At 62.7% G+C, this 55,294-nt stretch carries 57 protein-coding genes, 1 tRNA gene and 1 pseudogene (1 of these 59 cut by a window edge); 18 read left to right on the top strand and 41 right to left on the bottom strand.

The window, feature by feature from the left end; translation table 11 throughout:
• Positions 1-38: 38 nt before the first annotated feature.
• The gene (locus ATC00_RS19155; protein WP_064253989.1) at positions 39-434 is read right to left on the bottom strand and encodes a low affinity iron permease family protein; all 396 of its coding nucleotides are present in this window, start codon (positions 432-434) and stop codon (positions 39-41) included.
• 228 nt (positions 435-662) lie between these two features.
• On the opposite strand from ATC00_RS19155, the gene ATC00_RS19160 reads away from it, so the two are divergent.
• Positions 663-1,061, top strand: coding sequence for a hypothetical protein (locus ATC00_RS19160; RefSeq protein ID WP_064253990.1), 399 nt, complete (start codon positions 663-665; stop codon positions 1,059-1,061).
• Between the two features lie 39 nt (positions 1,062-1,100).
• Here ATC00_RS19160 and ATC00_RS19165 read toward each other — a convergent pair whose 3' ends face one another.
• From ATC00_RS19165 to ATC00_RS19220, 12 genes are all read right to left on the bottom strand, one after another.
• Positions 1,101-1,679, bottom strand: coding sequence for a hypothetical protein (locus ATC00_RS19165; RefSeq protein ID WP_064253991.1), 579 nt, complete (start codon positions 1,677-1,679; stop codon positions 1,101-1,103).
• Positions 1,680-1,855: 176 nt separating this feature from the next.
• Positions 1,856-2,092, bottom strand: coding sequence for a hypothetical protein (locus ATC00_RS19170; RefSeq protein ID WP_037388678.1), 237 nt, complete (start codon positions 2,090-2,092; stop codon positions 1,856-1,858).
• A gap of 535 nt (positions 2,093-2,627) precedes the next feature.
• Positions 2,628-3,635 carry an aldo/keto reductase gene (locus ATC00_RS19175; protein WP_064253992.1) on the bottom strand — a complete coding sequence of 336 codons (1,008 nt, stop codon included), beginning with the start codon at positions 3,633-3,635 and terminating at the stop codon, positions 2,628-2,630.
• Between the two features lie 171 nt (positions 3,636-3,806).
• Positions 3,807-4,796 carry a PQQ-dependent sugar dehydrogenase gene (locus ATC00_RS19180; RefSeq protein WP_064253993.1) on the bottom strand — a complete coding sequence of 330 codons (990 nt, stop codon included), beginning with the start codon at positions 4,794-4,796 and terminating at the stop codon, positions 3,807-3,809.
• Between the two features lie 112 nt (positions 4,797-4,908).
• Positions 4,909-5,676 carry a TIGR04290 family methyltransferase gene (locus ATC00_RS19185; protein WP_064254039.1) on the bottom strand — a complete coding sequence of 256 codons (768 nt, stop codon included), beginning with the start codon at positions 5,674-5,676 and terminating at the stop codon, positions 4,909-4,911.
• 2 nt (positions 5,677-5,678) lie between these two features.
• Complete coding sequence (locus tag ATC00_RS19190) at positions 5,679-6,719, bottom strand: UDP-glucuronic acid decarboxylase family protein (protein WP_037388683.1); 1,041 nt, start codon at positions 6,717-6,719, stop codon at positions 5,679-5,681.
• Positions 6,720-6,737: 18 nt separating this feature from the next.
• Positions 6,738-7,856: a CgeB family protein gene (locus ATC00_RS19195; RefSeq protein ID WP_037388687.1), complete on the bottom strand. Its 1,119-nt coding sequence runs from the start codon at positions 7,854-7,856 to the stop codon at positions 6,738-6,740.
• Complete coding sequence (locus ATC00_RS19200; protein ID WP_064253994.1) at positions 7,853-8,941, bottom strand: CgeB family protein; 1,089 nt, start codon at positions 8,939-8,941, stop codon at positions 7,853-7,855. The genes ATC00_RS19195 and ATC00_RS19200 overlap by 4 nt, the downstream gene beginning before the upstream one ends.
• The gene (locus ATC00_RS19205) at positions 8,938-10,071 is read right to left on the bottom strand and encodes a CgeB family protein (RefSeq protein ID WP_037388691.1); all 1,134 of its coding nucleotides are present in this window, start codon (positions 10,069-10,071) and stop codon (positions 8,938-8,940) included. Before ATC00_RS19205 ends, ATC00_RS19200 begins: the two co-directional genes overlap by 4 nt.
• 3 nt (positions 10,072-10,074) lie before the next feature.
• Positions 10,075-11,223: a glycosyltransferase family 4 protein gene (locus ATC00_RS19210; RefSeq protein ID WP_082912429.1), complete on the bottom strand. Its 1,149-nt coding sequence runs from the start codon at positions 11,221-11,223 to the stop codon at positions 10,075-10,077.
• Positions 11,220-12,347 (bottom strand): NAD-dependent epimerase/dehydratase family protein, encoded by a 1,128-nt coding sequence (locus ATC00_RS19215; protein WP_037388693.1) that lies wholly within the window; start codon positions 12,345-12,347, stop codon positions 11,220-11,222. Before ATC00_RS19215 ends, ATC00_RS19210 begins: the two co-directional genes overlap by 4 nt.
• A complete protein-coding gene (locus ATC00_RS19220; protein WP_037388696.1) occupies positions 12,344-13,450 on the bottom strand; it encodes an NAD-dependent epimerase/dehydratase family protein in 1,107 nt (368 codons plus the stop codon). The genes ATC00_RS19215 and ATC00_RS19220 overlap by 4 nt, the downstream gene beginning before the upstream one ends.
• Before the next feature lie 346 nt (positions 13,451-13,796).
• Here ATC00_RS19220 and ATC00_RS19225 point away from each other — a divergent pair, with 346 nt between their 5' ends.
• Complete coding sequence (locus ATC00_RS19225) at positions 13,797-14,789, top strand: MDR/zinc-dependent alcohol dehydrogenase-like family protein (RefSeq protein ID WP_037388699.1); 993 nt, start codon at positions 13,797-13,799, stop codon at positions 14,787-14,789.
• Positions 14,782-15,807 (top strand): Gfo/Idh/MocA family protein, encoded by a 1,026-nt coding sequence (locus ATC00_RS19230; protein ID WP_064253995.1) that lies wholly within the window; start codon positions 14,782-14,784, stop codon positions 15,805-15,807. Before ATC00_RS19225 ends, ATC00_RS19230 begins: the two co-directional genes overlap by 8 nt.
• On the opposite strand, the gene ATC00_RS19235 is transcribed toward ATC00_RS19230, so the two are convergent.
• Positions 15,795-17,573, bottom strand: a complete 1,779-nt coding sequence (locus tag ATC00_RS19235; protein ID WP_064254040.1) for a hypothetical protein — start codon at positions 17,571-17,573, stop codon at positions 15,795-15,797. The genes ATC00_RS19230 and ATC00_RS19235 overlap by 13 nt on opposite strands.
• Before the next feature lie 142 nt (positions 17,574-17,715).
• On the opposite strand from ATC00_RS19235, the gene ATC00_RS19240 reads away from it, so the two are divergent.
• The 3 genes from ATC00_RS19240 to ATC00_RS19250 are packed head-to-tail and all read left to right on the top strand — an operon-like array spanning position 17,716 to position 20,453.
• Entirely contained in the window at positions 17,716-18,819 is a 1,104-nt protein-coding gene (locus ATC00_RS19240; protein ID WP_064253996.1) for an inositol-3-phosphate synthase, read from the top strand.
• The gene (locus ATC00_RS19245; RefSeq protein ID WP_037388707.1) at positions 18,816-19,415 is read left to right on the top strand and encodes a histidine phosphatase family protein; all 600 of its coding nucleotides are present in this window, start codon (positions 18,816-18,818) and stop codon (positions 19,413-19,415) included. Before ATC00_RS19240 ends, ATC00_RS19245 begins: the two co-directional genes overlap by 4 nt.
• 60 nt (positions 19,416-19,475) lie before the next feature.
• Positions 19,476-20,453, top strand: a complete 978-nt coding sequence (locus tag ATC00_RS19250; RefSeq protein ID WP_064253997.1) for a glycoside hydrolase 5 family protein — start codon at positions 19,476-19,478, stop codon at positions 20,451-20,453.
• Here ATC00_RS19250 and ATC00_RS19255 read toward each other — a convergent pair.
• The 4 genes from ATC00_RS19255 to ppk2 form a co-directional block, all read right to left on the bottom strand.
• Positions 20,393-21,817: a Coenzyme F420 hydrogenase/dehydrogenase, beta subunit C-terminal domain gene (locus ATC00_RS19255; RefSeq protein ID WP_072597050.1), complete on the bottom strand. Its 1,425-nt coding sequence runs from the start codon at positions 21,815-21,817 to the stop codon at positions 20,393-20,395. The two genes, ATC00_RS19250 and ATC00_RS19255, sit on opposite strands and share 61 nt — an antisense overlap.
• Positions 21,804-22,877 carry a polysaccharide pyruvyl transferase family protein gene (locus tag ATC00_RS19260; RefSeq protein ID WP_064253998.1) on the bottom strand — a complete coding sequence of 358 codons (1,074 nt, stop codon included), beginning with the start codon at positions 22,875-22,877 and terminating at the stop codon, positions 21,804-21,806. The genes ATC00_RS19255 and ATC00_RS19260 overlap by 14 nt, the downstream gene beginning before the upstream one ends.
• 159 nt (positions 22,878-23,036) lie before the next feature.
• The gene (locus ATC00_RS19265) at positions 23,037-23,498 is read right to left on the bottom strand and encodes a group III truncated hemoglobin (protein WP_037388713.1); all 462 of its coding nucleotides are present in this window, start codon (positions 23,496-23,498) and stop codon (positions 23,037-23,039) included.
• 307 nt (positions 23,499-23,805) lie between these two features.
• Positions 23,806-24,726, bottom strand: a complete 921-nt coding sequence (gene ppk2, locus ATC00_RS19270; RefSeq protein ID WP_037388715.1) for a polyphosphate kinase 2 — start codon at positions 24,724-24,726, stop codon at positions 23,806-23,808.
• 141 nt (positions 24,727-24,867) lie between these two features.
• Between ppk2 and ATC00_RS19275 the strand changes: the two genes are divergently transcribed.
• Positions 24,868-25,221: a hypothetical protein gene (locus tag ATC00_RS19275; RefSeq protein ID WP_037388718.1), complete on the top strand. Its 354-nt coding sequence runs from the start codon at positions 24,868-24,870 to the stop codon at positions 25,219-25,221.
• Positions 25,222-25,247: 26 nt separating this feature from the next.
• Here the strand turns inward: ATC00_RS19275 and ATC00_RS33195 are convergent, their stop codons facing one another.
• The 4 genes from ATC00_RS33195 to ATC00_RS19290 form a co-directional block, all read right to left on the bottom strand.
• On the bottom strand, positions 25,248-25,937 hold the full coding sequence (locus tag ATC00_RS33195) for a hypothetical protein (protein WP_064253999.1): 690 nt from the start codon (positions 25,935-25,937) through the stop codon (positions 25,248-25,250).
• A gap of 92 nt (positions 25,938-26,029) precedes the next feature.
• Entirely contained in the window at positions 26,030-27,745 is a 1,716-nt protein-coding gene (locus tag ATC00_RS19285) for a CYTH and CHAD domain-containing protein (protein ID WP_327290646.1), read from the bottom strand.
• Entirely contained in the window at positions 27,693-28,019 is a 327-nt protein-coding gene (locus tag ATC00_RS33200; protein WP_199275553.1) for a hypothetical protein, read from the bottom strand. The genes ATC00_RS19285 and ATC00_RS33200 overlap by 53 nt, the downstream gene beginning before the upstream one ends.
• Positions 27,950-29,029, bottom strand: coding sequence for an MFS transporter (locus tag ATC00_RS19290; protein ID WP_199275554.1), 1,080 nt, complete (start codon positions 29,027-29,029; stop codon positions 27,950-27,952). Before ATC00_RS19290 ends, ATC00_RS33200 begins: the two co-directional genes overlap by 70 nt.
• 176 nt (positions 29,030-29,205) lie before the next feature.
• Here ATC00_RS19290 and ATC00_RS19295 point away from each other — a divergent pair.
• The 3 genes and pseudogenes from ATC00_RS19295 to msrA all read left to right on the top strand — a co-directional run.
• Positions 29,206-29,490: pseudogene (locus ATC00_RS19295) on the top strand (FtsX-like permease family protein); the annotation flags it as partial.
• A gap of 185 nt (positions 29,491-29,675) precedes the next feature.
• Entirely contained in the window at positions 29,676-30,119 is a 444-nt protein-coding gene (msrB, locus tag ATC00_RS19300) for a peptide-methionine (R)-S-oxide reductase MsrB (RefSeq protein WP_037388729.1), read from the top strand.
• Positions 30,120-30,626: a peptide-methionine (S)-S-oxide reductase MsrA gene (gene msrA, locus ATC00_RS19305; protein ID WP_037388731.1), complete on the top strand. Its 507-nt coding sequence runs from the start codon at positions 30,120-30,122 to the stop codon at positions 30,624-30,626.
• A 53-nt stretch (positions 30,627-30,679) separates the two neighbouring features.
• Here the strand turns inward: msrA and ATC00_RS19310 are convergent, their stop codons facing one another.
• Complete coding sequence (locus ATC00_RS19310; protein ID WP_064254001.1) at positions 30,680-32,593, bottom strand: adenylate/guanylate cyclase domain-containing protein; 1,914 nt, start codon at positions 32,591-32,593, stop codon at positions 30,680-30,682.
• A 329-nt stretch (positions 32,594-32,922) separates the two neighbouring features.
• Here ATC00_RS19310 and ATC00_RS19315 point away from each other — a divergent pair, with 329 nt between their 5' ends.
• Positions 32,923-33,594 carry a protein-L-isoaspartate(D-aspartate) O-methyltransferase gene (locus tag ATC00_RS19315; RefSeq protein WP_037388734.1) on the top strand — a complete coding sequence of 224 codons (672 nt, stop codon included), beginning with the start codon at positions 32,923-32,925 and terminating at the stop codon, positions 33,592-33,594.
• A 59-nt stretch (positions 33,595-33,653) separates the two neighbouring features.
• On the opposite strand, the gene ATC00_RS19320 is transcribed toward ATC00_RS19315, so the two are convergent.
• The 12 genes from ATC00_RS19320 to ATC00_RS31290 all read right to left on the bottom strand — a co-directional run bounded on the left by ATC00_RS19320 (position 33,654) and on the right by ATC00_RS31290 (position 45,894).
• Positions 33,654-34,700 carry a GlxA family transcriptional regulator gene (locus ATC00_RS19320; protein WP_037388737.1) on the bottom strand — a complete coding sequence of 349 codons (1,047 nt, stop codon included), beginning with the start codon at positions 34,698-34,700 and terminating at the stop codon, positions 33,654-33,656.
• A 61-nt stretch (positions 34,701-34,761) separates the two neighbouring features.
• Positions 34,762-35,760 (bottom strand): 4-hydroxyproline epimerase, encoded by a 999-nt coding sequence (locus ATC00_RS19325; protein WP_064254002.1) that lies wholly within the window; start codon positions 35,758-35,760, stop codon positions 34,762-34,764.
• A 12-nt stretch (positions 35,761-35,772) separates the two neighbouring features.
• Positions 35,773-36,624: an ABC transporter permease gene (locus tag ATC00_RS19330; protein ID WP_037388741.1), complete on the bottom strand. Its 852-nt coding sequence runs from the start codon at positions 36,622-36,624 to the stop codon at positions 35,773-35,775.
• Positions 36,621-37,469, bottom strand: coding sequence for an ABC transporter permease (locus tag ATC00_RS19335; RefSeq protein WP_064254003.1), 849 nt, complete (start codon positions 37,467-37,469; stop codon positions 36,621-36,623). Before ATC00_RS19335 ends, ATC00_RS19330 begins: the two co-directional genes overlap by 4 nt.
• Positions 37,470-37,482: 13 nt before the next feature.
• Positions 37,483-38,571 (bottom strand): quaternary amine ABC transporter ATP-binding protein, encoded by a 1,089-nt coding sequence (locus ATC00_RS19340; protein WP_037388744.1) that lies wholly within the window; start codon positions 38,569-38,571, stop codon positions 37,483-37,485.
• 110 nt (positions 38,572-38,681) lie between these two features.
• A complete protein-coding gene (locus ATC00_RS19345) occupies positions 38,682-39,533 on the bottom strand; it encodes a glycine betaine ABC transporter substrate-binding protein (RefSeq protein ID WP_037388746.1) in 852 nt (283 codons plus the stop codon).
• Between the two features lie 76 nt (positions 39,534-39,609).
• The gene (locus tag ATC00_RS19350; RefSeq protein ID WP_064254004.1) at positions 39,610-40,956 is read right to left on the bottom strand and encodes an NAD(P)/FAD-dependent oxidoreductase; all 1,347 of its coding nucleotides are present in this window, start codon (positions 40,954-40,956) and stop codon (positions 39,610-39,612) included.
• On the bottom strand, positions 40,953-42,473 hold the full coding sequence (locus ATC00_RS19355) for an aldehyde dehydrogenase (RefSeq protein WP_064254005.1): 1,521 nt from the start codon (positions 42,471-42,473) through the stop codon (positions 40,953-40,955). Before ATC00_RS19355 ends, ATC00_RS19350 begins: the two co-directional genes overlap by 4 nt.
• A complete protein-coding gene (locus tag ATC00_RS19360) occupies positions 42,466-43,374 on the bottom strand; it encodes a dihydrodipicolinate synthase family protein (protein WP_037388751.1) in 909 nt (302 codons plus the stop codon). The genes ATC00_RS19355 and ATC00_RS19360 overlap by 8 nt, the downstream gene beginning before the upstream one ends.
• On the bottom strand, positions 43,371-44,084 hold the full coding sequence (locus ATC00_RS19365) for a GntR family transcriptional regulator (RefSeq protein WP_064254006.1): 714 nt from the start codon (positions 44,082-44,084) through the stop codon (positions 43,371-43,373). Before ATC00_RS19365 ends, ATC00_RS19360 begins: the two co-directional genes overlap by 4 nt.
• Before the next feature lie 496 nt (positions 44,085-44,580).
• On the bottom strand, positions 44,581-45,312 hold the full coding sequence (locus tag ATC00_RS19370) for an adenylate/guanylate cyclase domain-containing protein (RefSeq protein ID WP_064254007.1): 732 nt from the start codon (positions 45,310-45,312) through the stop codon (positions 44,581-44,583).
• Between the two features lie 180 nt (positions 45,313-45,492).
• Positions 45,493-45,894, bottom strand: a complete 402-nt coding sequence (locus tag ATC00_RS31290) for a GFA family protein (protein ID WP_072597101.1) — start codon at positions 45,892-45,894, stop codon at positions 45,493-45,495.
• Here ATC00_RS31290 and ATC00_RS19375 point away from each other — a divergent pair.
• Together ATC00_RS19375 and ATC00_RS19380 are read left to right on the top strand one after the other, a co-directional pair.
• Positions 45,893-46,156, top strand: a complete 264-nt coding sequence (locus ATC00_RS19375; RefSeq protein WP_064254008.1) for a hypothetical protein — start codon at positions 45,893-45,895, stop codon at positions 46,154-46,156. The genes ATC00_RS31290 and ATC00_RS19375 overlap by 2 nt on opposite strands.
• Before the next feature lie 21 nt (positions 46,157-46,177).
• Positions 46,178-46,483 carry a hypothetical protein gene (locus ATC00_RS19380; RefSeq protein WP_037388762.1) on the top strand — a complete coding sequence of 102 codons (306 nt, stop codon included), beginning with the start codon at positions 46,178-46,180 and terminating at the stop codon, positions 46,481-46,483.
• 447 nt (positions 46,484-46,930) lie between these two features.
• Here ATC00_RS19380 and ATC00_RS19385 read toward each other — a convergent pair.
• Together ATC00_RS19385 and mnmA are read right to left on the bottom strand one after the other, a co-directional pair.
• Positions 46,931-47,007 (bottom strand) — tRNA-Met (locus ATC00_RS19385).
• 134 nt (positions 47,008-47,141) lie between these two features.
• Complete coding sequence (gene mnmA / locus ATC00_RS19390) at positions 47,142-48,338, bottom strand: tRNA 2-thiouridine(34) synthase MnmA (protein WP_064254041.1); 1,197 nt, start codon at positions 48,336-48,338, stop codon at positions 47,142-47,144.
• Positions 48,339-48,769: 431 nt separating this feature from the next.
• Between mnmA and sciP the strand changes: the two genes are divergently transcribed.
• Both sciP and ATC00_RS19400 read left to right on the top strand, forming a co-directional pair.
• A complete protein-coding gene (gene sciP / locus ATC00_RS19395; protein WP_003527546.1) occupies positions 48,770-49,045 on the top strand; it encodes a CtrA inhibitor SciP in 276 nt (91 codons plus the stop codon).
• Positions 49,046-49,278: 233 nt separating this feature from the next.
• Positions 49,279-49,560, top strand: coding sequence for a GNAT family N-acetyltransferase (locus ATC00_RS19400; protein ID WP_037388767.1), 282 nt, complete (start codon positions 49,279-49,281; stop codon positions 49,558-49,560).
• A gap of 125 nt (positions 49,561-49,685) precedes the next feature.
• On the opposite strand, the gene ATC00_RS19405 is transcribed toward ATC00_RS19400, so the two are convergent.
• Entirely contained in the window at positions 49,686-50,036 is a 351-nt protein-coding gene (locus ATC00_RS19405; RefSeq protein WP_037388770.1) for a hypothetical protein, read from the bottom strand.
• Between the two features lie 443 nt (positions 50,037-50,479).
• On the opposite strand from ATC00_RS19405, the gene ctrA reads away from it, so the two are divergent.
• Positions 50,480-51,181 carry a response regulator transcription factor CtrA gene (gene ctrA / locus ATC00_RS19410; protein WP_012709262.1) on the top strand — a complete coding sequence of 234 codons (702 nt, stop codon included), beginning with the start codon at positions 50,480-50,482 and terminating at the stop codon, positions 51,179-51,181.
• A gap of 188 nt (positions 51,182-51,369) precedes the next feature.
• On the opposite strand, the gene ATC00_RS19415 is transcribed toward ctrA, so the two are convergent.
• Together ATC00_RS19415 and chpT are read right to left on the bottom strand one after the other, a co-directional pair.
• A complete protein-coding gene (locus tag ATC00_RS19415; protein WP_037388773.1) occupies positions 51,370-51,732 on the bottom strand; it encodes a response regulator in 363 nt (120 codons plus the stop codon).
• Between the two features lie 263 nt (positions 51,733-51,995).
• Positions 51,996-52,640 (bottom strand): histidine phosphotransferase ChpT, encoded by a 645-nt coding sequence (chpT, locus tag ATC00_RS19420; RefSeq protein ID WP_064254009.1) that lies wholly within the window; start codon positions 52,638-52,640, stop codon positions 51,996-51,998.
• A gap of 309 nt (positions 52,641-52,949) precedes the next feature.
• On the opposite strand from chpT, the gene ATC00_RS19425 reads away from it, so the two are divergent.
• Positions 52,950-53,543 (top strand): DUF1134 domain-containing protein, encoded by a 594-nt coding sequence (locus ATC00_RS19425; protein ID WP_037388778.1) that lies wholly within the window; start codon positions 52,950-52,952, stop codon positions 53,541-53,543.
• A gap of 161 nt (positions 53,544-53,704) precedes the next feature.
• Positions 53,705-54,862: a coiled-coil domain-containing protein gene (locus ATC00_RS19430; protein ID WP_064254010.1), complete on the top strand. Its 1,158-nt coding sequence runs from the start codon at positions 53,705-53,707 to the stop codon at positions 54,860-54,862.
• A gap of 18 nt (positions 54,863-54,880) precedes the next feature.
• Here the strand turns inward: ATC00_RS19430 and ATC00_RS19435 are convergent, their stop codons facing one another.
• On the bottom strand, positions 54,881-55,294 hold the end of the coding sequence (locus ATC00_RS19435) for a TrmH family RNA methyltransferase (RefSeq protein WP_064254011.1). The gene runs 420 nt beyond the window's last position; only the last 414 of its 834 coding nucleotides appear in the window; its start codon lies beyond the right edge, outside the window — the gene reads right to left on this strand; the stop codon is at positions 54,881-54,883.

Consider the following 55,294-nt stretch of genomic DNA (forward strand, 5'->3'; position numbering starts at 1 on the left):
TTTTGGTTCCGCCGCTTCGGCAAGGGACCGAATGCGCGTCATGCGCTCCCATTCGCGCCTGAGACGGCGTTTTCCGCGTCCCTCGCTTGCGTGCCCTCTTGCATGCAGTCGCGGCGAACGTCCTTCAGGTCCTGCTCGTCGAGATTCTCGATCCCGATGAAGCAGTTCTCGGCGTCACTCACGCGGATCAGCTCGTCGATTTTGGCCTGCAGCGCGACACCGTCGCGATTCTGGGAATTCTGAAGCACAAAGACCATCAGGAATGTCGTGATCGTCGTGCAGGTATTGACGGCAAGCTGCCATTTTGCCGAGAAATCAAAGAGCGGACCGCAAATTGCCCAGATGACGATCGCAGAGAACGCGACGGCGAAAGTGAACGGCCTTCCGGCGAGCTCCGAAATTCGCTTCGAGAAACGAGTAAAGAATGGCTGCATCTGGCGCGCTCCTTCCGAAACCCGCCAACGCGGCGCCGGCCTGCTTGGTTCCTGCCAGCGAGGATTACGCCCAGCCGGCACGAGGGGAACAAATCGGACTGCCTGCCGTTCAGCTCAGAGCGCATCGCGTTCGAACGCACTTAGACGATGCACCTGGCTCTCCGTTCTTTGGATGTCGTCATCCCCAGACCGAAGGCTTAGCAATTTCAGGACGGAAGAAGGTTCCCGATGCCTCAGAAAGACAATAAGCTTCAGAAACTGACCCTGATGCTCGGCCAGACTGTCGCCGCAATGCGTGTCAACGAGATGGTGACATGCCGGTTGCTGCACTGGATTGCAGCGCAGACGGACGACCCGCAGCGTTTCATTGCAGAGGCCATGGAGGACATGCGAGAAGAACTGCGGAGTGCGGCCGGGGCCGATGGCAGCCGGGTCACGGCGGAGGCGGCCAAGGATGCTCTGGACTATCTCGACAACTTGGCCACCGAGATGTCGGCTCCCAGAAGCAGCAATCGCAAGTCCGGCGAGACCAAAGGCCTCTCGCCGCTGGACGGATATCGCTTCCCCTCGTTCACAACCGCCCAGGACGGGCGGTTGAACGCCGCCGCCCCGTCCCGTGATCGCTGAGAGTATGCCGGGGCGCCCGGCATCTCTTGCCATTTCGCCTCATTGCGCCCCATGGTGGGGCACGGATTTTGGCGCCTCTTCCAGGAATGTGTAAGGCCCCTCGGGGCATTTGACGTCCGGATTGACCGGGTGGAACAGGCCGAGCGGGTTCGGCTTGAATATCCAGGCATGCAGATCGTAATGATGCAATTGCGCCGGTAGAAGCGGCTCATGGCCCTCCATCGGCCCGTCGAAAGGCTGCCCGAACAGCTCGGGCTTCGACTTGATGCCGGTGGCGAGCGGGATCAGCCACTCGACGGCAACGAGCTGCAGCTTTTCGCCAACCGGCTCGTAAACCAGCAAAGTGGGCTTCATCGGGTCGGGCACCGGACCGATAAGGGCGGGGTTCAGGAAATGCACCCCCATCGTGCCGGTCGCGAAGGTGACGCAGCCGAGCGTCGAGAAATAGCCGTCGCGCACGGCAACTACCGGATCCTGGTATTTTTCAAGCGACGCCTTGAGCTTTTCAAGCTCCGGCGGAAGCTTGTCGGACGCGTTCACCACATGTGCGGACATGAAAGCAATGGCTGCCGCCAGACAGTTCGTCCATAGACGGCGCAGCACCGGAGACATAGGCATGGCTCGGTCCTCCCTCGCTCCACTCGCCTCCTGCGAGGAGCGGGCGCCATGATACAGCGAGGCCTTTGTGCGCGCTATTCATGCGATCGGGTTAGTGCCCGTCGGCATGTCAGGACTAGGGAGGAGCGCCGACGACGCTCCTCCCCGAACTCGCTGTCGCACCGGCCGGCGGCACCTCACAGCCGGACATCCCAGAGGGACAGCTTGGCTTCAAGGAGCCGGTCCTCGTTTCCCGGAAGGCCGATGTCGCGGCGCATGCGGTCTGACAAATGCGAGACCTGGTTCGTCGTTTGACGATGTCTCCAGATGGCGAATAGCAGCGCACGCGCAGTCTTCCAGGCGCCGAATTTCCGGCACAGGTCATCGACCGTTGCGGCGAGGGTATCAACAACTAGCAATTGTGCTTCACGCATGATTTTTCCGTCCCGGCGCATCGAGGCGACCAGGTCCTTTCGAGGGTCAGAAGACGCGCGGATGCGAAGGCGAAGATGCGAAAAATCGCTTCGTCAGCCGGTCACGTCAGATCAGATGGAGATAGCGCCAATCGGCGGAAATCCGGGGTTTAATAGCCCTGGAAACCAAATCGGCTCTGGCGGGATGCGCGATGCATCGATGCCACGGCAGCCGTTCCGCGAGAGAGGCGCACTGTCACGAGAATGGAATTCATTGCACGCCTCCTCTGGCTTGAATTGAGAGTGACGCCAACATACACGAGTCCGGCCGATTGGCAAACACACAATTTCGGATTGTAGCAATTGCCGACAATTCGTTGCAAGACAGCAACACCTTGGCGCTCCATCGACAGCATGCCGGTGATCGTCTCCCGCCGGTCTTCGCTCGATAAGAAAATATGGACCGGCCCCTAGGCGGACCGGTCCAGCGGTGTCTTCTCTTAAGGGTCGCGGCCGCCGATCCGGAGACGCCGCAGCTCTCTATCCGCAAGAGCGGCTACTGATCGCTGCCGAGAAGCGCATCGATTTCCGCCATCGCTGCGGCCGGCAATACGCCCCTTTCGAGTGCGGCGAGATTCTCGCGCACCTGCGCCTCCGTCTTGAAGCCGGGGATCGGAAAGGTGTTGGGGGAACGGGCGAGGATCCAGCCGAGGGCCCCCTGCGCCAAGGTCCTGCCACCGGTCTGGAGGAGTTCCCGCACCGCGGCGAGACGTTGCAGATGCTCGCTACGCGGCCGGCCGTCCTCGAAGAACCGCACCCAGCTGTGCCCGGCCGCCCTGACGTCAGTGGGTGGCAAGCGCGTATCCGGCCTGAACTTGCCGGTCAGGAATCCCATCGCCAGCGGCGAGCGATTGAGGCTGGCGAGATTGTTGCCCTCGCACATCGCAAGCATCTCCGGCCCATCCGTGAAGACATTCAGTTCCTGCTGCACGGCGACGAAATGCGGGAACTTCACCATTCGCTTCGCCGCGGCGGCATTGTCCGTACTCCAGCCCCAGAAACGAATGGCGCCCCGCTCCACCAATTTCTCGAGCGTTTCAGCGGCCGCATCCGCCTGATCGCTTGAAAGCTCGCCGACGTGGATTTGATAGAGGTCGATATAGTCGGTGCCCAAACGCCTGAGCGAAGCCGCGCAGGCCTCTCTGATGTAGGCGGGAGTGACATCGGTGCCGACGAGAGCCCGGGCGGCGCGATCATAGGTATAGCCGAACTTGGTTGCGATGATTGCCTCGCCCCTTCGCCCGCTCAGCGCCCGGCCGATCACCTCCTCGCTGTGACCGGTCCCATAGGCATCGGCCGTGTCGATCAGCGATGCACCCATTTCGAGCCCGAGGCGGAGCGCACGGATCGACTGTTCGTCGTCGACCTCGCCCCAGCCATCCGGCTTTCCGTTGAGCGTGAAGAAGCCTCCGATCGCCCAACCGCCCAGGCCGATTGCCGCGGCCGAAAGGCCGGACCGGCCCAATTGTCTGCGTAGAGTCGCGGGGATGTCGGTGGCAAGCATGGTATTCTCCTCATGATGCGGTGCTCACCAACCATGTCACCGGAAACCGGTGATCAGAAGCCCGAATTCCACAGGATGTTTTTCAACAATGAAAAACGTCATCGACGAGTGGAAGGAGCACGTGGGCGACCGAGCCGTCAGAGAAGTGCCCTGAAAACGAGCCCTCAGGCCTCATCGCCGAAAGACGTAAACCGTGCCTCCGGCGTCGTCGGAGACGAGGACGGAACCGTCCGGCGCCTCCTTGACATCGACCGGCCGGCCGACGTCCCTCAGGAAGGTCGTCGCCGAGACCGGCCGTCCGCCCCGGAAGTGCAGCCGCACGACCTGATAGCCGACCGGCACGGACCTGTCCCAACTGCCGTGCTGGGCGACCAGCGCGTCGCCGCCGAGGCTGCGGAAGAAGTGGATTCCCAAGGCTGCGACATGAGCCTGGAAATTGAAGACGGGCGCGATCTGACGGGCGGGCGGCGTCGCGTCCTCAAATCCTGTGAGACGGATTTGGCCGCCGAAATAGGGGAAGCCGTAGAAGCCGCCCGGCCGGAGCGCGTTCAACTCGTCGGGCGGGACGTCGTCGCCCATTCGGTCGGCACCATTGTCGGTGAAGAACATGGTGCCGCCGCGCCAGTCGAAGCCGACCGAGTTGCGCACGCCCCAGGCGACGCGTCGAAGGTCCGACCCGTCCTGGTTCATGCTGACGATCGTTCCCTGCAGCCCGCGCGGCGAGCAGATGTTACAGGGCGATCCAAACGATACATAGAGGCGGGCATCGGGGCCGACGGCGATGTAGCGATAACTGTGGGCGCCCGAATTCGGCAGGTCTCGGCGAATATCGCGCCGGCCGCTGAGAGCGCCGCCGCGCCCGATATCGAAAACGGTGATGCTGTCCCTCGAGGCGACGAACAGGCGGCCGCGGGAACACGCAACGCCGTTCGGAGCGGAGAACCCGGACGCCACCCGCCGGGCGCGGCCGCCGGACAACGGCACGGCATAGACCGACGAACCCTTGGTGCCGACGAACAACATGTCGCCGCAGACCGCCATTTCGCGCGCGGCGGGAACGCGGGCAAGCAGTTCGGCTTGGGCGGGGGCAGCGACGCCGAAGGCGACGGTCGCGACAGCGGCGAGCGCGAGAAATCCGGCTTTGGCGGCAAAGACGACCATAGGCGCCTCCGAATGCAAGCTGAATTGCTGGAAGGAATTGGAGCGGCTTACTGTCGTTTCAAGCGGAAGCGCCGGCCTCACGGCGAAGTGATCGCCTGAAGCCGCTGTGGAACTACCGCTTCGTCGAGCCGACATGCGGCGTTGGCTCGCCCATGAAGGGACGCTCCCCTTTCCGCACCAGATAGACCTCGCGCTCCGGATTGGCTTCGATGACGAAACCTGCGCTGCGCAGCATCGCCTCGACGCCGGCGCGGTTCGGGATGAACCAGTTGGTCGGATCATCGGCGAAGCGGTGTTCGACGAAGAACAGCTTGGGGTAGTCCGGACGATCGAAAACATCCCATTCGGGAAAATCGTAGTTGATTTCGAGCGGCGAGACCGACCTCGATCCGCGCTGCATGCACTGGAACAGCATCTCGTCGTCCACCACGTGCTCGTAGAGGAGATCGAGCGCCAGAAGCGGATGGCGCAGGTGATAAAGAACGCCCATGAAGATCACCAGGTCGAACTTTTCGCCGAGCTGCGCCACGTCATAGACGGACATCAGCCGGAACTCGATCCGCATCCCTGCCTGCTCGGCGGCGAATTTCGCCTGCCGCAGATAGTGCGGATCGGAATCGATGCCGAGCACCCGACCGGCATTGCGGCGCTTCATTTCCTGCGAATAGAAACCGGCATTGCAGCCGATGTCGAGCACGCTGCGCCCCCCGAGGTCTTCCGGCACGACATGCTTGAACGCCTTCCATTTCACGGCGGGATAGTCTCCGAGAAAATGATCGGGAGACGTTTCGACGCCAGCGATGCGCATGTTGTGGAACCAGGGTCCGAGCGCGGCGATCTCATCCTCGATCGTCGTTCGGTATTTCGTCTGCTGAACCATCATCAGAGATCCTGCGAAAGAGCCGACATTTCCGGCTGACGCGTGGGACGGCCGCGCCGGCGGACCGGCCTTTGCTCCGGGAGCATCCGTTGGAACCAGCTGATCGTATGCGTCAGCCCTTCCTGCAGCGGAACCTTCGGCTCCCAGCCGAGAAGCGATTTTGCCCGGGAGATGTCGGGGCGGCGGCGCTGCGGATCATCGGGCGGCAAGGGTGCGTGGACGATCGTCGACGCGGTCCTGACTTTCGAAAGCACGAGCTCGGCCAGCTCGATGACGGTGAACTCGCCCGGATTGCCGAGGTTTACCGGCACCCCCGGATTGGGATTGCGATTCATCAGCCTGATCAAGCCCTCGACGAGATCGGACACGTAGCAGAAGGACCGCGTCTGCTCGCCGCTGCCATAGACCGTCAGCGGCTCGTTGTTCAGCGCCTGGACGATGAAGTTCGAAACGATGCGGCCGTCGTTCGGACGCATGTGCGGGCCGTAAGTGTTGAAGATACGAGCCACTTTCGCGTCGACGCTGCCGGCCCGCAGGCTGTCGAAGCAAAGCGCCTCGGCCGCCCGCTTGCCTTCGTCGTAGCAGGCCCGCGGCCCGGTGCAGTTGACATGGCCCCAATATTCCTCCTGCTGCGGATGCTGTTGCGGATCGCCGTAGATCTCGCTCGTCGAGGCCTGGAGGAACCTGGCACCGTGCCGTGCGGCAAGCCGCAGCAGATTTCCGGTTCCGGTGACGCTTGTCATCATCGTATGGATCGGGTCGGCCTGGTAGGAGGGCGGCGAAGCCGGGCAAGCGAGATTGTAGATCTCGTCAAGCGGCTCATCGCTTGCGATCCCGTCGCAGACATCCTGTTCGACCATGGTGAAATAGGGGTTGCGCTGAAGTTCGGCGACATTCGCCGGAGAGCCCGTCAAATAGCTGTCGAGGCAGATCACCCGATTGCCGGCATCAAGCAGGGCTGAACAAAGATGGGATCCCACGAAGCCGGCTCCGCCGGCGACCAGGATGACCTTTCCGCGATTGGCTCCGTTTCTCTTTGCCATAGGCCGTTCTCCTTTCGGTTATACCCGAAGCCGCCGCTCGGAATGTCTCGTGGCGAGATCGGTCTTGGGCGCGATGCTTTCGATGGCCTCGACGAAGGTTCTGGCGCGCACCGCAGCGCTATGCGCGCTTGCGACACGGTGATAGGCGCTCTCGGCGATGGCCCGGCACTGACGATCGTCGAGGTTCGTAAGTGCCGCGACGACGTCGTCACTGCTCGTCGCGACGATCGCGGCCTGTCCCGGCGGGAAGAAGCTGTCCAGGCCCTCCCACCAATCGCTGATCAGCGGCGTGCGGCAGGCGGCCGCCTCGAAGAGCCGGACGCTCGGCGACCAGCCCGCCGCCACCATGTCGGCGCGGGTCACGTTCAGCGTGAATCGCTGGCGGCTGTAGAACTCGGCATGTTCGGCAGGCGGCAGATGCTCGATGCGCTCCACATTGGCGGGCCATTCGGTGCCGGGCGGATAGTTCGGGCCGGCAACGACGAAGCGCATTCCAGGCAACCGCCGGGCCGGCTCGATCAGCAGACGTTCGAGTATCGGCTGCCGGTCGGGGCTGAAGGTTCCGAGATAGCCGAGATCCCATTCTCTCGGCGCACCGGTGTTACGATAGATATCGAGGTCGACGGCGCAATAGAGCGGCACGGGTCGCCTCGCCCCGAGATCGCTCCGAAGCCGATCGAGCATCCGGCCGCCGGAGAAGGAGAAATAGAGATCGAAGAACGGCACTTGCCGGCGCGCCAGATATTCCTCGTCGCCGCGCTCGAGCTTTGCGAGCGTCACCGGCGTGTCGATGTCGTAGAAACACAGCCGCTTGGGGCCGAGATCGAGGACTGTGTCGATCACCTCCACCCCGTCCGGCACGTAGGACCCGATGACGACGGCGTCCGCACCGCCCAGCGTGCCGCCATGCCGCGTCCGCAGTTCTTCGACGCTGCCATACAAAACAAGCTCGCAGAACTCCGGCTCGATGAGGTCGCGGTGGCTTGCATACCAGGGGACGTCTCGTTCGAGGAAAGTCACCCGATGGCCGGCGGCGTGGACGCCCCGAAGCAGCGCTCGAAATGTCGTCGCATGGCCGTTGCCCCAGGAGGAGGATAGCGAAAGGCCGAGGACCGCGATTTCGAGCGAACGGTTCATTCGGCTGCCTCCACCCGGCGCGACCGCTCGCGGAAAATGCGGTCCACTTCGGCCGCCCGATGTGCATAGGTATGTTCGCCAAGCACGCGCTGGAACGCCCGCTCCCCGATCTCCCTCGCAACCTCAGCCGTCAAGGTCCGCATCAGTTCCGCCACGTCACGGCCGTCGCGGGCGACCAGTACCTCCTCCCCCGGCTTCAGGAAGAGTTCGATGCCTTCCCAGGCGTCGGTGATCAGGCAAGCGCCGGCGCCTGCCGCCTCGAAGACGCGTGTCGCCGGCGAGAAACCGTTCTCGGCCATGCTGTCGCGCGAAATGTTCAGAACCGCGCGCGGCGTCGCGTTGAAGGCATTGTGATCGGCAGTCGGAACATGGCCGACATAGGCGACATTTGCCGGCAACGGCTTGTCGCGCCAGCCGGCTCCGCCGAGCAGGAAGCGCCGGTTGCCGAGTTGCGCCGCTGGCGCGAGGAAGAACGCCTCCACCCGCGCCTCGCGATCCGGCAGGCGATTGCCGAGGAAAGCAAGATCGGCCGCAAAGCGCGAGTCTTCGGCGACTCGATGATGCGTCTGCGGGTCGACGGCATTGTAGATCGGCACGCATCGGCGGGCGCCCAGCGCGCGATAGGATCTGACGACCGGATCGCCGCCGCCATAGGTCAAGACGAGATCGAGCGATGAGAGGGCGCGCCGCAGCGGATGGTCGGGCGAGGCCCGGAGCTCCTGCAGCGTCGCGGGCGCGTCGACGTCCCAGAAGATCTTGAGAGCGGCCGGACGTGCCGCTGACATTACCTCTTCGAGCAGGAGGTCATCTTCGAAGCCGACGCCGCTCGCCTTGATGACGATCTCGGCCTCGGCCGACGCCGCAGCAACCCGCTTCAGCGCCGCGACCGTTCCCTCGTAGACGACGACCCTGCACCAATCCGGCGGCTCGATGTCACGGTGCTTCTGGCGGTCATAGACGTCCGGCTCATAAAAGGTCATCTGATAACCACGCGCGGCTAGCGCCCGCAGCAGCCCGCGGTAATAGGTCGCCGCACCGTTCCAATAGGCCGAAACGAGGCTCGATCCGTAAAAGGCGATCCTCATAGCGCCACCTCCTTCGTCGTGACGAGATCACGCGTAGCGCCTGTCGACCGATAGGAAGCGACGATATCCAAGAGCTCGTCGACGCGATGCGCGCAGGTGTGGCGTGTCCGGATCGTCTCCAGCCCGCTTGCCGTCATCTCTTTGGCAACGGCCGGGTCGGCGAGCACCTGGCGCAGGAGACGCGTCATCGACGATCCATTGCGGGCGAAGAGAAAGTCCTTGCCGGCGCGGAAAAGCCCCTCCGCATCGTTCCACGGCGCCGAGATCAGCGGAATGCCGCAGGCAAGCGCCTCGAACACGCGGATGGTCGGGATTCCGGGCAAGGCCTCCACATAGGGTCGGCGCGGGATGTGCACCGTTGCCCGATGCTCGGCGAAGGCTCTGGGCACCGCGGCGTTGGCAATCCAGCCGCCATAGGCGATTCCCGCCGCCTTGAGCGCCTTCAGCGCGCTGCCGGGATAGCGGACGCCACGCACCGTGGTCCTGAGCCTCAGCCGTCGCGCCGGTTTGATAAGGAAGGTGGCGATTTCGCTGCTGCGCTCATCGTCGCCCCAGTTGCCGATCCAGACCAGATCGCCGGTCTTCTCCACCTCCGGCATCGGGTGAAACAACGAGGTGTCGGCCGATTCGTGCCAGGTGAAGACATGCTTGCCCCAACCGGCGTTCAGATACCGTTCGCGCAGCGCCTCCCCGAAAGCGAGTACGAAATCATAATCGGAGAGATCGAGCCGGGCGATCTCTCGCCGCTGGCTGACGGCCCGATGATGCGTGTCGTGAAAGGCGAGCGTGAACCGGCCGCCATTGCGTCGGAGGCGCCCGAGCCGGGCGATCAGGGTCGGCTCGGTCCACTCGTGCACAACGACCACATCGGCGTCACCGACCGCCGCTTCGTGATCGAAGTCCGGCTCGTAGCTCTCCGCGCGCAATTCGGGAAACTGCTTGCGGAAGGCGGCGATCGGCGCGACGCCCTGGTCGGCGATCAGGTTCAGGCGGCTCCAGGAGTCGCGCGGCTCGAGAGCCGTCGCCTGATGTCCGCGGCGAACGAGTTCGCGCATCACGCCGCGCAGGAAATGGGCATTGCCATGGTTCCAGTCGGAAACGAGGGATTGGGTGTAGAACAGGAACCGCATCGCTCACTCCGCTGCCGTCAATCGGGAGGATTTTTGCATCGCCAGGCTGTAGGCATCGAGCACCCGGTCGCGCTGCGCTTCGATTGTGAAGCATTGCGACCGAGATCGAGCCGACCGGCCAAGCTCTGCGCGATGCGCGGCATCCCGGGTCAAGTCGTTGACTGCATCCGCCAGCGCCTCCGGATCGCGCGGATCGAAGAAGCGTGCGGCACCATCCCAGAGTTCACGGTAGGTTGCGATATCAGCAAGCACCAGCGCCGCTCCGGCGCCGGCCGCCTCGAGCGGCGCCAGGCCAAACGGTTCGTAGATCGACGGCGAAACGACGACCGCAGCGCTCGACATCAGCGCCATCACCCGCTCGTGACTGAGCTCGCCCCTGTGATCGGCCTGCGCGATGGCGAGGTGCTGGCCGTTCGGCCCGCTGCACGCCCCCGCCATGACGACCGGCCAGCGGATCGCGGCGGCAGCCCTGTCCAGCACCGCGCCGTTCTTACCTTCGTCCCACCACCGCCCCGCCGCAAAGACGAAATCCTGCTTGGGGATAGTCACAGGCTGTTCGCGGCTGGAATTGTAGGCGACGGCAAGATTGTCGATCGGCCCATAGCAGCGCTCAAGCGCCGCCGCATGGCTCCAGCTCGGGGCCAGCACCACGTCCGAGCGATCGAAACCCAGGCGGTTGCGCCGCTTTTGCCAGAGCCACGCCTCCGGCAGACCGCTCTTGCGCACGGCCTCGAACCAAGTAGCGACGCAGGAATGAGAGACGGTGACAACGGGCACCTGCAAAGCGAGGCCGGCCGCCTGCGACGGCAGGTTCAGATGCATGAGATCAACGGAATGCCGGAGTGAAAGTTCGCCAAGCCCATCCGCCGCGCTCTCGAGTGCGCTTTCGTCGTCGGCCATCCAATCCAGCGGCGTTGCAAGCCATTCGAGGCGGCCGATCCGGGCGGCTTCCCGGCTTTGCGCCATGGACGGCGCCGGACCGAAACCAGCGAACACCGTTTCGATGCCTGCCTTGCGGAGAGCCTCGGCAAGATCCATCGCGTAGCGCCAAACCCCGCCGACCGCATCGACGCTCATCAGGATGCGTCGCGGCAGCCGCACCGGGCCCTCATCGGTGGATGGGCGCGAGGCGGATAGGGCGGGGGCGATCATGCAGTGACCCTCCGCGTCCGGCGCTGAAACCGAGACTTGCTGACCTCCGTCCAATCCTGCAGCAGCCAGGCATGGAGGTCGCGCAGCCCGGCGCGCCAGCCCATGTGAGGCCTCCACCCGAGAGCGTCCGCAAGTGCACGCGTGTCGGCGACGAAATACAGCTGGTCGCCGGCGCGCCAGTCGCATTTTTCGGTCCTCAGCCTCCGTGCCGTCAGGAGTTCGATCTCGTGCAGGACCTCGGCGAGACTCACCGCATTGTCGGGACCACCGCCCAAATTGAAGGCACGGCCATGAAAGCGGTCGATCGACGTGAGCAGTGCCCTATAGGCTGCCACCGCGTCGCTGACATGGAGAATATCGCGCACCTGTTTGCCGTCGCCGTAGATCGAGATCGGCTCACCGGCGAGCGCACGAATGAGAAAATGCGCAACCCACCCCTGGTCCTCCGTGCCGAACTGCCGCGGACCATAGACGCAGCTCATCCTGAGCACGGCTGTCGGCAGGCCGAAGGATTTCGCATAGTCCAGCACGTACTGGTCCGCGACGCCTTTCGAACAGCCGTAGGGCGTAGAAAAATCGAGCGGCTGCGCCTCGCCGATACCATATCGGCGCGTTACGGCATCGGCAGGCAGGTAGCGATCGCCGGCCTCTTCTATCTCCAGGCCCGCCAATGCTCCATAGACCTTGTTGGTGCTGGCGAATATCACCGGTGCGCGGCGCCCCGCGCGCCTGGCCGCCTCGAGGACGTTCAGAGTACCGCGCGCATTCGTTTCGAAGTCATCGACCGGCTGCAGCAGGCTGGTCGTCACAGCCGTCTGCGCGGCGAAATGGAAGATCGCCTTGGCGCCCTTGAAGGCCGGCTCGATGGCGGCAAGGTCGCGGATATTCGCAATCTCGGCCTCGACGGCACCGCCGTGATTGTCCACCAGCCATTCAAGATTGCGTTCGACGCCCGCGCGGCTCAGATTGTCGAGGACGATCACCTTCTCGCCGTCGCGCAGAAAGCTGTCGGCGAGATTGCAGCCGAGGAACCCGCTGCCGCCGACGACAAGGATTGCCGCAGTTTTCCCGGAAAGGGCGGGCGCTGCCACGCCTGATCGCCTGTCAACCGACCCGGCGCTCATCGGACGAGCCCCCGCGTTTCCAAATGGCGCTTCATTTCGGCGCCACGGTCGATCGCACCGACGCTCAGCACCCAGTGCGCGAATTCCTCGAGCGAGTCCTCGAGCCTGTGCGCCGGCTGGAAGCCGAGCAGGTCGCGCGCCTTGGAGATATCGGCGAAGCAATTGCGGATGTCACCGGACCGCGCCCTGTTCATGATCTCGGGCTCGAGTTCGGGGACCCCCATGGCTTCCGCCAGCAGCGAAGCAACGTCGGCAATGGCGTAGGCCTGACCGCTGCCCACATTGATGACGTGACCCGCCGCCTGCGGCTGCTCGAGCGCCAGCCGGAAGGCGCGCGCCACGTCGCGGACGTGGACGAAATCGCGCCGCTGCCGGCCGTCCTCGAACACCATCGGCGACTGCCCGTTGGCAAGCCGCGATGCGAAATTGGCGAGCACGCCGGTATAGGGATTGGAGAGCGCCTGCCCGGCGCCGAACACGTTGAAGAGGCGGAGCGCGACGGCCTCCCTGCCATAGGCTTCACCGAAGATCAGCACCTGTCGTTCCTGGGTGTATTTCGTCAGGGCGTAAATGGAGGCGAGGTCGACCGGCTTGTGCTCGTCGGTGGCAACGGGCCTGAGCGTCTCTCCGTTCGGTGCGAGCGGATCCCATGCGCCGACCCGGATTTGGGCAGGTGAGCGCCTGGCATTCGGCATGCGCTCGCCCGTCGAGGACTCGTAAAGACCTTCGCCATAGACGCTCATCGACGACGCGACGACGATCCGCTGGACCGGGCTTTCGATCATCGCCTCGAGCAGCACGGCCGTCCCGAGATCGTTCACACCGACATAGCGGGCGATCTCGTACATCGACTGGCCGACGCCCACCTCGGCGGCGAGATGGATGACGCAATCGATCCCCGTCAGCGCTTCCTTGACCACGTCCGGATCGCGAATGTCGCCCCGGCACATGTCGACGTCCGGCGGCAAGGTGATCTGTGCATCCGCGTGGACCTGCTCGTGAAACGAGTCCAGCACGGAGAGTTCATAGTTCCTCGAGAGAAGTTCATCGACTACATGCCTGCCAATGAACCCGCAGCCGCCGGTGACAAGTACCTTTGTCATAACCGCTCCTGACTATGACCAATCAGAGATAGAGACAAAGCTCCAACAAACGTCTGCAGCAAAGGTTCCTTCATCTATGACTTCTTCTTTGAACATCTATATAGCTGATGATTGTGCTGGCGATCGCCCGCGCACGCCCAAGCTACAAACCTCGCTCTTCCCATGAGGTTCCATGACAATCGGCCGGGCAGGAACAAAAGCCGGAACATGAAGTTAAGGGCCCAAGGCGGCCGAGCGTCTTTTTTGAGGCGCCGCGACGAGGGTATGGCGGGGGGTATTCTTCCACTCAACGCCCACGCTGCGCCGAGCCGCCGGACATGCTCCATGTCAACAGCGGGAGGCAGGCATGAACATCAGGACGCAGCCGAGGACAGACACAATGTCCGCGGCGATCATCACCGGGCCGGGCGAGTTGCGGCTCGAGAGATTGCCGGTGCCTGAGCCCGGCCCCGGGCAGGTCCGCATCAAGCTGCAAGGCTGCGGCGTTTGCGCATCCAATCTCGTACCCTGGGCCGGACCGGATTGGATGCGGTTCCCGACCGAACCCGGCGCGCTCGGGCATGAGGGCTGGGGGATCATCGACAAGATCGGCGAGGACGTGCATGGTTTCGCACAGGGCGACCGAGTCGCGGCGCTCTCCTATCACGCCTATGCGACCCACGATATTGCGGACCAGACCGCGATCGCATCCCTTCCCGCTGCACTCGCGGATCAGCCCTTTCCGGGCGAGCCGCTCGGCTGCGCCTTCAACATCTTCCGGCGGAGCGCAATCCGTCCCGGCGAGACCGTGGCGATCATCGGCATCGGCTTCCTCGGCATCCTCCTGACGGAGCTCGCAAGCGCGGCCGGCGCAAGAGTCATCGCCATATCGCGCAGACCGTCTTCGCTCGCTTCGGCCAAACGGGCCGGCGCAAGCGAGGTCATCGCCATGGACGACCATTGGCAGATCATCGACAAGGTGAAGCAACTGACCTCCGGCGCGCTTTGCGATTGCGTCGTCGAGGCGGTGGGCAAGCAATGGCCGCTCGACCTGGCCGCCGAACTGACGAAAGAGCGCGGCCGCCTCATCATTGCAGGGTATCACCAGGACGGGCCGCGGCAGGTGAACATGCAGCTCTGGAACTGGCGCGGCCTCGACGTGATCAATGCGCATGAACGGGACCCGGCCGTCTATATGCGCGGCATCCGCGAGGCGATCGAGGCGACGGCCGCCGGCCGCCTGTCGCCCTCAAGGCTCTATACGCACCGGTTCCGGCTCGAGGAGCTCGGCGCTGCGCTCGATATGACGCGCGATCGTCCCGAAGGCTTCATCAAGGCACTGGTGATCTACGATGAGTGACGCGATGCCACTGGCAAGGAAACTGGACGCCACGACCCGCCCACGCGTCGGCTTCCTCGGCGTGGGCCGAATCGGCCTGCACCGCATGCGGGCGATCGTCGAAACCGGCGCCGTCGAAACGGCTGCCATATTCGACCCGACGCCGGAAATGGCGGCGGCGGCGCGCGAGCTGACGCCCGACGCCCTCTTGGTCAATTCCCTTGAAGCCCTGCTCGACCAGCGCCTCGACGGCATCGTCATCGCCTCTCCGAGCGCCCTTCATGCCGCTCAGTCGATCGTGGCCCTGGAGCAGGGCCTGGCGGTCTTTTGCCAGAAGCCGCTCGGTCGAACACGCGACGAGACCCTGGCGGTCGTCGAAGCGGCGCAGCACGCCGACAGGCTGCTGGGCGTTGATCTCTCCTATCGTCACACCGTCGGCATGCAGCGGATTCGGGACCTGATCACTTCGGGCGAACTCGGCACCGTATTCGCAGTCGATCTGACGTTTCACAACGCCTACGGTCCCAGCAAACCGTGGTTCTACGACAAGGCGCTTTCCGGCGGCGGATGCGTCATCGATCTCGGCGTGCACCTCGTCGACCTCCTGCTCTGGGTCCTCGGATTTCCGGAGGTGGCCCGCGTCGAAAGCCGGCTGTTTGCCAAGGGCGTTCCCATCCGCCGCGATGGCGACGAGGTCGAGGACTATGCCGTCGCGACGCTCGAACTGGCTGACGGAGTCGTTGCCCGGGTCGCTTGCTCCTGGCACCTGCAGGCGGGATGCGACGCGGTGATCAGTGCCGATTTCTACGGCACCGAAGGCGGTGCCAGCCTCAGAAACGTCGACGGCTCCTACCTCGACTTCCTGGCGGAACGGTACCGCGGGACGCAGCGGGAGGTTCTGGCGCTTCCCCCCGACGATTGGGGAGGACGCGCTGCGGCTCTCTGGGCCGAGCGTCTTGCCGCAGGCGAGCGCTTCGATCCGGAAAACGACTGCTTCGTCACCGTCGCCGATGTCCTCGACAGGATCTACGGAAGATAGTCGCGACGGCTGCGCACCTGTCCGGCGCCCTCTTCGAGGCGCCGGAGCAAGAGCTCTCGATAGCGCGCCACTAGCGAGTCCAGCCGCTTCACTTCCTCCGCGGCGGCACCGCACGTTGCAAAGCTCCAGAGGCCAAGCTGGAAGGTCAGGTAAAAAAGCTCAAGGATTTCCTGCAGTTTAGCATCGACGGCGCGCGAGCAGCCGTCGGAAACGATCGCGCGAAGAGCGGCCGCTTCATCCGGCGAGAGATCGAACTCGATGGTGGCGCCTGCGATGTCCCAGGCGATATCCTGAGGTCCGACGAGATCGTGGCCAGCACTATGATCGAGCGCATCGGCCTTCAGGAACCCGTCGTCGCCGGCCAGCCACTCCCACGGGTGAAGGCGGTTGTCCGTATCGACGGGCACCATTGGAAGATCATGGCCATCGGAAAGCCGTGACTTCAGCCGGGTCGCAACGGCTTCGCCGAGCGCTTCTTCCGTATTGGCGATGGCCATTTCGTACAGCATTGCCATTGTGGCGCCGCGCGTCGCCGGCTGCGGCAGCCGACGAGCGCGAAATGTCAGATAGCGGCCGAGATGTTCAATGAATTCCGCGCCGTGAAAATCGCTTGGCGCGAGCGGTGCCGCCGTGACCCACTTCTGGACCAGGAAACCATGGCAGAGGCCGGCGACCGGCGGCGTAAAGCCGGCCTTCGCCAGCAACCGTGCCTTTTCGAACTTGCGTTGTCCGATGTCCCCCAGGCCTGCGAATTTGACGAGCCATGTCCCGCCGGAAGCATGCGCCAAAAATTTGCGTCGCTCGAACCGCGGATCGGCGGGTGGCCAGGAATGGCGGCTGCACGCAAGCACGCTACGCCAGCCTCCGCCGGAAATCTCTTGCAGCGGCTGCCCGAGAGGCCCGACAAGCTCGCTCACCCAAGCGGCGAGCCGGTGCGGCCGATGTGCCCCGAAGACAAGCTCGTCCAGTTCGACGACGTGACGGGGGCGCTCTGCCCAGCGTTTGCAATGATCCTCGCTCGCTTGCGGTCCCAGCTCTCCCCCATGGCCGGGAAAGAAGTGGATGCGGTGTTCGCTGACGCCATGCTCCTCGAGCCAATCCGCCACGCTTCCGAGGGAACTGCCGGAAAGGCCAGGCCCCTCGTCGACGATCACGAAATCGGCCGTCCTGTCCTGCAAAAGCCGTTGCGAGAGCACCGGGCCGACGTGGATTTCCCTCCTGAAAGGATGACCGACCGGGCGCAAGGTGACCGGTGCCGCCGCCCCGATCGCAGCGGCGACCGCGGCCGACAGGCTGGTGCCTATTGAGCGGAGGCCGATGACGACGGTGTTTGCACCAAGCCCGGAGCGTCGGGCCGCTTCCATGTAACATTCGGGATAGAGCGCATAGAAGGCATAGCCCTCCCCCTCCTTGATCGACAGCGGCCGTGACGCCCGAAGGTCCTGAAGCAGTGCCCAGATACGATCCGGCAGCGCCAAGTGACCGGAGAACCCCGAAGACCAGGATTGGGCGACGAGCCGAGCGAGATCGAGAAGCAGAACGCCGGCCTTCTCGCGCCCTGCCGAGAGCTCGTCGGCACCGAGCGTTTCGAACTCGAAATCCGACAGTCCCTGCACAAGTTCGCCCGCCTTGATGAAGATGCCGACCAAAGCTGCGTGCCGCTCGAGGCCCGGCGGCCGACCATCGACCTCTCGCAGCCGTGCGGCAATTGCCTCGCACAAAGTGTCGGCCCGCTCGCCGCGCTTCGGGTCACCATAGACCAGCATCGCTCCGCCCATCGCTCCTCATCGGCGTTGAACGCGCGGCGGCTGATTTCGATCCGCGGAATGCGTGCGGAGCCGAACGCGGGAACCATTCCGGCGTGCGTGGGTTTGGCGAGCATTGTAGATGCCTTGCGGGAGTGCGGCGATGCGATCGAAATCCATTCGAATCGGCCTGGTCGGAATCGGTAATTGCGCATCTTCCCTCGTCCAAGGGATTACTTTCTACCGCGACGCCAGGGAAGACGAGCCGGTGCCGGGACTGATGCATGTCAATCTCGGCGGCTATCACATCAGCGATATCGAAGTGTCCGCCGCATTCGACGTCGCCGCTTCGAAGGTCGACCGCGATGTCGCCGAGGCTATCTATGCTCCTCCGAACAACACGTTCCGTTTTGCAGAGGTTGCTTCGACCGGGGTTACAGTGGAGCGCGGCAGAACGCTCGACGGGATCGGCCGATATCTGCGCAAGGAAATCCCCGAATCGGAAGCTCCGGCCGTCGACGTCGCCGAGATCCTGCGGCAAAGCGAAACGGACGTGCTGGTCTCCTACCTCCCGGTCGGTTCGGAAGTGGCGACGCGCTGGTACGCCGAGCAGGCGCTTGCCGCCGGCTGCGGTTTCGTCAACTGCATTCCCGTCTTCATCGCCTCCGACCGATCCTGGCAAAGGAAATTCGCCGAGCGCGGCCTGCCGCTGATCGGCGACGACATCAAGAGCCAGGTCGGCGCCACCATCGTGCACCGGCTGCTCGCCAATCTCTTTCGCGACCGCGGCGTCAGGATTGACCGGACATATCAGCTCAATTTCGGCGGCAATACCGACTTCCTCAACATGCTCGAACGGGAGCGGCTGGAATCGAAGAAGATCTCGAAGACCCAATCGGTCATCAGCCAAATGGACATGCCCCTTGCTCCCGGAGACATCCATGTCGGCCCGAGCGACCATGTGCCTTGGCTCGCCGACCGCAAGTTCGCCTATATTCGTGTCGAGGGCACCACATTTGGCAGCGTCCCGCTAAATGTCGAGTTGAAGCTCGAGGTCTGGGATTCGCCGAACTCGGCCGGCGTGGTGATCGATGCGGTGCGCTGCGCCAAGCTCGGCATGGACCGCGGCCTAGGCGGCCCGCTGATCGCACCCTCGAGCTACTTCATGAAATCGCCGCCGCGGCAATTCACCGATGCCGAGGCGCGCATACGGCTTGAGGAATTTATCGCAGGAGAAACGGACGCACTCCGGGGAGCGGCCGAGTGACGACCACGTTCCTGCTGGTGCGGCACGCCGCCCACGACAAGATCGGCAATTTCCTGGCCGGGCGCACTGCAGACGTTCCGCTCGGCCCGGCTGGGCGGGAACAAGCAGAGCGTCTGGGGGCGCGGCTTGCCGGCGAGAACATCGGCACGATCTATGCCAGTCCGCGCAAGCGCACCCAGGAAACGGCCGCGGCGATCGCCGCAGCCTTGGAGATTCCGGCGGTTGAAACGGCCGATGCCCTCGACGAGGTGGATTTCGGCACCTGGTCCGGCAAGACGTTCGAAGTGCTGAACACGGACCCGCATTGGCATCAGTGGAATTCGATAAGGAGCCTCGTCCGCGCACCGGGCGGAGAGACGATGCTGGAGGTCCAGTCGCGGGTGATCGCGCTCGTCGAAACGCTCGGCCGGCAAGAGAGCGACGGCAAAGTCGTCCTTGTCAGCCATGCCGACGTCATCAAGGCCCTGGTCTGCCATGTGCTCGGCCTTTCGGCGGACGCCTGGCCTCGCTTCGAGATTGCGCCCGCCTCCATCTCCACCATCGTCGCCGGCGACTGGGGGGCGAAGATCGTCGCGTTGAACGAGAACGTGTCGTGAGCGCCGAAGACCTCGAACAGCGCAACCAACCAGCCGGTCTCCGGCAGTTCGGAGGAATTGATGATCGAAGCCGCAATGATCTGGAACGAGCCGAACAACAAGTCCCATTGGGATCCGGAGGTCGATCCCGATTGGAGCCGTTTCGCGCATATGGCGAAGCTCGCCGCAGACGCCATTCACGACGTGAATCCCAATCTGACAAGGGTGCTCGGCGGCATCTCGCCGATCGACCCAGGATTCCTGGCGCTCATGGATACCTATGGCGTGCTCGATCACGTCGATGCGGTGGCCGCCCACGGTTTTCCGCTCGACTGGAACCTCTGGCAGATTGACGAATGGCCGCGGAAGATCGCGGAGCTGCGGAGCGTCACCGACCTCCCGATCTGGATAAGCGAGGTCGGCGTCTCCACCTTCGGCGCTGAGGAGGTGCAGCTATGGGGACTGAAAAGAACCGCCGAACTGCTCAAGGGCAAAGTCGAGCGGATTCAATGGTACAGCCTCTATGACCTGCCGAGCGCCTGGCCGGCCACCACCCGTCACAAGGAGGCGGAGGGCTCTTCCTATTACCGGCATTTCTACATGGGTCTTCTGCGCGAAGACGGCACGCCGAAGCTGGCGCTCGAGGAATTTGCCCGGCACACGCCGGACGTCGGGCTGGTACAATGGTTCCATTTCGAGGACCCGCGGCTCGACGACGCTGTCCAATGGATGAAGCGCCTCGGGGTCACCTGCCTGCGCACCGGCCTCTCCTGGGCCGATCGATTCCGGCCGGATGCGCTCGCATGGTTCGATCGGCAAATGGAGGCGCTCGAGGATTTCGACGTCACGGTCACCTATTGCTTCACGCCGGAACACAGAGGCCTCGCCCCGCACCATACGAGCGCACCGATCGTGCCGGAGGAATTCGCCGAATTCTGCGCCGAGATGACCGAGCGCTATGCCCCTCACCCGTCGTCGGTAGGTGTCCTCGATCAGCCTCAGCTCTCACCCCGACCGCCGATGCGATCGACGAGTTTCCCGACCCAGCCGCGCGAATAGGTGACACCCTGATAGAGGGCGAGCATCGTCGAGGCCCAACGGATATAGATGATCGGCAATTTGAGTGCCCTTGCCGCCAGGAAGATGCGATGGCTCTGGGCGCTGATCGCACTGCGCAGCCAGTAGATCAGCATGCGCCGAGCCGGCAGCCCGCTCCATTTCGGTACAACGCGCTTGTTCGGCTTTATTCCGTATCGCGGCCAGCTCAGGCGAAAGGCGAGCCCCTCGCGCCGCTGCCTGAATCCGGCCGCTTGGGTTCGCACGACGAAATCGGCATCGACCTCGCTGAGATCCAGCCGTCGTTTCTCGACGGCATCAGCTATCAGCTGATGCAGCAATGGAGAGCGAACGACCACGACATTCGTGCCCCGACCGTCGGACGAGTAGGGTTCGACCCAGGCGTCACCGAATGAAATGTCCGCCGTCTCGGCGACCACGTCGTCGCAGAAGTTGCAGGCGGAGTTCTGAAAATATCCTGCTCCCCAATCGCCGTCGACGAGATGCCACCAGTCCTTGTTCCTTGTGCTTCCGTCCTTGAGCCGCAGGTGGACGGTGTACCAGTTCGCCGGTCGCCGGGCATCCTTCAGCCGGAAATCGACACTCGCAACCTCTCCCATTCTTGCCTGCATCTGCCAGGCGAAGCTTTCGACGAAACGAGCGCTTTTCATGTGCCCGCAAAAGAGGCCGAGCGTGAAGACGATGCGCTCGCGCAGGACCGGATCCTGCCTGCAAAGGAGATGCACGGCCTTGACGAAGCACGGGATGCCGACCATCGCATAACGTCCGGGACGGCGCCTGATCTCTTCGATGATCTCGGACATTTCCACGGGGTAGTAGCGCGACTTGGCGCCATCGCGCACGTCTTCCACGGTGCGCGAGATCCGGTAGCGGAAGAGCGGTTGGCGATCACCCTCGCCGTCGGAACGCGGCACCACATGCGCGATCCCGTCGACCATCTTCCTTGCCAGAAGCTCGGCGGCCGTCCAGTTTGCCATGCCGCCCGAACTGCCGTCCGCCCGAAAGCTCGACTCGCGCACGTGACCGACAAAGGCTGCTTCGAACCGCCCTATCAGGGGGTCCCGGTATTTGGCCAATGGGAATCGCTCGCGGGCTATTTCGTCCTCGTTCTGGGCATGCGGAGAGAAGGGGCAGAGAGCGGCGAAGTCTGGCGGACTGTCATTCGGCGGCAGGCTGGGAATGCTTGGTTTGAAGTGACCATAGCGGTCGAGGCGCATGGTCGCATCACTGCCGCTTGAGCGCGCCACGCAGGCTCCGCACCCGATGCACAGGCCGGACTTTCCGATCCACCGCGGCGTGAGCCTGGGATGGTCAGACAGGAGTTTCGGCGGATCAGCTGAGGACATGATCCAAGTATGCCTGTGAGCGGAGACGATGCTCGGCAAGCCGGGCTGCGATGGCCGAAACAGGTGCTTCATCAAGAACGGCCCCATAGTCCCGCTCGCCCGCCCCTTCCGGGATGACGTGGCGCTCGGCGCCCAGGAGTGCAATCAGGTCGTGGATCTTGTTCCAGCGGTAGTCCGACATGACGCAGGCAAAGGCCTTGGAGTTGATCAGGGAGAAGACGCAGCCGTGGAAGAAATTCGTCACCACGGCCGCAGCACCGGCTATGAAGCCGGCGAAATCGTGTGGCCCGGCGTCGATCCACTGTTCATCGGCCCAATCGTTGCGATAGCCGACGCTGACAAGCTTGATCGCCCGTGATCCCGCCCAGCGCCGAACCGGATCCTTGAACCAGGACGGGAAGGAGTGGCCATAAATTGCAGCGTAAGGACGCGGCAGTGCCTCTCGCGAAATTGCCTCGTGCGAGGTAATTGCCTCGGGGAATTGAAGGCACGGGTCGAGGACGAGCGTCGCCTCGCGGCCGATCGCATTCTCGACAATCGTCTTCGAGTTCCCATCGCGCACAGAAATGCTTTCGAACTTCCGCAGCCCCTCCGCCCAGAAGCTCTCGAGCCCGGTTGCCGCCGGATGGTTCCCGAATGTCGCGGCGTAGGAGACGAGCCGCCGCGCCGTGAGCTGGTCGCCGTAGAACAATCGGCAACCCCCATACCAGGGGTGACGCAGGTTCCAGACCTCGTCGCTGCCGACGATGACGAGGTCGCAGCTCTCGCTGCCCGTCGGATCATCCAGCGCAAACGCTCCGCTGAGCGGCAGCGCTTCGATAGCCTTCAGGAACTTTCGGATCTTGGAGGCATAGAGCTGAGAGTCGGCAGCCGAGGTCCGGACCGGCAGCAACGGCTGCAAGGCACAGCGCCACTCGGCCCGGCTGACGCGATCGGAACGGTGGTCGAGAACGATCGGCTCGTGGCCGCGAGACCGCAGCCCGTCGACCAGACACCGTGTCTGCCAGAAAGAGCCGTAATTGATGCAGCGGTGAAATGTCAGGACACCCAATTTCGCCAATGGTCGATCCTCTTCGCATCTAACCGACCGAATAGGAGTAGGTTCCCGCCATCACTTGCCCGTTGCTGAAGCGGAGCATGCAACAGCGGGTATTGGGTGGTGGGGACTACCAGGCCGATGCACGACCGCTGCTGCGGCCGGGGGTGCGGGGTTCCGACATCAGGAACGCTTGAGCGCCGGATCGTCGAGCGCCGGATTGTAGAAGAGCGAGAGCGTCAGGCTGCGCGCGATGCGCTCAGCCGTGCTCGTGAACCAGGCCTTCGCCTCCTGGTTCGGAGCAATGTCGTCAAGTGTCGCAGTAAAGAGCGCCAGCCATTTTGGAAAAAGCTCCGGTGACATGTTGGCGACGCCGAGATGCGCCTGGACCGGCTTGCCGCCATAGGCGCCACTGCGGAAGGCGACGGCGGACCAGAAGCTTTTCATTTTCTCCATGTGCTCCGGCCAGCGTCCCGAAAGCCTTGCGTCGAAGACCGGTCCAAGCTCCGGATGCGCGAGCACACGGGCATAGAACGTGTCGACCAAAGTACCGATGAACGCTTCATCGACGCCGATCGCCTTCATCTCCGCCTCCGCGCGCTCGCGGATAGCCGCTGAATGCGCGGCCTTGCCCTGCAATTCCATTCCGTCGCCCTGTTCAGCCGTATCTGCGCCCCCTTATATAGACGTTGCGGATGTCACTCCAAAAGTCGAACCGGGACATGCGGCAATCTGTCCGGCGACGGCCGGCCCCCTCCGGCCGCCGCAGCGTCGCGCGCGTTCCCTGAGAATTAGTTCGTCTCCGCCGGTGACCTTCATCATCGGCGCCATCAACGACATCGCTTTCCAACCGGAGGCTTGGGTGCGACACCTCATGGTCGCAAGCGGTGCCCATTACAACCTGCGGAGTTGCTTTTTCGGGAAGTTGACGGGCATTTCCTTGACTGTCCTTTCAGTATTTCGACGGCACATACAGTTCCGGTGGCAGCACTTTCCGCTCGTAGTCGGGATTGAAGACCCGCTCCGGCAACGCGATATCCGCATGCGGCACATCCTCATACGGGATCTTCGTCAGCAGGTGGTCGATGCAGTTCAGACGCGCCCGCTTCTTGTCATTCGCCTCGACGATGTACCATGGCGCTTCCGGGATGTTGGTGCGGGCAAAAGTCTCTTCCTTGGCCTTGGTGTAGCCCTCCCAGCGCACCCGCGACTGCAGGTCCATGGGCGAAAGCTTCCACTGCTTCAGCGGATCATGAATGCGCATCAGGAAGCGCAACTGCTGCTCCTCGTCGGTGATCGAGAACCAGTATTTCACAAGCCGAATGCCGGAGCGCACCAGCATGCGCTCGAATTCCGGTACGTCTCGGAAGAATTCCTCCACCTCGCCTTCCGTCGCGAAGCCCATCACCCGCTCAACACCGGAGCGGTTGTACCAGGAGCGGTCGAAAAGCACGATCTCGCCGCCGGCCGGCAGATGCGGCACGTATCGCTGGAAGTACCATTGCGTCTTTTCGCGGTCGGACGGTGCCGGAAGCGCCACCACCCGCACGACGCGCGGGTTCAGCCGCTGTGTGATGCGCTTGATCGCGCCGCCCTTGCCGGCCGAATCGCGGCCCTCGAAGATCACCACGACCTTCTCTTTGTGATAGACGACCCAATCCTGGAGCTTGATGAGTTCCGCCTGCAGGGACAGGAGGGCGCGGAAATAATCGGCTCGCGGAATCGTCGGGGGACGCGCCTTGCGATAAATCTTGCGTATCTCCTCCGACAAGGCCGGTTCGGACAGTTCCAGCTCATAGTCCTCGTCGAGCGTATCGGTGAGCTCCGCTTCGAGCCAATCCAGGCGCTCAGCTTCGTCGTTCGGCTTCCCCATGCTATCCTCCATCCTTCAACCGGTGCGGCAGCATAGCATCTTCTTATGAGACTGATTTGACCGCGCCATGAACTCGCTAAAGCCCGCAGGAACCAGGACTTCTCCTCCGACGTTTCCCGACTGGCATCGAGGAGTACGACAATGGCCAAGAAGAAGCAGCTTCCCAAGAAGATCGCAGGCGTGAAGGTTCCGAAGGGGCTTCGTCGGTCGAAGATATTGAGGAGCATGGTACGCAGCGACGTGGGCAGGGATGTACTGGCCAAGGCCATCACCGCCGGGGCCGGAGCCGCCGCAGCGGTACTGGTCGACCACCGTGACGACGTTTTCGACGCCAGAACCGCGAAGAAGGGTAGGAAGGCAGTCGGGTTGGCGCGCCGGGCAATGCAAAGCGGCTTTTCGGCAGCGATGGACGCGATGAAGGATTCCGTATTTCCCGAGACTCACAAGCCGAAGAAAGCCAAGAGCAAAACCCAAAGGCGGGCAGTTGTCCATTAGACCGGCGTCGACGAGCAAAGTTGTGCTCAGTCGTCATCGCTTGTCCGGTTACCCTTGCTGTTGACTTCCGGCACCAGGGACTGTCGGGGCACGATCAGTCCCGAGGGGAGCTCGGGGTCATCTTGCTGCTCGCCTCCGCTTACATAGTCAAACACGTCGGTCGCACCCACCTGTGCCGCCCGCGCCAGGCCGACGCCCAACAGCCGCGCCGCGATCAGCGGGTGTTCGCGGATCAGCACGGAAATTGCTCGCACGCTCGCCGCGACGATGACGCGCGAGGTGAACTTGTCGCCGTACTGGCGTATCAGGAAGCCTTCGATGGACTTAAGCCCGCCCCCCTTTTCTTCGTCATCGCGCCACGCCGCATCCTGATCGGCGCCGTCCGCTGACAAGGGCGCCGGTTTGTAGCGCCGTTTCGGCGGATCGGCGTCTCGGATCACTTCCCTTGCAGCCGAAAACGCGGTCTCCAAAGCATTCGCCCAAAGCCCGGCGGATCGGGCACCCTTTCGGGTCACGGTTTTGGCGACCGCGGTTACCTTTTGCTGCTTTCCGACTAGCACTGCCGCCGCCGCACCCGCGCCGGCAGTCAGCGAGTGGGCGAGCAGGTCACGCCCGAAGCTGGTCTTCATCAAGCTGCGGAGCATCTTCGATTTGCGCCAAGCCTTGGGGATCTTCACGCCCGCGACCTTTTTGGGAAGCCGCTTCTTCTTGCCCATCGTCGCCTCCTTGCTCTCACAAACGAAGAGAGACGATCGGGGTTCCACCGCAGGCCGGATAAGGGAATTCGCGTCGCTCGGAACGCAACGCCTCAGCGCCAGAAACGCTTCGTGTCGACAAATATGTCGTGGGCTTCCGCCGCAGCATGCAGAAGCTTTTCCTTGTCGTCCGCACTGAACGGTTCTGTATCCGCGACCTCTGAAAGCTGCAGCTTCGACAGCATGTCGGGAGCGGTGGCGAGATCGTTCAGACTGCCGAGGTGATCCTGAAGTCCCCCCATCGCGACGATGAACCTCTTGTGGCGCTTGGTTTCCTGCTTGCTTTCATAGAGGGGGCCAAAAAACTCCGCCGCATAGCGCAGTTTCTTTGCCGTAATGCGCACTTCATGGCGGGTCTCATCATCCAAATCGATCAGATTGCTGCCGCCTTTCGCCACCTTCTTCCAAAGCTTGTCGAGTATCCTGGAGGCGAATTGCCTCGCCGGCTGGGCGAGCAAGGCCTTGCCGGCCTCGTCGCTTCGCCAGTCTCTAATCGAAATCCATTCGGCCAGGTCGATCATCAGGGCGCGGGCGCGGACGGAGGAAAGCGCGGCTCCTGCCGCGCCATAGGCGTCGCTGCGGGCCTCCTGCAGACAGCGCAAAAGCTCTTCGCTTGTCGTGCTCTTGATCATGACGTCTATATTGCGCGCATCGCCAAGCTCCGAGGCAAGCCAGCGCAGCTCATCGCGCAGATGATCGAACCTGCTATCGGTGAAGAGCGGTTTACAGATGGAGAAAAGAGAGCGCAGTCGACGCAGGGCCACACGCGCCTGATGCAAAGCCTCGGTATCGCGCGACCAGGACAGGACCATTTCATTGAGGCGAAACTGCTTGAGGCAGGCTGACGCAAGGCGTGCGAACGCCGTTGCAGCATTCATATCGGCAGCGAGCGGCGTAACACTCGCCTTGACGGCACCACGCGCAGGACCAATCAGACGGTAGCCGCGATCCGCTTTGGTCAGCACCCCGATCGAGGCCGGCGTGATCAGATTGAGTTTTCGGGTCAACGCAAACAGCGCCGTCGGCGATCCCGTCTTCCTTTCCAGCACGATTTCGCAGAGCTGTGCCTCGCGATCGGCGGCGACGACTTTTCCGACGTCCATGGCGACGTCGATCGTCGCATCGCCTTCCGTGATGCTCCAGCGATGCCGCTTGACGCGAACCTCGAACAGGGGCGCGAGCCTGTCCGCCGTCCCGGCGAGCTGGGCCTGTATCTGCGGATTGTCGAGAACGGGCGTGTCCTCGGCAACTGGCAGTGCCCATTCTTCACGCGTGAGAGCTTCCGCCGCCGAGCCGTCGCCGGATTTGACGATCTGGGTCCGTTCATTCCCGCATTGCCGGATGCATAGCGACAACCCGCGCTGAGACAGGTCCCATTCCTGGGTATCATAATAAACGGACCTTTGCCGACGAATGGTGGGTGTGCAGGCGAAGGGATTCTCCTTCAGAAGCAACGATGCCCCCGCTTGGGCCAGCTCGAGCTTGAGTTCCGTTTCCTGCATAGTCCCCCTCGGTGCGGCTTCCCCCTGCAAGCTGGCAAGCATTGGATAGTCCGTTAAAAAGCTGTCACAAACAATCCTTCCGGCCCGTATCAACTCTGGCGCGGGCATCACTCGCCGCGATGCTGCTCCGCTTCGACACCCGAAAACGGCGAGGCCATCCGGGTATTCGTCTGGCAGGGAAAACAAGAGGCACGTCGACAGCTCTCGACGCTGGTCAAGGATGAATTGTCGCGGAATTCCGGGCCTCGTTGGCCGTACCGGCCGCATAGACTGTCGATAGCCGTCGGTAATATGGGGATCTCAGAGCAAGAATCGTCACCACCACGCCGATCGCACCCGCAAGTGTAAAGACCAACGCGATGCCTCGCGCCGGACCCGTCCCGAACCATCCGCCTATGGCATCGGCCCCTGCCCCGTCGGTCATGAACGGAATGACCACGAACTGGGTCAGCGGACCGATCAGGAAGGCGGTCAGCGGCGAAGCGGCCTGCTCGACCGACTGGGCAAAGCCGAAGACGCGTCCCTGGCGTTCCAGGGGCACCACTTTCTGCAGGACGGTTTGCTCGGCCGCTTCGGCATAGGGCGCCAACAGCATCCAGATGAAGCAACCGCCCGCCAGCAGCCAGACGGAGGACTGGATCGTGAAGACGCAGCACACCAGGTGATGAGATTGACCAGCAGCAATGTGCGCAGCGGATTCTTGCCCAAACCGCTCTTCGATATGACGATGCCGCTGATGATGAAAGCGGTCGAGAGCACGCCGAACAGCAGTCCCCACATCTGCACCGATACGAGCGAGAGGCCATAGGCATCCAGCAGCGCCATGAAAATGCCACCCAGGAAATTGTTGAACGTGGCAAAGAAGATCAGCGCGAATAGCCCCGGCACGGCGGCAATCACCGCAATTGTTCCTCGGATGTCGACGCGCTTGGGTTCGGCGGGGTGACCGGGCGCGGCTCCCAAACGTCGTTCATCGACGTGAATGAAGGCAAGGTGCGCAAAGGCCAGGAAGGTGAAAACGAGGGCGAAAGCCAGCGACGCCACCATTCCGCCCCAGGCGACCAGAAAGCCGCTGATCACCGAGGTGGTGAGAAAGCCGATACCGGTCACCATGCCGACGAGACCATTGGCCTTGTCCCGCCTATTCTCGGGAATGAGCACGGTGACCAGTGTCGGCAGCGCGATGGAGCGAATATTGCCGGCAATGACGCCGAGCATCACCAAAAGCACGAAAACCCAGAGGTGAACGCCATAGGGATTGGCGAAGGCCGCCTCCGGCGACATCAAGAGCAGCGCCAGGGACAGTACATAGAAGCCCGCCGACACCACGCTCGAGCCGAGCATGGCCAGCTTCTTGGGATTGTGGTCGACTATGCTGCCGAGCCAGAAGCCGAAGCCGGATGTGAACACGAGGTAGACACCGGCGATCATGCCTGTCGCAAACACGGATTGCGTTTCGATATAGACCCAGAAGGTCAGCGCGAACCAGACCGTGAAGTTGGTGATGTTAGCGATCAGGTTGTTGCCGAGAAGATGGTAAAACGGACGCATTGGCCTCTCCCTGTTGCCCCGGCCCTGCGTAGCTAGGGTGTGAACCCCGATGTTCAATCCATTGCCAGGATGGCCACAGTCCGCCACGGCGAGGCGTCAGCAGTTCGGCTAACTCCAGCCTCATGCCGACCCGGACGCCGCGATCGGTGAAATCTGGGACGCCGACGTGCGAAGGCCTGAGGGCCTTCGGCGCGCCGCGTGGCGCCTTGCTTGCGATCGTCTGGCTGGAACTCTTCGTGCTGGTGGCCATCGGCATCCTCGCCGGATTCGGCATCGGTTACACCGCGGCAATGGTCATTTCCCAGGCGGTGGTCGATGGCAGCGGCCTTGCCATGCCGGTCGGATTCGCTCGGGAAGACATCGCCTTCGCAGTGACGTTGCTCGGCTTCTCGGCACTGATCGCATCCGTACCCGCCATCTTTGCCTACCGCCAGTCTCCGGCCTCCGCCCTTCGCGGCTGAGCGGGCAACCTTTCCCTGGTAGGCCGACCATTCTGCGCCTCCGCCTGGGTTCTTATGATGTTGGAACCTCGATGCTCGGAAAGCCGACCTTTTCGCGCGGGTATCGAATCTCTGCATGCCCTTACTGGGAAATTGCACGGCCCAACGCCATATTCAGGCAGCAGATCCATCACGGAGACAGGGCAATGACCTACGCTAAGACTGCCGAGGCGGTCAGGAATCTCACACCCGAGCAGTATCGTGTGACCCAGCAGAACGGCACCGAGCGGCCGTTCACGGGGGAGTACAACGATAACAAGAGGCCGGGGATCTATGTCGACATCGTTTCCGGCGAACCGCTGTTCGCCTCGTCCGACAAATTCGATTCCGGCTGCGGCTGGCCGAGCTTCACCAAGCCGATCGTGGAGGAGAATGTCGAGGAACTGAGGGATGATTCCTACGGCATGGTCCGCACCGAGGTGCGCTCGAAGCATGGGGACAGTCACCTCGGCCATGTCTTTCCCGACGGCCCGAGGGATCGCGGCGGCTTACGTTATTGCATCAATTCCGCCGCGCTGCGCTTCATTCCGCGCGAGGAGATGGAGGCCGCAGGTTATGGCGCCTATCTCAACCATGTGGAGGACATCTGAATGACCGAGAAAGCTGTATTGGCTGGTGGCTGCTTCTGGGGAATGCAGGACCTGATCCGCAAGCTCCCCGGCGTCGTCGAGACCCGCGTGGGCTATACCGGCGGCGATGTGCCGAATGCGACCTACCGCAACCACGGTTCCCACGCCGAGGGCATCGAGATCATCTTCGATTCCGAGAAGATCAGCTACCGGCGGATTCTGGAGTTTTTCTTCCAGATCCACGATCCGACGACGAAAAACCGGCAGGGCAACGACATCGGCATGTCCTACCGCTCGGCGATCTACTATGTCGACGACGAGCAGAAGCGCATTGCCGAGGACACCATCGCAGACGTCGACGCTTCCGCCCTATGGCCGGGAAAGGTGGTGACCGAAGTCAAACCGGCGGGGGACTTCTGGGAGGCGGAGCCGGAGCACCAGGACTATCTGGAGCGCTACCCGAACGGCTACACCTGCCACTTCCCACGCCCCGACTGGGTATTGCCCCGGCGCTCGGCGGCCGAATAGGCGGCCGTGTAGCTCCCGCCGCCGCATGAGCGCGGGGCGCGCAGGCTGACTGCCTACAACAGTAGTCCGGAGCGAGGCTGTGGCAAGCCGCTTGTCGCGTCTGGCGCTTTGGCTTCCGCAAGCTGCGACAGGAACCGATCCATGAGCGGGGAATCGCCGAAGCGACGATAGACGCGCTCTTCGGCAAGTGAAAACTGAGGATTGACGTTCGTCAGCTGCGCCATCGCCCGCTGCGCGCCTGGCGCGTCTCCGCGCTGGGTCAGGACTGCCGTATGTATCAGGAGGCAATCCGCCTCGCGCGGCGCGCGGATCAGGCATTCCCGCAACACCTGGTCAGCCTCGTCGATGCGGCCGGCAGCATAGAGAGCCTGGCCGTAGACATAGGTGTAATACTCCGGCGCCATCGGATGTAGCCGGCGGGCGCGCTCGGCATTGCTGACCGCCTCCTCATAGCTCCCGAAGCGGACCTGCGCCTTGGCCAGCGCCATCAGGCTGTCCGGGTCGTTCGGGTTGAGTTCGACCGCACGCTCTGCGGCCTGAATGGCGCTGGCGTAGTCGCCGGCGACCGAAAGGCCGAAGCTCAGGGCCTGATAGCCTACGGCGAGATTGGGGTCGAGGCGAACGGCCTGGCGCGCCTCGCTGAGCCCCGTTTCCACATCGATCCGAATCGCCCTGCCGGTGAGGTTCTGTGCGAAGTCGACGATATAGGTCATGCCGAGATTGGCGCGAGCCGTGGCATAGCCGGGATCGAGTTCGAGGGCACGATGAAGCAGCGCGCGCGCCGCAAGCAGCGCCTCGGCATCCCTCGATCCGTGTTTATAGCGGTCCCGCGCCTGCAGCACGAGATCGTAGGCCTGAAGATTTTCGGTCGGCCGTTCAGCCGCGTTCGAGACTTCCGACTCGCGCACATAGGACACGAGATGCGAGACGATCTCGGCCGTCAAATCGGTCTGCAGCGCAAAGACGTCCTCGACGCGGCGGTCGTAGGTGCGCGACCAGAGGTGAGCGCCGCTGCGCGCGTCGATCAACTGTGCCACCACGCGAAGCTGGTCGCCGGCGCGCCTGGCGCTGCCTTCCACCACATAGCCGGCCCCGAGCCTTTCTCCGATCCTGCGGATGTCCTCCGCCTGACCGCGCAGCGCAAAGGTCGAGTTGCGTGCGATGACCTGAAGGTCGGGATTACGCGCAAGGTTGGCGATGATGTCCTCGGTCAGCCCGTCGGCGAAATAGGCCTGGTCGGTATCGCCACTCATGTTGTCGAAAGGCAGCACCGCAACGGTCGGCCGCGCATCTGAGGGCTCAGCGCCTGTCAGACGCACAATGCTGCCGGTCACATCCGCACCGATCGCCCGCAATGCGGGCACCTGCGTGAAAGCGGCGACGGCGACGAGCGCCGTAGCCCCCACCGCAAAAGCCACAGCGGGACGCCGGCGGAGCGCAAACCTCCGTGTCCAGCCCCGGCCGCTCGCCTCTTCCGGATCGAGCCGAACGGCGTAGATGGCAAGCGGCTCGGCGATGTTCTTGGCCTGCCTTCGCCCGACACTGTAGAAAAGCTTGCTGCGGCTCCGGTCGGCGCTGCGGACGACGGCCTCGCTGACGAATATGCTGGCCGGCGCTGCCATGGCCTCCAGTCGGGAAGCGACGTTGACGCCATCGCCGAACATGTCGCCATTGTCTTCTATGACGTCACCGAGGTTGATGCCGAGCCGCATTTGGAACGGCCGCTCGGCAAAGCCGTTTTGGATCTCGATCGCCGCATCGAGCGCCTCGTTGACACTTGGGAAGGTCGCCAGAAAGCCGTCACCGGTGGTCTTGAAGGTGCGACCGCCATGTTTCTCGACGGTCGGTATGATCAGTTCGCTGAAGGTGGCGCGCAGGGCCGCGTAGGTCGAGGACTCGTCCTCGGACATCAGCCGGCTGTAGCCGACGATGTCGCCTGCAATGATTGCTGCGAGTTTGCGTTCCATCACGAGCCTCGTCAGACGCATCTATATGGCACCGTCCTTGTCCGTCCACTCAAAACTCCGTGTGCGCACGCGTTCCCTCGCGGGGCGCATTGCGGCCACCAGCGCCGTCGTATGTCAACCGGCGGTGGTTGCGGATCGCTGGTCAACGACCGGACACGAGGCTTGGCCCGGTACCAAGTCGGAACCTATCGCGGCTCGCGAGGTTGGTCGGACTGAGCAGGAGGATATAGCGATGGCCAAATGCGACCAGTGCGGCAACGGGTGTTTCCCTGCCCATTGATGCTAAGATGCCCGCCCGAGTGCCCACGAGCTGAGGAAAGGCCGTCCTCATGAAGCCGATGAACGAAGAGCACCTCGCCGTTCTGCGCAGGCACATGGTGGAGGTGATTGCAATCTATGTCGATCTTGCAAGCGAGGAACTCGGCAAGGCGGTGCTCGATGAACGGGTGATGGCGGCGATGCTGCGGGTGCCCCGGCATCTCTTCGTGCCCGCTGCGATTGCGCCTCTTGCCTATCAGGACACGCCCTTGCCGATCGGATTCGACAAGACCGTGTCGCAGCCCTTCATGGTCGCCCTTATGACTGATCTCCTTGATCTCCAACCGCATGAGGCGGTGCTCGAGGTCGGCACCGGCCTGGGCTACCAAACCGCAATTCTCGCCGAACTCGCCGGGCAGGTTTGGAGCGTCGAAATCATCGAGGAATTTGCAAATCATGCCGAGGCTTTGCTACAGGGCTTCGGCATGTCGAACATCGGCATCCGGGTCGGCGACGGCTCTCGCGGCTGGCCTGAGCATGCCCCATTCGACAAGATCCTGGTCACCGCGGCAGCCGAGGAGGCGCCGCCAGCCTTGCTCGAGCAGCTCAAGCCGATGGGCCGTCTGGTTCTTCCTGTTGGATCCGAAGAACAGGTGCTGACAGTCATCGACAAGGATGCGGCGGGACACCTCAAGGCGCGGCAACTGATCCCGGTTCGGTTCAGCCGGCTCGAGGCGGCCTGATGTGCGTCTGGCATCTGGCGCAAGGGAACATCGTAACGGGACACACCGCCTAATTTAGCCTAGATAGCTCTCGGCAGGCTGCTTTCGACCCCTTGCCGTTCGCGCGCCGCGGAATCTCGGATCTCCGCCGGCGTTCGGCCGTAGGTCCGCCGAAACTCCTTGGTAAAATGCGAGGTGTTCACAAAGCCGACGTCGAGCGCGACCTCGATTATGGGCTTCTTGCTTGTCAGCAGGATGTGCCTCGCCCTGTCCAATCGCAGGCGTCGGAAAGCAAGAGCGGGAGACATGCCCGCCTTTTCGGAAAACAAGCGTTCGAGCTGGCGGCGCGACAAGCCGACGGAGGCTGCAAGCTGCTCGATGGTGATGCCACCTTCGAGATGCTGCTCCATATTTATCAGAGTGGCCATGACACGGTTGTCGTTGACGTAGTCGTGCAGCGGCTGCCGCGTCTGGATATCGAACTGCGACCGGGCCTTTTCGATCTGCAGGACTTCGAGCGCGTTGCGCTCGGCGTCCCGGCTGATGTGCCGCCGCACCAGGGCAGCCGCAAGGTCGGCGGCACTGCTTCCCCCTGCACAGGAACCGCGCTTGCGGTCGAGATTGAACAGCCGGTCCGGTCGGACGTCATGATCGGGAAATCGTTCGCGAAACTCGTGGTAGTGAAGCCAGCTCACGCAGGTCTGGTGTTCCTTCATCAGGCCGGCCTCCGCCAGAATGAAGGAGCCGGTGCACAGGCCGATCAACGGAACGCTTTTCGAAGCCGCCCGCTTCAGAAACCGGATTGTTTCATGGTCGACCGGCTGCTCGACACTGAGAAGTCCACCAACTACGGCAATGTAATCGAACTCGCCAGGATCGACGAAGTCCGATGTAGGAGCGACCTGGACGCCGCAGCTCGAGGTGATCAGGTGCCTCGTGCTGCCGAGGACCTGCCAATCGGCGAGGACGCGGCCCGATCGGTCGAGCTGGTCACTCGCAAGCCGGAGGGTATCGACGAATAGCGCAAAGGCCGACAGCGTGAACCATCGGGAGAGGATGAATCCGATTTTCAGGCGCTGCGGCTGCGGAGCGCCCCCCGGCGCCGATGAGTGGACGGAATGTCCCATTTTACTCTGGCTCCTCTCAAATTGGGGGGCGTCCCTTGTAGACCCCCACCCGCCCCTGCGATCACCTGATCTGAAATCCGTGGGCCAAAGGATCGCGGTCGTCGACGAAGATCGTATTGTGGCCGGTGATTCGCGCCCATGCGCCGATACTCGGCATGATGCCCTCGTGGTGCCCGACCTTGGCCGCCGCCTCGATCTGTCCGTCGAACACCGTGCCGATCAGGCTTTCATTCCGATAGGTGTCACCGACCTTCAGTCGCCCTTTTCCGTGCAACTGCGCCATGCGGGCGGAGGTCCCGGTTCCGCCAGGCGAGCGGTCGATCGCCTTGTCGCCATAGAAGACCGCACCGCGGCCGTCGGCATTTTCGTTGGTCGGCCGATCGCACCAGATCGCGTGGTGGACGCCGCGAATCCTGTCATCCTCCGGGTGCACGGGATCGCAAACCTCTGCAAGCGCCGTACGGAGTTTCTGGCTGAGGCTGACGATTTCGGACGCGGTCATGCCGTCGAGACCTTGCCAGTGCCGCTGCGGCTCGACGACCGCATAGAAATTGCCGCCATAGGCGATGTCCACGACCAGCCGTCCGACACCCGGCACGTCGACTTCGACATCGGCGCTGTAAAGGTAGCTCGCGACGTTGAACAGCCGCACGCTTCTGACGAAATCGCCGTCCATCTCGTACCTGACGTCCACCCTTCCGGCCGGCGTTTCGATCGACAAGGTCCCGGGAGTTTTCGGCCGGACAAGACCTTCCTCGATCACGACGGTCGAAAGGCCGATCGTGCCGGCTCCGCACATCGGCAAGCAGCCGCTGACTTCGATGAAGAGAGCCGCGAAGTCGCAATCGTCCCGGAAGGCCGGATAGATGATCGCTCCGGACATGACATCGTGGCCGCGCGGTTCGAACATCAACGCCTGGCGTATCCAGTCGTGGTCGCGAACGAAGATCTCGCGCCGCTCGGCTATCGGCAGATGCGGAAGCAGCGGACCACCGCCGGCAACGACGCGAACCGGATTGCCGCAGGTATGCGAGTCGATACAGAAAAAGCTGTGCCGCATGATCCGCTCCAGTCAGCCCGCTGGCCGCGTTCGGTTACGTTGAAGTGCGCCACGCGAAAACCGGTCGAGAAGAAGCGCGACCGCGACGATGGCGAGGCCGGCGCGCAGGCCAAGCCCCATTTCCATTCGCGTCAGGCCGCGCGTCACCTCTGCACCGAGCCCGCCTGCCCCGACCAAGCCGGCCAGCACGACCATGGCGAGCGACAGGAGGATGCATTGGTTGAGGCCGACGAGCAGGGTCGGCTTTGCCGCGGGGATTTCGATCTTGAAGAGGATGGAGCGGGGCGAGGCACCGATCGCCTGCCCGAGTTCAAGCAGGTCCTTCGGAACCTGATTGAATGCGAGCGTGGTCAGCCGCAGCATCGGCGGTATACCGTAGACGATCGTTGCAATAATCGCCGGCACCCGCCCGAGGCTGAAGATCATCACCGCGGGAATGAGATAGACCCACGGCGGCACCGTCTGCATGATGTCGAGGACAGGGCGGATCGCCGCTTCGAAGGCCTTTACACGAGAGGCGAGAATACCGAGGGGAAAGGCGATCAGGACGGAGATCGCCACGGCGACGGTGACCAAAGCAATCGTCTGCATGGATGCGACCCAGAGACCCATCACAAGGCAGAAGCCGAGTGCCAGTCCCGCAAGAATGGCCACGCGGATGTTGACGAGGACAAGGGCGAGAAGCACCACGGCGGCGATCAGCACGTAAGGCGGCAGCGCCAGCAGCGCCGCTTCGATTCCCGAAAGCACCGCCTCGACGACAGTGCTGATCAAGGCGAAGAACGGATGGAAGTTGGCATTGAGCCAGTCGATAGCCGGCGCCAGGTATGTTCCCAGCGAAAACTGAAACGAGTCCAGGTTCATCTTGTTCCTCCCTTGCCGAGGCTGGCAGCACTCTGCGTGATGCGGTCAAGCACCATGGTCAGCACGACGATCGCGATGGCGGCATCGATCGACCTGGCCATGTCGAGCGTCCGGATTGCCTTGTAGATCGTCTCGCCAAGCCCTCCGGAACCGACAATGCCGGCGATCACGACCATGCCGAAGGCCATCATCAGGCTCTGGTTGATGCCGGCCATGATGCTCGGCATTGCAAAGGGCAGACGGATCTTGAAGAACATCTGCCATCGTGTGATGCCGACGGACTGGCCAAGCTCGATGAACTCGTGCGGTGTCATCCGGATGCCGAGCGACGTCAATCGAACGGCCGGAGGCATGGCGACCACGAAGGTCGCAATGAGCGCGGTCGCCGGACCGTAGCCCAGGAGCGCAATCGCCGGGAGAAGGTAGATGTAAGGCGGCAGGGTCTGGATAAGGTCCAGAACCGGCTCCAGCAAGCGGTCGAGCTGCGGCAGAAATCCTGCCACCACCCCGATCGGCAGCCCAACGAGAAGCGCCAAGGACGTCGCCGTCATGACCAGGGCCAAGGTACTTACGGTCTCCGGCCACAGGCCCAGGAGCGAGCACAAGACGAGGGCGATCCCCGTCAGTACGCCAAACCAGGCATTGACCAGCCGCCACCCGGCAAGGGCCAGGACCGCCGCCACCACAAAGAAAGGCGGAAGGTCGAGCAGCCATAATATGCCGTCATAGAGTCCCTCGAGCATCGCTCTGACGAGATCGAAGAGGAACTCACCGTTGTCGCTCAGCCACTCCAGTGCCGAGTCCGTCCAGGCGTCGAATGTGTCCGCGAAAGCCGAACTTTCCATATCGCGCCCTCCTCTAGGCCGCCGCGGCCTGTTCGGCAGTCGTCGTTCCCTTGACGCCGGCCAAAAGACTCTTGGCCGTGACGACACCGACCGCGGCCCCCTTGTCGACGACCGCAATGCCATCGCGATCCGATTGCATGGTCAGCCCGATGAGTTCGTCGATGTCTGCTTCCGGAGTGGTCTTGGCGAGCGAGGCGAGGTCGCTGCCCGGGTGCTGCCGTTGATACTCGGCAACCGGGACCATGACCGAATGGGCCTTGATAAGATGGAGACGGGAAATCCCCGCTACGAAGTCCGCGACATATTGGTCCGCCGGGTTGAGGACGATGTCTTCGGCGGTCCCCACCTGGATGATCACGCCGTCCTTCATGATCGCGATGCGATCGCCGATCCGTATGGCCTCGTCGAGATCGTGAGTGATGAACACCGCCGATTTGCCGAGCTCTTTCGTGAGCTGGCGGAACTCGTCCTGCAACTGCCTGCGAATGAGCGGGTCAAGTGCGCTGAACGGTTCGTCCATGAGAATGATTTCCGGATCGGAGGCGATGGCGCGTGCCAGTCCGACGCGCTGCTGCATGCCGCCGGAGAGTTCCGATGGATAGCGATTGAGCCAGTCGCCGAGACCGACTTTCTCCAGCGCCGCCGTGGCAGTCCGGTTGCGCTCGGCTTTCGCAATGCCTTGGACCTCCAGCCCGAAGGCCGCATTCTCGAGCACCGTGCGATGCGGAAGCAATGCCACGCTCTGGAAGACCATGCCGATGTTCTGGGCGCGCATCTGCCGAAGTCCGGCCGCGTCGAGGGCAGAGAGGTCCTTGCCCTTGACGAGCACCTTGCCGAGGCTCGGCGTGATCAGCCTGTTCAGAAGCCGGATCAACGTGGACTTGCCGCTGCCAGACAAGCCCATGATGCAGAAGATTTCGCCGCGGCGAACCTGGATGCTGGCATCGGAAACGCCGACGACGCAGTTGTATTCCTGCAGGATCTGCTTCTTCGACAGGCCGCGCTTGGCAACTGCTTCCATAGCGGCGGGTGCCTTGTCGCCGAAGATCTTCCAGACCGATTGGCAGTCGATCAGCACTTCGTTTGCATCGATGCTTGCCATTTTCCTCACTCCCTTCGAGCCAATCCCGTGCTGGCAGTGCTCAAGTCCTCACAAGCCTTGGCAGCGGTCGCCCGGACGAGTCCAGGCGACCAGAATTGCGGTATCGAACCTCAGTACTTCTTGATGTTTTCCCAGCGCTTGAGGAGGTCGGCATGGCTATCCGTCCACTCTTTGACGACCTCTTCCATCTTCTTGCCGTCGCCGACGGCGCCGTTCATCGCGGTGATGTCAGCCAGCGGAACATAGACGCTTGCCAGGATCTCGCGTGCCTGCGGATTCTCTTCCGAGAAGCCCTTATGACCGATCCAATAATAGGTCTGCGGCGGCGGGAAGACGCCCTTCGGGTCCTTGAGGTACTTCACGTCGTACTTCTGCATCATCCACGACGGCTCCCAGAGAGTGACCGCGATCCACTCCTGCCTGTCGATTGCGGATTTAAGCGCTGCAGTCATCGCCGCGGTGCTGCCTTCGACGAGCTGGAGCTTGAGGCCGTATTCCTGGACCGCGTTCGCGGTGTCGCGCATCAGGCCGGCGCCCGGCTCAATCCCGATGATCTTTCCGCCGAATTTGTCGGCGTTGTCATTGAGCTGTTCGACGGAGTCGATGTTGACGTATTTGGGGACTGCGATGCCCTGATAGAGGCCGTGGGATACCGGCGAGATCTTCTCCAGACGGTTCTTGTTCTTGTCCCAGTAGTCCTGGGCGACATAGTCGGTCTGCGAGGCCAGGATCTGGATATCGCCCTTGCTCAGCGCCGCATAGGCGATGCCCCACTCCGAAAACTCAGTCACGTTCACGGTATAGCCGGCGTCTTCCAGAACCTTCTTGGTGATGCCTGCGATCGGCGTCAGGTCCTCCCACGCCATCGTTCCCATCTCGATGGTCTTCTCCTGAGCGCGAGCCGGCATCATGGTCAGGCCGACCATCGCAGCGGCGCAGAATGCTTTCCAAAGTGTCTTCACGGTTCACTCCTGTTCTTGGTTCCCGTTGTTTTTCAAAGACTGCTCATTCAGTCTTCGTCATTGCGTGGTCGCCGGCTTAGCCCTCCCGACCAGCTCGCAATTCCTGCCAGCGGATCACCGAGTTGATGCCGAGCCAGGCGAAGGGCTCCGGCGGTAATCTGCTCGGGATCGGCTGATCCTTGTATGTCTCGAGATCCCGGTTCCCGGTGCCGGTGGCGAGTTCCGCGGCCATCATCCCCGCCAGCGTGCTTTTGACGGTGCCGAGACCATTCTCGCAACAGGCGGAATAGAGCCCCTCCTCCATCTCGCCGAAGGCGGGGACATGGTTCCTGCTGAGACAAAGCGCTCCCGCCCAGCTGAACTCTAAGGGCACCCGCTGAAGCTCGGGGAAGCGCGCGTCGAACGATCGCCTCTGTTCGGCGGCGATACCGGCGATGCGCTTCGTGGAGACTTGCAGGCTCGGGTCGTAGGTGAAGCGCGTCCTGATCACGATCCGCGAAAGACCGCTGCTGCTGATCTTCCTGACCGTCGCGCCCATCGGATCCGCCGGCAGCAAAGCCCAACGGTCGGCTCCGCTCGCCCGGCTGCCGAACTCCTTCGGCGAGAAGGCAGCCGTCATGGAGGCGTAGGTGAAGATGTGCATCAGTCGACGACGGAAATAGCCGAAGCTCTCGACATGGCCATTCACAGCCAGGATCACCCGGGGCGCCGTCACGGTGGCGCGGTTGGATCTCGCCTTCCAATCCTTCCCCTGCCGGGTCAGTTCGAGGACAGGCGAATGTTCATAGAGATTGACTTTGGAACCCAGGCCGTGCGCCAGCCCCCTGATATAGTCTGCCGGCTGGATCAACACGGCGCCCGGCGTGTAGAGGCCGCCGAGATAATAGTCGGAGCCTGTGATCTCGCGCATCTGCTTGAGATCAATCAACTCGTGCTTCTCGCCGATCCGCTGCAGCGAAGCGGCATAATTCCTGTTGAATTTCAGGCCTCGCTCGCTGGCCGCGGCGTTGATCTTACCGGATGGATCGAAGGTCTCCTTCGACATCCCGTATTCGGCAGCAGCCTCTGCGGCGAATGCGATCGCCAGACGATTCTGCTCCATTTCCAGCGCCGTCGCCTTCTCGTCGGCGACCGAATACTCGCCGGAAGCGAGATTGTGCGGCACATCGATCATATAGCCGGAATTGCGGCCGGCCGTGCTCTTCGCAACCTCGGTTGCATCGAGCAAGACGACCTTGTCGCCCGGCCGCAGTTGCGACAATCTCCGCGCGGCCGAAAGGCCCGCGAAACCCGCGCCGATGATAAGCCAATCGGCGCGGACGTCGCTCTCAAGCGTCTGCATCGGGAACCGGCGGGTGCTGATCGCCTCCCAGCCGGATCTTCCGGTATCGACAGGCAGTCGCTTGATTGTGTGGTGGTTCATCGCACCGTCTCGTCGACCGAGCGATCCGAGACATCGATCCAGATCGTCTTCAGTTCGGTGTACTGGTCGTGCGCCCAGATGGACTTGTCGCGACCGCCGAAGCCGGATTCCTTGTAGCCGCCGAACGGTGTCGTCGCGTCGCCCTCGCCGAAGCAGTTCACGGTGACAACGCCGGCGCGGATCTCGCGCGACAGCTTGATCGCGTTGCGGAGACTGCCGGTGTAGACTGAGGCCGTCAGGCCGTAGACCGTGTCATTGGCAAGCCTGATCGCCTCCGCCAGACTGCTGAAGGTCGTGACCGACAGCACCGGCCCGAAAATCTCTTCCTGGAAGAGGCGGCTGTCGCGGCCGACGCCGTCGACGACGGTCGGCTCGACAAAATTGCCGCCTTCTCGCGTGTCGCCGCCAAAGAGCAGCGAAAGCTTCTCCGTTTGGACGTCGTCCAGGAACGACTTCACCTTCTCGAAATGGGCCTTGCTGACCAGCGATCCGATGCGGTTTTCGGGATTGAGCGGGTCGCCCATCCTCCATTCCCGCATGTAAGCACCGATCCGCTTCAGGAGCTCGTCCTTGACGTCGGCGTGAACGATCAGGCGCGAGGTCGCAGAGCAGTTCTCGCCCATGTTCCAGAACGCGCCGTTGACGACCTGCTCGGCGACGAGATCGAGATCCTCGACATCGTTCATCACCACGGCCGGGTTCTTGCCGCCGCATTCGAGAACGACGCGCTTCAGGTTCGAATCCGCGGCGTAACGCAGGAAGCGCCGGCCGGTCGCGGTCGAGCCGGTGAAGCTGACCATCGAGACGTCCATGTGCATGCCGAGCGGCTCGCCGACATCCTTGCCGCTGCCGGTGACGACGTTGAAGACGCCGGCCGGAATACCGGCCTCGTGAGCGAGTTCCGCCACCCTGAGCGCTGTCAGCGTCGTCTCCTGCGCCGGCTTGACGACGACGGAGCAGCCGGCCGCAAGCGCCGGCCCGATCTTCCAGGCGAGCATCAGCAGCGGGAAGTTCCAGGGCAGCACGAGGCCGACGACGCCGATCGGTTCGCGCACGACGAGCGTCAGGGCGTTCGAGCCGACCGGTGCGGTGTTGTCGTAGATTTTGTCGATCAGCTCCGCGTGCCAGCGGATCGTGTGGATCGTGTCCGGCACGTCGATCGTCTGGACCTCGCGGATCGGCTTGCCGCTGTCGAGGCTTTCGAGCACGGCGAGTTCGTGGCGGTTGCGCTCGAGCAGCCTGGCGAACTTCAGAAGGACGTCCTTCCGCTCGCCGGGAGAGCGCAGATGCCAGCGGCCGTCTTCAAATGCCTGCTTGGCCTTGGCGACGGCAAAGTCGACGTCGGAAGAATCGCAGGCGGCGATTTCCGTCAGGACTTCGCCCGTCGCCGGATTGGTCGTCTTGAATGTCTTTCCGGATGCGGCAGGGCGGAAGGCGCCATCGACGAAGGCATTCGACGGATAGGACATCGACTTGGCGATCGCCGCATATTCCGCTGCGGTCAGAAGATCATGCATAATTGGCTCCCGATGTGATGTGGGCAACGGACCGCTTCAGGGTGCTGATGACCGTTTGGAGGCTTCGCTTTTCTTCGGAGTTCAAGGGGCGCAGCGGTGCGCGCACCTCGCCGACCTTCAGCCCGTTCAGCTCGCAGCCGAACTTGATCGACTGGACGAACTTGCCGCACTCGAGAAAGTCCATCAGCGGCAGCATCGCCGTCATGATGGCGCGGCCCTTGTCGAAGTTCTTCTCTATGACGCAGGCTTCATAGAGGGCGACATGTTCGCGCGGCAGGAAGTTGGAGCCGGCACAGACCCAGCTTCTCGCTCCCCAGGCGAAGAACTCGAGCGCCTGGTCGTCCCAGCCGCAAGAGAGCGAGATGTGCGGAAACTTCCGGGCGAGCAGGTGCAGGTTGCCCATGTCGCCGGAGCTCTCCTTGATTGCCACGACGTTCTTGGACTTGCCGACGCGGGAGAAATACTCGTCTCCCATCATCACGCCCATGCGGGCCGGATAGTTGTAGAGCATGATCGGCAGGTTAGCCGCACGGTCGACCGTCAGCGCATGCACAGCGTTCTCGCGCTCCGTCGGCAGGGCATAGGGCGGCGACGAAACGAGAATCGCATCGGCCCCGATGTCTTTGGCGGCCTTCGCATACTCGACCGAATCCTCCGTCCGCGTGGCGCCGGTCCCGACGATCAGCGGCAGCCTCGTTCCGATGACGTCCTTGGCACGGGCGGCAAGGTCGAAGCGTTCCTGTGCCGATTGGGCGTAGTATTCCCCGGTCGATCCGCCGACGATGATCCCGTGGACCTTGGCCTCGATCAGAGATTCAAGGACCTCCGCGAACGCCTTCATGTTGATCATGCCATTGGTGTAAGGCGTCACCGCAGGCGTATAGATACCTTCGAACTTCAAGACAGTTTCTCCATCTGCAGTTTGGCCGGGCCATCGACCAGGGCGTCGGCCTTCAGGCCTTGCGGCGCAATGAACATCTCCATGTTCTCTCGCGAGAGCTCCCAATGCTCAAAGACGAGGTCGACGACCGCGTCCTCGTCATGAGCGGCGATCGCCGCGATGAACGCGTCATGGTGTTCGACGGCGACGCGCAGCCGCTTTTCCATGTCCTCGTTGCGGGGACGGAAGAAGGTGTGGCCGATGCGGGCGTGGTCGATCAGCAGGCGGCCGAGGCTCGGCTGCAGATAGACGTTGCCGGACATCTCGCCCATGATCTCGTGGAAGCGGTTATTCTCCAGCACCATCGACGGCGCGTCCTTGGACCCAGCAGCAGTGCGAAACCGCTCCTGCGTGTCCTTCAGTTGCGTCATCTGTCGGGGCTTGAAGTTCTGGACGGCCAGCCGGCCGATCGCCGCGTAGACCATCGGCGCGACCAGGAAGAAGTTCCTCAACGTCGAATGGTTCATGGGGGCCACCCGCGCCCCGCGATTCTCCCGAATTTCGACGTATCCCTCCCCCTCGAGGCGACGGATGATTTCACGCACCGGAGTCCGCGATACGCCGTAGCGCTCGCCAAGGACCACCTCGTCCAGGTCCTCGTCGGGATCCAACTCCATCGTCAGGATCTGCCGTTTCAGATCTTCGTAGAGACCGTTTTTGCCGCTCTTCACAGGGACCTCCTCTGACGTCTGGAAGTGGCTGATGCGCACAAGGTCGCACCCAAGGAGCAGCGAGTCAAGAAAAATGTATTATCTGCGTATACATTCGTTATTCGCACAGAATACATTTTCCTCGAGACTCTTCGGGTCGGGAGTCGCAGGATGGCTGCGCGTGCAGCGAAGTGGCTGTTGTGGCGAGGGAAATGCGGCGGCTTGTGCGCTGCTCGTGTTGCGAAGTTCTCGCAGGTGATCCAATGCATGTCGCCCAAACCTGTGCAGCGGTTTTGGGATGACGGCATGCACAAAAACAGCGACCTAGAGCGCGCCGCGTGAAGACGTTTGAACGCGACGCGCTTCAGACCGCGCGTCTTATCAGATGCGCAAAGGTCGCGCTGATTTACGCCTCTATCGGCATGACTTATGGCAACATGCGGTAACCGCGAACCTCGAAGGTCGGCGATCCCGCAAATTCGACCCTGTCGTCGCCTCCGCCGGCCTCAACCATCCTTCAGACGGCGTAAAGCTCGACCGGCTTGTCAAAGCCCTTGAGGCGATATTCCCGGCCTATGCTTGCGGCCGTCTGACTGTGCGCCCGCTCGCGAACGGCCGTGGTGACGAGAATCCCGCCCGCTTCAGCGGCCGCCTGTGCGCGGGTGGCAGTATTCACGACCGTTCCAATCGCCGTCAGGTCCCGATGCGATCGACCGAACTCTCCGAAGCTGGCCTCGCCCGAATCGATGCCGATTCCGACGCCGAATTCGCTTCCGTCCAGGCCTTCGGCAGCGTGCAGCTCGCGGCGCAATCGGCAGCGGCGCTGGATCTCCCTCGCGGCCAGAACAGCACATTCCGCGTGGTCCTGGCGGGGGATCGGAAAATTGAAAATTGCCATCACCGCGTCACCGACCGTCTTGTTGAGAAGACCGTCGAATTCCCAAATGGCTTCGGCACATTCGTCGTAAAAATCATCCAGCATGGAAGAGACGGTATCTGCCGACAGCGACTGCGACAGCGTCGTATAGCCCCTCAAATCTGCAAAAAGCACGGTCACGTCAACGGTGATCTTGCGGGCCTTCATCACGCGTGTGAACATGAGCTCGCAAATCGTGCAGGTGTTCGGGTTCATCCGGCTGGGGCGGATGCCAAAGGCGCGGAAGGGTATGGAGGCTGGTCCGCGCAGAGGCACAGGGATCCGCATCTGCTCCCAGCAGCCCTTGCAGATTCTCGATTGGGAAAACGACATGTCGCCGCGACTCCCTGTATAGGTCGCCGCGGATTTTCGCACATCTCAGTCGGAAAATCTTTCGAATATCCATCGAGGACTCGGATAAGGAGTCACGCCTACTTCAAAGTTCCCCGGCAGAATGTCTCTGGCCTTTCAGATCGCGACGGTTTTGGCCGGAGCCGGCACGGGTCATTCTCGTCAAAACCAGAGATCGCGCACGCATAGTCCTTTCGACGGCAGGTCCTCAAACGTGTCGAGACCGTCGAAATGATCAATCGGCAGGTCACCAACCGCATCTGGCGGCGCAAGCCGCAGGTTCACAGCCATACGCCGGCGGCCATCCTTTTCAAGCCGCAGGCCGCGCCAGCTCAGAACACAGGCGCAGGATGGACAGAACAATATCTCAAGCGATGACTTGTCCCTGCCGGCGCGCGTGTAGGAGGCCGTCTCTCCCGTGACGGCGATACGCTCTCCTTCGTAGTCATAGGCCCACAGCGCACCGTAGCGCCGGCAGAGTGTGCAATTGCACGCGGTGACCGAGCCGGGGTCCCCCTCAAGAGTCCATCTCGCCTTCCCGCAATGACATGAGCCGATCAGCATGAGCCAGCCGTTCAATCGCGCTGCCTTTTCAGTGGCGGCATCCTGCCCCAATCAGGCCATGGCCGCAACCAGCGATAAAGTCGCCAATCCGGCCTCTCCACAGAGGGGCGAACAGGCTATCCTGTTCGACCAGTTCGTCCGACCTGCCTTCGCCCAGGTCGCCATGCGCGGAACAGCCCGATTGAAGGCGGCCTCGCTGACGGTGGGATTTGAAAAGTTTGCGTTGACCGCTTTCGACGTCGAGGCGACACTTGCACCCTGAAGCAAGGCAGGAGGAAAATTGATGGCCGAGCCAGACAGCTGGCGCTCCATGACAAGCGCACCGAAAAACGGCAGTCGGATCCTCGTGACGATCCGCCCGTCCGAACAAGGTGCGGCAGAAGTTGACCTCGCCTATTGGTCGAATGGCGACCAGTTCGGTGCAGAAGGCTGGCGCGCCTCTGATTCCTCGCCCGGCCGCATCATCGAATACGCCGAACCCGAATTGAAGTGCTGGATGCCGATGCCCTCGGCCAATCTCGATCGCACCTCGATGCCCTCACCTTGGGAAGGCGACGACGAGCGAGAGCTCGACGGTTCAGGGATTTGAGAACTTGCTCCGCCGTGCTGCGAAGTTGATGTGAAGCGAGTGGCAAAATCCAACGCGACGACAGTGCACCACGGCGAGTCTGGACTTAACGTCGACAAACCACGTGACCAGCGTCTTTATCTTCGGACGTGCCGTACGAGAGCTTGGTATTTCGGAGACTCCCGCAATCCTATTCATAATGGGCGGCAGCGGCCAGACGATGCGGTAGGCGGCGGTCGCCTATGTATCTGCTCTCAGTGCGATCAAGCAAGACACTGGGCCGCGAACCGCCGAGCGACGCACCGTCCCCGCCCGGTGCTCGCCTGATCCGGGAGTGGAACGGCAGCAGCCATGTCGCGACGTGGTGGAGGAGGCTTCATCCATCGACAACCCGTTCGGCACGAGATTGTCACCCATGTCTTAAGTACGTTCTGTTACCTATGTCTCTGGGCTGGACGAAGAACTGAATGGTAGCGGAGGAGGGATTCGAACCCCCGACACAAGGATTATGATTCCTCTGCTCTAACCTACTGAGCTACTCCGCCGCCGGTGCCGTGGAAGCTTCTTGGCGAAGCCCGTCTCGGCTGGACGGGCGGCTTATAAGGTGCTGTTCCGGCTAGTGTCAAGCAATGTCTTCGGGAAAGTGCGAACTTTTGCCGATGCGCCGAACCGCCGCCGTTCAGGCTGCCGCGGGCTCGCGCAGGAGCGCCTGGAGGGCCGCCTCCGCAGCCGGTTCGCGTTCGGACTTGCGGATGAATCCGCCGCCATAGACACGGGCGTCCTCACCGGTGCCCGAATAGAGCGCGCAAGCCTGGCCCGGCGCCACGCCCGCCTCGCCGTCGACAAGCTCGACATAGATGCCGTCGGCATCGCGCCTCAAGACAGCCGGCGCCGGCTGGCGGGTGGAGCGGACCTTGGCGAAGCATGCGAAGCCGCGGGCTGCCGCCTCGTCGATTTCCTCATCACCGAGCCAGTTGACGTCGCGCAGATAGACGCGACGCGTCTCGAGCGCCTCCTTCGGCCCGACGATGACGCGGCGGGAGCGGGCGTCGAGATAGACGACATAGAGCGGCTCGCCGGTCGCGACCCCGATGCCACGCCGCTGGCCGATCGTGTAGTGCAGGATGCCCTCATGGCTGCCGAGCACCCGCCCGTCGAGATGGACGATCTCGCCGGCGAGCGCCGCATTCGGCTTCAGCTTCGAGACGATGTCGCTGTATTTGCCCTGCGGCACGAAACAGATGTCCTGGCTGTCGGCCTTCTTGGCGACGACGAGGCCCATCTCCTCGGCGAGCGCGCGCGTCTCGGGCTTGGAAAGGCTCCCGAGCGGAAAGCGCAGATAGTCGATCTGCTCCTGGGTGGTCGCGAAGAGGAAATAGCTCTGGTCGCGCTCCGCGTCGGTCGGCCGGTAGAGGGCGCGCTGCCCGGCATAGCGCGGCTTCGGACTCGGCCGGGAACGGATGTAATGGCCGGTCGCAAGCGCGTCGGCGCCGAGCTCCTTGGCGGTCGCCAGGAGATCGGCGAATTTGACGGTCTGGTTGCAGGCAACGCAGGGGATCGGCGTTTCGCCGGCAATGTAGCTTTCGGCGAAGGGGTTGATCACCGTCTCGCGGAAACGTGCCTCGTAATCGAGGACATAGTGCGGGATGCCGAGCGTTTCGCAGACGCGTCGCGCATCGTCTATGTCCTGGCCGGCGCAGCAGGAGCCGGCCCGGTGCACCGCCGCACCGTGGTCGTAGAGCTGCAGCGTGATGCCGAGAACGTCGTAGCCCTCGCGTTTGAGCAAGCCTGCCACCACGGAGGAATCGACGCCGCCGGACATGGCGACGACGACGCGCGTATCTTCGGGCCTGCGGTCAAAATCGAGACTGTTCACGGGATCCAATCCGGCATCCGGACGCCGCTATCGCTGCCAACGTCCTGTTTTACCCAATGCATGCTTCCTTAAATCATAGTCGGCTTAAGGATAAAACATGCAGCAATTCAAAGTGCTACAGCGACCTTGCGCGTCCGATGACGCGCGGCGCGGTGGAGGGCCGCGCGCTGATCACGATTGCGCCGGCGGCATTCCTTCGGCCTTCTGTGCCGCGACATATAGAAACTTGTGCTTCGCGGGGCAAGTGCGCAGGCGTGCCGGCCGCGGGGGCTGCCGACCGAGGCCGCCCGTCGGCCGCCGTTCGCGGCGGTTTGCAGTGGCTCCGAGGTGTCTCAAATTATGAGCAAATCGTTACCGTCCACTTAGGCAAATGTTAAATGTGGCAAGCTAAGGTCGCCTCCATATGGTCTTGAGTTTGTGTAGAGAGTCCCATGACCGAAATGATGCGTCCACGCGTGAAATATGTCATCGGCCCCGATGGCAGTCCTCTGACGATTGCGGATCTGCCGCCGGCGAACACCCGCCGCTGGGTGATCCGCCGGAAGGCCGAGGTCGTCGCTGCCGTGCGTGGCGGCCTCTTGAGCCTCGAAGAGGCCTGCGAGCGTTACACCCTCACCGTCGAGGAATTCCTCTCCTGGCAATCCTCCATCAACGACCACGGTCTCGCCGGCCTGCGCACCACCCGCATCCAGCAATATCGCCACTGATCCATCCGCGACAGGGCCATAGTTCGAACCGGCGGCTCGGGATTTTCCCGCAGCCGCCGGTGTCGTTTCTAGGCATTTTGCAGTCAGGTGGAATCACCGGACGTCGCACAAATGTGGCAAGAACAGCGTGTGCGCGCATCCCGCGCTAAAACGCGCCGCAGTCGACAATCGGCTGTGCTTTGCGGGTCGTTGCTTAGCACGGCCCGCAGAGCGGCCAAGGCAAAGGAGTGCCTATGCAGATAACTGAGGAGAAGACGGGAGCCAAGGGCCGCTACATGGCGACCATCGACGGACACACCGGCGAAATGACCTATTCCAGATCGTCGCCCCAGCTTGTAATCATCGATCACACCTTCGTGCCGGATGAATTGCGCGGCAAAGGCGTGGGACAGGCGCTTGCGAAATACGCTGTCGAGGAAGCACGCAAGGGCGGCTGGAAGATTATTCCGCTCTGCCCCTTCATGCGCGCTCAGGTGATGCGTCATCCGGATTGGCAGGACGCCGTCCAGGCATAGCCGGCATTTCTTCGCAACACGATGGCCCGCCTCCCAAAGGAGAAGCGGGCCATTGTTATCCCGGAGCAGGCAGTCCCCGGCCGCCATTGCGGCCAAGGTTCCCGTCAATCGCCTTCGGCCTCTTCTCAGGCGCGAAGCCGCGCCGACGAATCCCGCTCCTCCAGGGCTGCGGCCTTGGCATACTCGGCCTGAACCTCGGCAAGCGCCAGTTCGGCCGCGTCCTGCTGTACCTTCAATTCGCGGATCGACACCTGGAGATTGTCGGCCCGCTGGCGTGCAGCCTTGGCGAAGGTCGGATAGGCAAAATGCGACGGATCGGAGATTCCCGACTTCTTTTCCTCAAAGACGATCTGGCTTTCGAGGTCCTTGGTCATCCGCTCGAATTCGGACATCATCATCTGAAGCTGGCTCAACTGACGCTGCTTCTCCCGCACCTGAAATTCCTTCAGGCGGGTAAGGCTCTCACGTGCTTTCATACGCAATACTCCCGTGGATAGCGAGACCCCGGTTACCGATTCCTGCGCCCGACTGCCGGCCCGCGCGGGCCGGAAACAAAAAACGACTGCGGTCTTAACAAATACCTACCGCTGGTAACCTTTCGTTTACGGGCATCGTTAATCATAGGTGCGATGATTTAAGGCTCCGTAAATGCTGAGGTACGAAATGTGGCGCCTTGCGCATTTGCGAGTCGAAAGAGTCGGATAGCGGCATTTCCTCATTTTTTGCATGAAGAGTGCCATTTCAGATTCACCTTTGGAATCAGGAGACTGCTAAAAATATTTAACATTTTCGATACACCTTGCCAGAGTGAATCAGAATTTGTTAACCATTTGGTGGCAGCCTCCAAATCAGGCAACGACTGGATCCGTATCGCGTAAGGGGGCCACGACGACCTTGGGCGGCGGAAAAGGGGAAGACTATGCGGGTTCTACTGATCGAAGACGACAGCGCGACGGCGCAAAGCATTGAGCTCATGCTCAAGTCCGAGAGTTTCAACGTCTACACCACCGATCTCGGGGAAGAGGGCGTCGATCTCGGCAAGCTTTACGACTACGACATCATTCTCCTCGACCTCAACCTGCCGGACATGTCGGGCTACGAGGTGTTGAGAACGCTGCGCCTGTCGAAGGTCAAGACCCCGATCCTCATTCTCTCCGGCATGGCCGGCATCGAGGATAAGGTCCGGGGCCTCGGCTTCGGCGCCGACGACTACATGACCAAGCCCTTCCACAAGGACGAGCTGGTCGCCCGCATCCATGCGATCGTGCGCCGCTCCAAGGGCCACGCCCAGTCGATCATCGCCACCGGCGAGCTGATCGTCAACCTCGACGCCAAGACGGTGGAAGTCGGCGGCCAGCGCGTGCATCTGACCGGTAAGGAATATCAGATGCTCGAGCTCCTGTCGCTGCGCAAGGGCACGACGCTCACCAAGGAAATGTTCCTGAACCACCTCTATGGCGGCATGGACGAGCCGGAACTGAAGATCATCGACGTCTTCATCTGCAAGCTGCGCAAGAAGCTCGCCAACGCCGCCGGCGGCGCCAACTATATCGAGACGGTCTGGGGCCGCGGCTATGTGCTGCGCGAGCCCGACGGCAACGATTATCTGGAAACCGCATGATTTGCCGGCGGGTACCGCCGCCAAGAACCGATATATACCCCCGCAAACCCGCCGCACCGGCGGGTTTTTGCTTTGCGGCGGGAATTTGATCCAGTTCGAAAACCACCCCCGCCGATTTCATTCCCGTGAATGAAAAAAGCCGCGGTCGGTGCCGCGGCTGCAATGCTCGGTCTGGCTATGCGAATGCGTCAGGCGGCCATGGATTGGCTGGCAAAGACGCTCGTCAGGATCTTGCGATCGAATGGCTTCAGCAGGAAATCGTCCGCCCCGGCCCGCTTGCCGGCCATCATCTTTCGGAGATCCGCTTCGACGACGCAATAGTAGATGCGCACCGACGCGCCCTCGGGCAGCCGGCGGATATTGGCGATGAGATCGAGGGCGCCCTCGAGTCCGGAGTCGACGATCAGGATGTTCGGCAGTTCGGCCTCGCAGCGGACAAGCGCCTCGAGGCTGCTCGGCGCTTCGGACACCAGGAAACCCATGCCCGACAGAATGCGCTTCCCGACCTTCCTCACAACATCCGAGCCATCGGCAATCATCAAGCGCCGCATGTCCAACTCCTTCAGGCCTCATCGGACCCCAAAAGGCGTCCATAAAGCAAAACTTAGAGAGATTTGGCAAAGAAACCGTTACCGCCACGGTTGACGGCCTATTTTCATTTCTCGCAAAGCAATAATCCGCCGAGACCCTGTGAAACCCTCGCCGGAGTCGGAAGCAGCGGTACCTTCCGGCACCCGAGATAAGAGAAAGGCCTCCATCGCCGACCGATGGAGACCTCGTTTCATGCCATGGGAGTGATCAGCGGCGGGGTGGATCAGGCTTCGGTGCGAGCGGTGAAGACGATCTCCTCGCCGGTCGACGTGACGTCGATCAGCATGCCAGCCTCCTCGGCGAGCAGAACCGTGTAATAGGGTTGGATCGAGTGGGCGTCCACGGCTTCCTCGGGGGTGCCGGAAAGGAGCTCAGTCAGCCTCGGCGGAACGCGCATCATTCGCCCCTTGGCGACAAGCGTAAATACCGCATCGAACTCCGGGTTCTTCAGGGTGATGTCAAGCGAGCCGCCGCGCGGGATTGCGCCATAGGCGATCAGGAAAAGGTTCAGCAGGAGCTTGACGCGGTTCTTGGCGACGATCGCCCGCGGGCCGTTCCAGGTGACCTCGGTCTTCTTTTCCGCAGCAGCGAAGTCCTTGGCGGCCTTCTCCGCTTCGCCGGTGTCGATCGACGCGCCCACCGAGCCGGAGGCGCCGAAGGCAAGCCGGGCGAACTTCAGCCGCACCGATGCATTGAGCGCGCTGGTACGGATGAGGTCCATCGCATCGGCGTCGGCGCCGCCCTCGTCCAGGAGTTCGAGACCATTATTGATGGCGCCGACCGGCGAGATGATGTCGTGACACACCCGGCTGCAGAGCAGCGCCGCCAGATCGGGTCCCGTCAACGTCAGGTTCGGATTCTTTGCCATCATTCTTCCCGTTCGGTTCCATCAGCATATCGACGTCTGGACTCGTGCCATCTCCGGCGAGGCCTTCGCCCGAGCCCGGCATAGCTATGCGGCCCGCGCCGATCAATAGGCCATAATGACATCACATTTGGTAAACCGATTATTAAGAGGATCGGTTCAAATTGTCAGGGCACCTCCGGACTTCGAGTGGAACCACGGAAAGCGGATCAGGTGCACTCGTTCGAGACCCGCGCTGGCCCGCGCAACTGATGCAAGAGCTGGTCATGACGGCCGGCCCGCGAGCCGCATTCGCGCCTGACGGAGGAAACGATGCAGCCGACCATGAAGGCAACCGCAATGGCTGTTCGCGCCATTCTGACGACAATCCTGCTCTTCGGCAGCGCCCTGATGTCCGCCGCGCTCGCCCAATCTGCGAACGGCAGCCAGTATACGATGCAGGAGATCGTCGATGCCGGCCACGGCTTCTTCGGCGAGACCTCCGGCGGGCTTGCCAAGGTCGTCGAGCGCGCCTTCGAGCGCTACGGCCTGCCGAACGGCTATATCCTCGGCCAGGAAGGGTCCGGTGCCTTCATCGCCGGTCTCACTTATGGCGAGGGCGAGCTCCACACCAAGAATGTCGGCCAGCACAGTGTGTTCTGGCAAGGCCCCTCACTCGGGCTCGACTGGGGCGGCCAGGGCAGCCGGGCGATGATGCTCGTCTATAACCTGCCAAGCGTCCCGGCGCTCTACAAGCGCTTCGGCGGCGTATCCGGATCGGCCTACGTCGTCGCTGGCGTCGGCATGACGGTGCTGACCGACGAACACGTCGTCGTCGTGCCGATCCGCACCGGCATCGGCGCAAGGCTCGGTCTCAATGTCGGCTATCTGAAGCTGACACAGCAGCCGACCTGGAACCCATTCTGATACCAAAAGGCCGCATACGAGCCTCTGGAGCGAGCGAAGGGCGTGCAATCCTGCAGTAATTGTTGCAGCTTTCGAGCCGTCGTGTTTACTGCAGAAGACGGAAGCAACCGCCCAACCGCATGGATGCATTGGATCCGATCCAGACTTGAAACGGCCAGCACGTGATTGAATATGCGCTCCTCTTTGCCCTGGGCTTCCTGACGGCAGCCATTCTCGGCCTCCTGGTGGCGCCGGCCATTCAGAAGCGCATCGTCCGCTTCGCCGAGGACCGCCTGAAAGCGACGATGCCGCTCAGCCCACAGGAAGTTCGCGCCCAGAGAGACGCCGCGCGCGCCACCTTCGCCGTCGAGAACGCGAAGATGTCGCAGACGCTCCGCCGCGAGCGCGACAAGGGCGTGGCCTTGATGCTGGAGAAGGAAAGGGCGCTCACCGAGGCACAGCGGTTGGCTGGTGAAAACACCGACCTCCACACGCAACTCGCCGACATGAACGTCGATGCCGCCGACATGCGGTCGACCGTCCGCCAGCTCGAGTTGCGGATCGCCGACATGCGGGCGGCATTCGACAACCTGCAGCGCGACACCGGCGCCAAGAACGAGACAATCCGCGCCTTGAACAGCCAGATCGACAGGCAGGCGACCGAACTCGACAACCTGCGCATCGACCTCGCGGCGCGCGAAACGCAGATGGAGCATCTGAAGAGCCGTGCCGCCGGTCTGAGCGACGAGCGCGAGGCCTTGCGCGCCAGTCTCAAGACTGAAAACGCTCGGGCTCGCGAAATGGAGCTGCGGCTCGGCCGCGAAGAAAACCGCATACGCCAGCTTGAAACTAAGCTCGCCCGCGAGACGACCGCCAATGCCGACCGCGAAAGCGCGCTTGAACGGCGAGCGGAAGAGATCGAGCGGCTGAAGACGCGGGTGAAGGCGGCAAACCAGGAAATCCGCGACGCAACGAAAGCGATGCGACTGGCCGGCACCAAGCCGCCGAAGCGGGTGGAACAGCACCCCGTCGCGCAGGGCCTTGCGGTCGAGGGGGCGCATGAAGCGCAGCATAGTCTGGATCCCACCGTCCTCTCCGACGACCTGCGCAACCGCGCAACGGCGCTGTCGGAACGCCTCGCCAGTTCGAAAACCGCGGCCCATGACGAGGCGCTACGCGAGGAGATGGCACAGATCGCCGCCGGCATGGTGGCGCTCACGGCGGCACGGGAAGGCTCTTCCTCGCCGATTCACGGGCTTCTCGACCGCGAGGAGACGGGAAAGCCCGGACCCAGCAAGAGCCTGGCGACGCGTGCCAAGGAAATGCTGCCGCCTGAATGAAGGCGGCTCGGGCTTTTCTCAGATACGGCCGTTGGCACTGGCAACCTGATAAAGCGCGATGCCCGCGGCCATGGCGACGTTCAGGCTGTCGAGCGCGGGGCGCTGGCGGATACGCGCGGTGCGGACTGCAGAAAGGATCGGCGGGGGCAGCCCCTCGCCCTCTGCCCCGACCAGCAATGCCGTGCGCGGCGACGGTGGAATTTCCGTGATATCCGTCTCGCCGCGCGGCGAAAGTCCCCATATCGCGAAACCTGCGGCCCGAAGCCTTTCGATCAGTTCGGCGGCCGTTCCCTCACGCGCAAAGGGGAGCGTCAGCGCCGATCCAACGGAGACCCGGATCGACTTGCGGTACAGGGGGTCGCAGCTCGATGCGTCCATCAGCATTGCGTCGACGCCGAAGGCGGCTGCATTGCGAAAGAGCGATCCCATATT

Origin of the sequence: Sinorhizobium americanum (genome assembly GCF_001651855.1) — a bacterium.
Taxonomy (GTDB): domain Bacteria; phylum Pseudomonadota; class Alphaproteobacteria; order Rhizobiales; family Rhizobiaceae; genus Sinorhizobium; species Sinorhizobium americanum.

Bases quoted from the DNA above. Each gene is read 5' to 3' on its own strand.
- ATC00_RS19155 (WP_064253989.1), bottom strand. From the start codon at position 434: ATGCAGCCATTCTTTACTCGTTTCTCGAAGCGAATTTCGGAGCTCGCC.
- ATC00_RS19160 (WP_064253990.1), top strand. From the start codon at position 663: ATGCCTCAGAAAGACAATAAGCTTCAGAAACTGACCCTGATGCTCGGC.
- ATC00_RS19165 (WP_064253991.1), bottom strand. From the start codon at position 1,679: ATGCCTATGTCTCCGGTGCTGCGCCGTCTATGGACGAACTGTCTGGCG.
- ATC00_RS19170 (WP_037388678.1), bottom strand. From the start codon at position 2,092: ATGCGTGAAGCACAATTGCTAGTTGTTGATACCCTCGCCGCAACGGTC.
- ATC00_RS19175 (WP_064253992.1), bottom strand. From the start codon at position 3,635: ATGCTTGCCACCGACATCCCCGCGACTCTACGCAGACAATTGGGCCGG.
- ATC00_RS19180 (WP_064253993.1), bottom strand. From the start codon at position 4,796: ATGGTCGTCTTTGCCGCCAAAGCCGGATTTCTCGCGCTCGCCGCTGTC.
- ATC00_RS19185 (WP_064254039.1), bottom strand. From the start codon at position 5,676: ATGGTTCAGCAGACGAAATACCGAACGACGATCGAGGATGAGATCGCC.
- ATC00_RS19190 (WP_037388683.1), bottom strand. From the start codon at position 6,719: ATGGCAAAGAGAAACGGAGCCAATCGCGGAAAGGTCATCCTGGTCGCC.
- ATC00_RS19195 (WP_037388687.1), bottom strand. From the start codon at position 7,856: ATGAACCGTTCGCTCGAAATCGCGGTCCTCGGCCTTTCGCTATCCTCC.
- ATC00_RS19200 (WP_064253994.1), bottom strand. From the start codon at position 8,941: ATGAGGATCGCCTTTTACGGATCGAGCCTCGTTTCGGCCTATTGGAAC.
- ATC00_RS19205 (WP_037388691.1), bottom strand. From the start codon at position 10,071: ATGCGGTTCCTGTTCTACACCCAATCCCTCGTTTCCGACTGGAACCAT.
- ATC00_RS19210 (WP_082912429.1), bottom strand. From the start codon at position 11,223: ATGATCGCCCCCGCCCTATCCGCCTCGCGCCCATCCACCGATGAGGGC.
- ATC00_RS19215 (WP_037388693.1), bottom strand. From the start codon at position 12,347: ATGAGCGCCGGGTCGGTTGACAGGCGATCAGGCGTGGCAGCGCCCGCC.
- ATC00_RS19220 (WP_037388696.1), bottom strand. From the start codon at position 13,450: ATGACAAAGGTACTTGTCACCGGCGGCTGCGGGTTCATTGGCAGGCAT.
- ATC00_RS19225 (WP_037388699.1), top strand. From the start codon at position 13,797: ATGAACATCAGGACGCAGCCGAGGACAGACACAATGTCCGCGGCGATC.
- ATC00_RS19230 (WP_064253995.1), top strand. From the start codon at position 14,782: ATGAGTGACGCGATGCCACTGGCAAGGAAACTGGACGCCACGACCCGC.
- ATC00_RS19235 (WP_064254040.1), bottom strand. From the start codon at position 17,573: ATGCTGGTCTATGGTGACCCGAAGCGCGGCGAGCGGGCCGACACTTTG.
- ATC00_RS19240 (WP_064253996.1), top strand. From the start codon at position 17,716: ATGCGATCGAAATCCATTCGAATCGGCCTGGTCGGAATCGGTAATTGC.
- ATC00_RS19250 (WP_064253997.1), top strand. From the start codon at position 19,476: ATGATCGAAGCCGCAATGATCTGGAACGAGCCGAACAACAAGTCCCAT.
- ATC00_RS19255 (WP_072597050.1), bottom strand. From the start codon at position 21,817: ATGTCCTCAGCTGATCCGCCGAAACTCCTGTCTGACCATCCCAGGCTC.
- ATC00_RS19265 (WP_037388713.1), bottom strand. From the start codon at position 23,498: ATGGAATTGCAGGGCAAGGCCGCGCATTCAGCGGCTATCCGCGAGCGC.
- ppk2 (WP_037388715.1), bottom strand. From the start codon at position 24,726: ATGGGGAAGCCGAACGACGAAGCTGAGCGCCTGGATTGGCTCGAAGCG.
- ATC00_RS19275 (WP_037388718.1), top strand. From the start codon at position 24,868: ATGGCCAAGAAGAAGCAGCTTCCCAAGAAGATCGCAGGCGTGAAGGTT.
- ATC00_RS33195 (WP_064253999.1), bottom strand. From the start codon at position 25,937: ATGGGCAAGAAGAAGCGGCTTCCCAAAAAGGTCGCGGGCGTGAAGATC.
- ATC00_RS19285 (WP_327290646.1), bottom strand. From the start codon at position 27,745: ATGCGGCCGGTACGGCCAACGAGGCCCGGAATTCCGCGACAATTCATC.
- ATC00_RS19290 (WP_199275554.1), bottom strand. From the start codon at position 29,029: ATGCGTCCGTTTTACCATCTTCTCGGCAACAACCTGATCGCTAACATC.
- msrB (WP_037388729.1), top strand. From the start codon at position 29,676: ATGACCTACGCTAAGACTGCCGAGGCGGTCAGGAATCTCACACCCGAG.
- msrA (WP_037388731.1), top strand. From the start codon at position 30,120: ATGACCGAGAAAGCTGTATTGGCTGGTGGCTGCTTCTGGGGAATGCAG.
- ATC00_RS19310 (WP_064254001.1), bottom strand. From the start codon at position 32,593: ATGGAACGCAAACTCGCAGCAATCATTGCAGGCGACATCGTCGGCTAC.
- ATC00_RS19315 (WP_037388734.1), top strand. From the start codon at position 32,923: ATGAAGCCGATGAACGAAGAGCACCTCGCCGTTCTGCGCAGGCACATG.
- ATC00_RS19320 (WP_037388737.1), bottom strand. From the start codon at position 34,700: ATGGGACATTCCGTCCACTCATCGGCGCCGGGGGGCGCTCCGCAGCCG.
- ATC00_RS19325 (WP_064254002.1), bottom strand. From the start codon at position 35,760: ATGCGGCACAGCTTTTTCTGTATCGACTCGCATACCTGCGGCAATCCG.
- ATC00_RS19330 (WP_037388741.1), bottom strand. From the start codon at position 36,624: ATGAACCTGGACTCGTTTCAGTTTTCGCTGGGAACATACCTGGCGCCG.
- ATC00_RS19335 (WP_064254003.1), bottom strand. From the start codon at position 37,469: ATGGAAAGTTCGGCTTTCGCGGACACATTCGACGCCTGGACGGACTCG.
- ATC00_RS19340 (WP_037388744.1), bottom strand. From the start codon at position 38,571: ATGGCAAGCATCGATGCAAACGAAGTGCTGATCGACTGCCAATCGGTC.
- ATC00_RS19350 (WP_064254004.1), bottom strand. From the start codon at position 40,956: ATGAACCACCACACAATCAAGCGACTGCCTGTCGATACCGGAAGATCC.
- ATC00_RS19355 (WP_064254005.1), bottom strand. From the start codon at position 42,473: ATGCATGATCTTCTGACCGCAGCGGAATATGCGGCGATCGCCAAGTCG.
- ATC00_RS19370 (WP_064254007.1), bottom strand. From the start codon at position 45,312: ATGTCGTTTTCCCAATCGAGAATCTGCAAGGGCTGCTGGGAGCAGATG.
- ATC00_RS19375 (WP_064254008.1), top strand. From the start codon at position 45,893: ATGAGCCAGCCGTTCAATCGCGCTGCCTTTTCAGTGGCGGCATCCTGC.
- ATC00_RS31290 (WP_072597101.1), bottom strand. From the start codon at position 45,894: ATGCTGATCGGCTCATGTCATTGCGGGAAGGCGAGATGGACTCTTGAG.
- ATC00_RS19380 (WP_037388762.1), top strand. From the start codon at position 46,178: ATGGCCGAGCCAGACAGCTGGCGCTCCATGACAAGCGCACCGAAAAAC.
- sciP (WP_003527546.1), top strand. From the start codon at position 48,770: ATGACCGAAATGATGCGTCCACGCGTGAAATATGTCATCGGCCCCGAT.
- ATC00_RS19400 (WP_037388767.1), top strand. From the start codon at position 49,279: ATGCAGATAACTGAGGAGAAGACGGGAGCCAAGGGCCGCTACATGGCG.
- ATC00_RS19405 (WP_037388770.1), bottom strand. From the start codon at position 50,036: ATGAAAGCACGTGAGAGCCTTACCCGCCTGAAGGAATTTCAGGTGCGG.
- ctrA (WP_012709262.1), top strand. From the start codon at position 50,480: ATGCGGGTTCTACTGATCGAAGACGACAGCGCGACGGCGCAAAGCATT.
- ATC00_RS19415 (WP_037388773.1), bottom strand. From the start codon at position 51,732: ATGCGGCGCTTGATGATTGCCGATGGCTCGGATGTTGTGAGGAAGGTC.
- chpT (WP_064254009.1), bottom strand. From the start codon at position 52,640: ATGGCAAAGAATCCGAACCTGACGTTGACGGGACCCGATCTGGCGGCG.
- ATC00_RS19425 (WP_037388778.1), top strand. From the start codon at position 52,950: ATGCAGCCGACCATGAAGGCAACCGCAATGGCTGTTCGCGCCATTCTG.